Here is a 57,671-nt window from a genome sequence, read left to right on the forward strand (position 1 = left end):
CTCCCAGAAAGGGTCGTTGCTGGAGGCGTTGCGGGGCGTGGTATTTTTGATGAGGTTATCAATGAGGGTCAGCACATCTTTTTCGCTGTGAATGTAGGAAAAGGGGTTGTATCCGTCGGACTGGCTGGGGTCGATCAGGTTGAACACCCGGACTTCATAGCCCTGCGCTGCCAGCAAAGCGCCTGCCGCACGCAGCAGCTCCCCCTTGGGATCTGTGATAAGATAGGAGCAATTCGCACTGTAAATATTGGGTTTGCAGAAAAAACGGGTCTTGCCGGAGCCGGAGCCGCCCACCACCAGAACATTCATGTTGCGCTGGGTGATGTAGCCGTCCATACCCAACCGGATGCGCTGGGTCAAAATAATGTTGGCGTCCTTATGCTGGTGATCCATATACTTCCGGTTCAGTTCCTTGGGATTGCCCCATTTAGCGCTGCCGTATTCCTCGCCCGGTCGTCGGTTCTCCCGGCTGGAGTAGTAAAGTGCGACGCCACAGCCGTAGAGCAGCAGGCTCCCCAGCATACATTTCAGTGTGTAGGGCGTCCAGCCAATGGCAAAGGGGCGCTCCAGCACTTGGCTGAAACGCCCCATCCATTGAAAGAGGTTCATACCGTCCTCGTAGGCATAGGCGGCGATTGCCGCCAGCCAGAGAACCAACGGGGAAAGCGCCGCCCACACAGGGGCGGCGCTGCGAAAGTCATTCTGCCGCAAGGCTTAGTACCCCGTCTTGGGCAGCTTCACCGTTGTTTTGGTGTAGACGGTGGTGAGCCAGCGGGACACTGCCTGAATCCACTTCCCGTTGTAAAGGCCACCCACATCCGCCACATTCACAATGCCGGAGTTGTTGGCAAGACCGCTGCGGGCGGCGGCGTAGATATAAGGCGTTTCTACCTGTGCAAAGCCCGCCTTTACATTTCCGAATACGAACATGACTTCGGTGACGCGCTCATTGGCGGCAAGGCCGAGGACAGCGGGGCGGGCGTCCAATACATAAACCTTGCTGGTGGAGAGATTATCCGCCAAAGTGCGGTAGTCCCCGGAGAGGTTGGTCTTATAGACCACCTTGTAGGAAAGCGGCTGATTGTAGCTACCGGTGACGATTTTGCTCAGCGTCACCTGCGCGGGAAGCTGATCGCGCCAATAGAAGGAGTCGAGGGCAACGTTGGAGCTGTTCTTGATCTGTGAGAACACGTAGCGAATCGGCTGACCGGGGACAGCCTGCACAGGGCCGGTTTTCTTAATGGATACGCCGGTGGAAACGCTGGTATTCTGCACTTCAAAGGTGACGATCTGTCTGTTGAATTCCAGATAGGCGGTCATCACTGTGGGATTGATGGAGTAATTTGCGGGCGCTTTGATCTCACGGACCGTATAGCGGGACAACGGCAGCGTTTTGGAAACGGCACGTCCGTTGCGGTCCGATTTGATGGTGTCCACCACATTGCCAGCTTTGTCATAGATTTCAAATACCGCACCCTCCAGCAGCGTCCCGGCAGGCAGGCCATTGGTGGCGTTATCGTCTGCGGATTTCTTGATGATCTGGATCTGGCCGCACTCCGCGGTATTGCTCCACTCGATTTCTGTGGTGGAGCCGTAGCGGACATAGATGGTTTTCAGTTCCGGGTCCAGCACATATCCGGTGGCCGCTTTGATCTCACGCAGATAATAGCGGCCATCGGCCAGTCCCTCGTCGGCGTAGATGTAGCCGTCCTGATCGGTCACAGACTCCCCGATGGGATTGTGATTGCTGTCGTAAAGCAGGAACACTGCGCCGTAAATCCCCTTGCCGGTGGCCTTGTCCACCTTGTGGAGCAGGATTCGGGAGGTAGGGGCGTTATAGAACCAAAGCTGCTGCGTATCGTTGGCGCGGACCTCGATGGTCTGACTGCGGGAGGCATCGTCAATGCGATACCCCTTGATGGTTTCCACCTCGGTCACAACCACCGTTCCGGTGATGCCGCTGAGAATGATCTGGCCGTTTTTGTCCGTTCGGTACAAGCCCTTGCTGGAAAGTGCGCCGTTATCCACGAAGCTGCCGTCGGAATAGGTGATTTGGAACAGCACACCCTCCAGCGGCGTTTTCTTATCCGCGCTGGACAGCTTATTGATAATAAGGGAGCCCTGCGGCTGATTGCGGAACTCCAGCGTCACGGTCTGGCCTGCCTTGATGGTTGCGGTCTGCGGGGCGTCGTCCAGCAGATAGCCGTCCCTTGCGCGGGTTTCCTTTACTACCAGCGTCGTGCCGGGAGTGATGTCCGTAATCGTGAAAGTACCTGCGCTGTCCGTCACATATTTGCCGTTGGCATCGCCCACCACCGTTCCGTCTGCGGTCGTCACCATAAATTCCACATTGGAAAGGGGCTTATGGGTCGCGCTGTCGATCTTCTTCACCAGCAGGCTGCCCTTGGGAGAATTTCCAAAATAGAGCTGCACCACATCCTGTTGCTTGCCGCTGATATAGGCCGTCTGCGGTGCGGAGTCGATCACATGGCCGCTGTCGCTGGAGAGTTCTTCGACGATATAAGTGCCTTCTTTCAGCCCCGTCACGGTAAAGCTGCCGTTGGCCGAGGTCTTGTAGGTGCCGATAACCGTACCGCCTGTGCCGGAGGTGCCGGTCAGATACTTCACCTGAAACACAGCGCCCTGCACCGCTGCACCCGTCACGCTGTCGTACTTCCACACGACGAGGGCAGAAAGCGGAATGTTTTCAAAGGTCAGCACTTTACCGGTGCCGGACTTGATGTAGACCTCCTGCGTGGCCTCCTTGATGGCGTACCCCGTGGGCGGCTCCTGCTCCGTTACCTTGTACCAGCCGTCCCGCAAACCGGTGAGCCGGAACTGGCCATTCTCGCCGGTGTAGTAGGTGCCAAGGTCATTGATCTCGCCGCTGCCGGTATTGTTGCTGGCGTAGGTAACATGGAATTTCGCGCCCGGCAAGGGATCGCCGGTCACGCTGTCTACCTTTTTGACGGTCAGTGCGGGCTTCTGATGGTTTTCAAAATAAACGGTGTGGTCGCGGTTAGGGTAGAGGGTGGCAAGCTGAGAGGGCGCGTCCAGCAGATACGGCGACGGCACGGACTTCTCCGTAATTTCGTACACGCCGGGGAGCAGATTCTTCAGCTCCGCCTTGCCCTCACTGTCCGTTTTGATCTGATCAACGCTGTGACCATCTGCGGCGCGGACTTCAAACACAGTGTCCGCAATCGGCTCGCCGGTATCGGCGTCGTGCTTGTAGACAGTCAGGTTGGGGCGCTTCTGGTTTTCGATGGTCAGAGTGCTGGTTCGGCCTGCGAACAGCTCCATGTGATACTCCCGCAGGTCGAGAATGTGAGAGGAATCCGTGGCAGTTTCCCGCACGGAGTACACGCCGGGCTCCAAATCGGCAATCAGAATCTCACCCTGTTCATTGGTGGTGCGGTCAAGATAATGTGTTCCGTCTTCGATCTTGGCGATACGGAAATGTACATTTTTCAGGCGGCTACCGTCTGCGCTGGTCTTAATGATCTGCAACGAGGGCTTGATGGTATTGGTGAATACGAACTGTGCGTCCTCATTGGCGTCAAGCTGGATGATACGCTGGGCCTGGTCGATGATATAGCCCTCACAGGCTTTTTCCGTCACCACATACGCGCCAGTGGGCAGCTTGGAAAGGTCGATCTCGCCGTTCTGGTCGGTGGTAAATTCCTTGGGGCCGTAGTCACCAGCCACGGACTTAATTTCAAAAACTGCGTTGGGGATCACCTTGCTGGGATCGGTGCTGTCTACCTTGATGAGCCGCATACCGGGCTTCACATCATTGAAGAACAGCAGCTCCTTGATGCCGTCGCCGGCAGACAGCTCCACCTCCTGCGGCGTAGTGTCGAGGATATGCCCATCGCTACCGGTATCCACCTCCACGGCACGGTAGGTGCCGGGGGCAGCATTGGTCAGCAGAATTTCACCGAACTCGTCCGTGCGGAATTTGCCGAGAGAAACGCTGTCTTGGAAAATTTCAAAGGTGACATTGGCCATTGCCACCATGTTCTTGCGGTCATACTTGATGATCCGCAGACCGGGCAGTTCCTTGTTCACGAGAGAAAAGGTCGTCGTTTCGCCGGTGGCCACGGAAGCCGTATAGGTGGCGTCGTCCTTCAGCCAGCCGGTGGGCGCGGTGATCTCCTTGATCTCGTAAGCACCGGGCTTGATGTTGTCAAAGATGGCATAGCCCGCAAAATTGGTTTCAGCGGTGTAGGTCACGCCGCTCTCGATGTGCTTGATCTGCACCATGGCACCGGGCAGGTGCGCCCCGGTGTCGGACAGCTTCTCGATGCGAAGCGTTCCGTAAGACTCGTTCCAGCAGGTCAGCTCCGCCACCTTGCCATACTCAACCTTGATATTCTGTGCGGGCGTATCACTGAGTAGGTGATCCAAAGGCGCTACACGCTCATACACGGTGTAGTTGCCCGCCAGCGTCAGAGGGATGGTCACGGTGCCGTCCGAGCCGGTGGCGAAGGTGCCGACGGTGGCTCCGTCGGGATCGACCACCTCAAAAATAGCGCCGCTGAGAGGGGTATCCGTACCCTTTTCCAGCTTGATGAGCTTCAGACCGGTGTCGGGCTCTTCGGGCTTTTCCCCGTCGCTGAAATTGCTGTATGCGGACAGGCGCATGGTGACGGTAGGATCGGTATCGCACATATAGTTCTGGAGCTGGCCGTATTTGTTCTGCTCCGCGCACACAGCATAAAACACAGCATACTTATAAACATCAGTGGTAAAAGAAAGCTGGACGCTGCCGGTCTTGCCCGCCACCTCAGCGGCAGGGTACAGCACCTTGAATTTACCGCCGTAGCCATCCCCGGTGCCGGAGGTGGTGATGGTGGTAATATCCTTGTTGTTCATGTCCACAATGCGCGCTCCTGCGGGGACGGAGGCGGGATCAGAGAAGGCCACGCGGATGGCGTAATTGCACACCCATGTGTCAGAGTGAATTGTAAACACCTGCTGCTTGTACTGCTGCCCGTCCACCGTGACGGCATAGGCGGTGTCCCGGTCAGGGGTAGCGGTAACGCGGGGCGAGTAGACCTTGTTCCATGCCGTACCGCGCACATAGATGTCCTTGGCTGCGGCAAGGATGGCCTGTGCCCGCTGAAGCTCTTTTCCTGTGAGATTGGGATTGACCTTCAGGTTGTTGATGTTCCAGTTGGGGAGCAGGTAGCACCACAGCGCCATCTTGGTCGCATAGTAGGCGTGGTACTTGTTCTCCAGCTTCAGTTCCGATAAGCCGCGGGTAGGATAGCCGTTGGCGATGATACCCATGACCTTTGGATCGCTGCCCTTTTCCTTGGCGATGTATTTGATACTCTCGCCGGGGCCAACAGTCTGCGGGACGCCCTTGGTGTTGGGGTTGACGCAGTACGCGGGGATCTCCTTTGTCCTGCCGTTGCTGTCCACATAATTAAAATAGGTATAGATCAGCTCACGGATGCGGCCATTGATGGAGAGATAGGAGAGCTTCTGTTCTCCGTTGTAGATATTGACTTCGCCCAGGGCTTCCTCCTCACTGCTGGCGGCAAGGGCCGTGGCCGGGAGCATCCCCAGCACCATTACCAGTGCAAGGAGCATGGAAACCAATCGTTTTTTCATGTGCATTTTCTCCTTTTATTGATTTTGGGAAACAGAAAAGGCGGTATGCTTTTGCATACCGCCCGCGCGTTGAGATATGAAGTTGTCAGCTCACATAGATGCTGTACTCAGTGTATTGAAACACGCCGTTTTTGTAGACATTCCATGCCTCCATAGAGTAAGTCCCCGGCGGGCAGGAATTGAATAGCCCTGTGATCTGCTCCGAGCGCCACGGCCAAAAGCTCTGCGGCGTGACATCTGTGGGAATGGTCAGGTTGATCTTCACCTTGTCATTTCCGCTGGGGAATTTCACCGGCTGGCCGTTCTGCCATGTTTCCGGGTTGCCCCCGATGGCATTATACAAGGTATAGAGCATCCGGCATGTTTCGTAGAGATTGCGCTGGAATAGGTAGTCCTGCCCGCCGCTGGTGAAGTGACGCGCCTCCGCTCTCGGCATTTCCGGTTGGGGCAGCTTGCTCCAGTCACAGGTGGCGGCAGGCAGTTCTCCCAGCGGTGCGCTGGAAAAGGCGTTGTTGTTCCAGCGGGACACATCTTTAATAGTGTAGTCCGTGCCATCGTCGCAGCGGATCACATCACCCACCTTGGGAACATACCGGGAACCGTCTGTGGGTGCTGCGGCAGTCTGCTGGGGTGCGGTTCCGGTGTAGGGCTTTCCGCTTTCCACCTGCACACAGCCGTTAACGCTGTCCCAATAAACATTGAAACCGACCTGTTCGCCAATGTCCCGCAGCTTCACATAGTTGTTGCCGTTGATGACATAGGCTTCCATCTGTACTTCCCGTCCATCGACAAATACGCGATGGGTACTGCGCTCGGCCATGATCCCGGCAGCATACGCCGTGGTAGTGACGCCAGCCAACAGCAGGCAGGTAAGAAAACCGGCTGCAAAACTTCCTCGCTTCATGGTGTGTACCTCCATATCCTTTGATGGCTTCATGGTATCGCGGATACCGCCGTGTGTCAAAAAATCCGCCCTGATTTTTCAGAGCGGATTTTTAGTTACACTTCGCTGAGCAGGAAGTCCAGCGCCTTTACGATTTTGATACCGTCCACGTCGCTGATAAGGTCGCAGTCCATGGCAATCACGATCTTCTCGTAATTGTCCTGCACAGCTTGCAGCGGCGCAAGCTCCCGTGCGCGGGTTTCGGGGGCGTTCATGTTGTCAGTGACTTGGATATACTTTTTCTCATTCATCTTTGTTGCGATGAAGTCGATCTCCTTTTCACCAACCTTGCCGATGGCCACCTCATAACCACGCCGCAGCAGTTCAAAATAAACGATGTTTTCCAGAATGTGTCCCACATCGCCGCCCCGGTTTCCTAACAGGTAGGTGCGGAGGCCGGGATCGACGATATAGTATTTGCCCAACGTCCGCAGGTAGTCCTTTCCCTTGATGTCAAACCGCTTGACCTCATAAAAGATATAGGACTCCAACAGTGCGTCGATATAGGCGGAGATAGTCTGCACCGCAGGCTTGGTCTTTCTGCCATCGTCCAACAGGCCCTCGCTGACAAGGGTGCGCCCGATGGACGCAGCCGAGGTGTTGTTGCCGATGTTGTCAGCCAGAAACAGAATAATCTTGCGAAGCAGCAGCGCGTCGGTGACGGCCCGCTGTTCTTTCCGTTTGCCGCGCTCCAGAATGTCCCGCACGACCACAGCGGAATAAATGCCATCCAGCAGCATATTGGCGCGCTCCTGATCCAGCTCCGCCTCGGCCAGTGCGGGCATACCGCCAAACTGTGCGTAGGCTTCAAACAGGTCGCGCAGCTCATACGCTTCGCCGTCTTTTCCCTTGGCGCGCTGTTTCATAGTGCCGTTGGGGGCTTTGTACTCCTCCAGCAAATAGCCGTGGAAGTCCAAAAACTCACGGAAGGACAGCGGCAGCATCTTGATCTCCACATAGCGCCCGGACAGATACGTGGACAGTTCGGAGGACAGCAGGTAGGCATTGGAGCCGGTCACATAAATGTCGCAATCCAGATCCACACGGAAGGAATTCACGGCATCCTGCCAGTCCCGAACCTTCTGCACCTCGTCTAAAAACAGGTAAAGCCGCTTACCCTTGAGGGCTCGTTCCATCACATACTGATACAGCCGCTTGCTGTCCATGTCTGCAAACTGCATGGACTCAAAGTTCATTGAGAGGATCTGTTCCTCCATGACGCCCTGTTCCCGCAGATGCGCCATCATCAATTTCAGCAGGCTGGATTTGCCGCAGCGCCGGATTCCGGTCACGACCTTGATGATCTCCATATCCTGAACGGAAATGAGCTTATCAAGGTACTGCGATCTGTTTTTTAACTCCATGATTCTGTCACCACCTTTGTCAGCCATTATATCACCCCCTTTGCGTCAAGTAAAGTTTTTAATATCAATGTGAATAACTTTTTTCTTGTCGGAATTATTCACATCAATACTACTTCTGTCGAGCCTGCACACACCAGCGGTAATCCGGCTGATTCATCACGCAGGTGACAAGGGTGATGATGTTCTCTGTGCTGTCGCTCAGGACGCTGGTATCATCCACGCCGATTTTACTGACGGAGTACACCTCATAGCTGCGTGTGCCGAGCTGGGTGGTCAGCTTGATGGTGTCCCCAATGTCAAGGGTGTGGATCTTTCCGAAGTGGTTATTGACGCCGCGATTGTGGCCCGCGATAGCCACATTGCCCTCCCAAATGGAAGTGTTGGCAAAATGACCCGCGCCCTTGCGGAGTGCGTCCGCGTCCGTCCCCTGATACACCTTGACAGACAGACCGAGGGTGGGGATTTTCAGTGTACCGAGGTAGCCGCCGCTGTAATAGAGGTATTTCGTGACCGCGGTGTACTTTACCGGCGTGTAGGAGCCGGCATTTCCGCTGCTACTGCCCGAAGTCGTAGGCGGCAGGACGGTCACACCGCCTGTGCCGCTGACCGTTCCCGTGGGCGAGCCGCCCACAAGGTTTGGCGTCAGCAGCTCCCCGGCATTCAGCGTATAAGAGGTAGGCGAGCCAAAAGCAGGCGGGATGTAGGCGGCGTCCTTGCTGCGGTTCGTATTGACGGATTCAGCCGCAGTGACATAAATGGTATCGTCACAGGTGGGGCGTCCGAACAGTCCTGCGTCCGGGCCGTCAAAGTGATATTCCAATGCCGATGCAGGCATGGAAAAAGCCGCCAGCATGCAGCAGGCGGCCAGCAGCGTGGTCAGATATTTTTTCATGCGGCGTACCCTCTTTTCTTATTGATGTAGTGCTTGTAGCCTTTGTAACCGGCGTAGCCGCAGCCGCCCAGCGCCGCAGCACCCACGGGGATCAGCAGCCACAGCCAGTTAAAATCAACGCCGCTCTTTGCCGATGCCGCAGCACCGACGCTGGAAAAGACAGCGGTATAGATCACCGTATCACAGCTTGTGCGGGTGACATCACCCTTATAGTCTGCCGTGACGGTGTAGCCGATGGCGTATTTGCTGGTGGCGGTGCCGGTGTAGCTTGCCACGGCGGTATAGCGAATGGGAATGTCATAGCCGTCCGTGGGATCGACAGCTGCCTCCTGCCAGCTCACATCGGCAAGCGTCAGAGTGCGGCCATTTTCGTTCACGGACTTAGGAACAAGGGACACATCCGCGTCTGAGAGGTTGGGATAGGTGCGCTCCGCCGTCACCGTGCGGCTGCTGGTCCCATAGCCCGCTGCCTCCACCTGAATGGTGGTGTGGTCAAGGGACAGGACACCCTCATAGCCGTCCTCGGTCTTGACCTCCAGCTTCGACTCCAGCATTTTCAGAATTTCCGCCATGTCCTTGGTCTTGCTCTCCAGCGTGACCACTTCGATATGTTCCCGCGTGTCAGTTTCTGTCTGGTCATTTTTCAGCAAATCAAGGAGCGTATAGGTGCGACCCTCGCGCTCAAAGTCAGCGGTGGGGATCGTAGCGGGATCGTCCTTTGCGGTCAGGTAGTAGACCTTTTCTAATCGGTACACACCGTTTTCCTCGCTGGCTCTGACCTCGGCAGGATAGGCGGAAATGCTGGGGAGCGTATCTGCGGCAGAAATCATCGTGGATACCGTATCGGCTTCTGTCATGGGTTCTGCGGCCAGCACCGCGACGCTCATGCTGCACAGCATCAGCGCCGCGCAGAGAGCAAATGCAACTTTCTTTTTCACGCTTCGTCCTCCTTCCTCAGCGAACGGGCCGATTCTGCTCCGGTTGCTTGCGCTCCTGCGGAGAGATCTCACGCTGAATGTCATTTTGCAGCTTGCGGAAATACTTTTGCAGGCTGTCCACCACGCCGCGGCGATCCTGCACCTCCATACCGTCAAACACCTGCCCCACACGGCTCACATCGGGCTGCGGGGTCTCCACGCCGAAATTGCGGCAGAGCATATAGCTGACGCTCTCGGCGTCCATGGCGCAGTCCTCGCGGGTATAGTAGGGATAGCGTCCGTGGTCATGGATACCGGCGTGGACGATCTCACGGGAGAGCGCCGCAAAGATCTTGCTGTCGATCAGGCGGCTGGATACCGTAATGCTCTGCGTCTTAGGATCATAAACGGCGTCCTGATACATGGTGCTGCTGGTGACCACGGGAACGGGGGAGCTGTCCAGCAATCGGCGCAGGGCGGCGTCCATTTCCGGTGTATTGTCTTTCAGGCTCAGCGCCGGAACACCGGCCTTGCCGTGGGTCTGGGAAATATCGAACACACGCCCGATCTTATAGCCGTGATACTCCCTTCCGTCCTTCACGTAGGTATCCGACACGCGGATCTTCATGCCGTTCTCGTCACGGTTGACGCTGCGCCCCAGCCGGTTCCACACCTCCAGGCTGTTGATGTAGGTGATCTCCGGGTTCTGCGCCATCGCCAGCATCACATTGGACGCGCTGTATCGCGGGTTGATGGCCTGCGTGTCCAGATAGTGCAGATAGGCGTCGGGTTCACTGGTGACGCGCATGACCGCATCATCGGATAGCTGTCCCAATTCCTCGCGCTCCGCTGTTTTCTTTGCCTTCCAGTCCTCGTCGCGCTGCTGCTTCTGCTGAATCAAATCGTCTAACTTTGCCATGTTCGTTTCTCCTTTTCGAAATCAATTTATTCCCGCGTGGGCATAGCCTTTTGAATGGCTTCCCGCACGGTGTCCTTGGTAGGGGCCGTGCCATCCCGTTCTGCCGCGGCTTGCAGTGCCATCAGGCGGCTGCGGACAGAGGGGCGGGTGTCAGCTTTCCCCATAGCCGGTGCCGTAGACGCTCTCGCACCAGTCCCGCGCTCGGTCGAGTTGCTCTCGGACGGAGCGCGGGCGTTCTCTTTTTTTGCGGCAGTATCCTCCTTCACAGGCGCAGGATAGCCCATGCGTTCAAAAATGCGGTTGATCTGCTTGGCGTCCCTGGCCTTCGCCATAATTTCTACCGTCCCCGTTTTTTCCACCTTATTGACGATGGGGTAAAACAGGACACCGTAACGTTTGGCTTCCATCTGAAAGCCCTTCAAGTCCTCCTGCTTGACGGAAAAGATCGTCAGCTCCTCGCCGTCGTGGATCAGGCGCTTGAGGTTGGTCTTGCCAGCGAGCTTCTGATTGTCGTTGGCAAGGGCAATCAGCAAGGCGGCAAGATTTTTCGCCCCCAGCCCTGCCAGCTTAAGGGCACTCTCGGTGATCTGGATGCCCTCACGCACCATCAGGTCAGCGGTTTCGCCACTGGTACTCATGTTCGTGTTCCTCCTTGTTCTTTAGATTTTTCTGCCGTTCAGCCTGCGCCTGCTGGCACTGCTGGGATACCCTCGGAATGTCTGCCTGTATCCTGCGGCACAGACGCAGCTCCCCGCGCTTTTCACGCAGGGCGGCAGTCTGCTGTTGGATCTCCGTGCTGTACTTGGCCTGTGCTTCTTCATCGCTGGTGTTCCTCCTTTCCTGATAAAGTGGTTTTCTCTGCTCCTCCAACAAGCGAATGTCCCACTCCAGCACACGGATACGCTGCTCCAGCTCTGCTGCCGTGGTGATTTTGCTTGATAAAAGGTATTTGAATTGCTGCTCATACCGCTCCAAATGAATGACCTCCCGCTTGACGGAGAAGGGCAGCTTGGGCGGTAGCTTTTTCCGCCTGTTTCCCCGCAGCAGGTAGAGGTAGCGGAGATATAGGGCGTGAAAGCCGATGATTTTCTTTTTTCGGACGGTGGCCAGCTTGCCCTTTATTCGGTAACGCTTGACGGCATGGGTGACGGTCGGCGGGGTCATGCCGCCGTGCCGTTGGCGGGAGAGCCGCAGCAGAATATCCGCTTCGGTGTAGCCCTTGCCCAAACTGTCCAGACGGATCGCCCGCTTTGCGCCGGGTGGCTTAACCGTTGTGTATTTCCGATTGGGGTTGCGCCGCACCTCGTAGCCGTTTCGTCGCAGGAGCATGAGAAAGGAATCGTAGGTGTAGGCTTGCCCAATGATCGTGTCAATGTCGGCGCGGATGATGCCGCGCACGGTGGGCTTGCCGCCCTGCTCCGCCTTCCACTCGGCGTAATGCTTGCCCTTGCCCTGCGGGGCAATGACGGATAGGTCATTCTCCCGGCACAGTGCGTCTGAGGTACCGCGCACATCGTTGTAGTAGCTCTCCGGGCTGGAATGGTATTTCTGTCCGTCTATACAGGACACAGAATTGACCACCAGATGATTATGCAGGTGGTGCTTATTCAAATGGGTGCTGATAACGACCTCATACCGTTTTCCAAACAACCGCTTGGCAAATTCCAGCCCGACAGCGTGTGCCTGCTCTGGTGTGACCTCCCCCGGCTGAAAGGACTGGATAAAGTGATAGCCGAGGACGCCGCCCATTTTGCCAAACTGCTGTTTGGTTTCCATCATTTCAGAAAGAGCGGTGTCCACGCTGCTGCAATTCAACGCAGAAGTGAAAAAGAATTGCTCTGTCTTTTCGGGATTGGAAATATAGGTGATGCTGGACGCCAGCGAGGTTTTCTCTCCATCGGTGATGTAGCGTACACGGTCATCTAACCGGACGCGAATGGCAAAAACTTTGGTGACAGCCACTACCCCCGCTTCACCGCCCTCCACAATGCCGCTTGCATTTCCATGATGTTTTGAATGTCCTCCTTGCGGACATAGCCGGAGGCATTGGCAACTTTAGCGATTTGGTTGATGTTCGTACCGATGCCGGAAAGCTGACGCAGCAGCTCCGGCAGTTCATCAGGCGGACGGGGACGCAGGTTCACGCCCATGATAAGCCGCCGAATCGCAGGTTCCATTTTCAAGCCGCTGTCCTTGGATAGCTGTTTGACATGGGCGTATTCATCAGCGGTCAGGCGAACGGTGATCTGCTTGACATTGTTGCGTTTCATAGAGGCTCCTTTCCTGTTGAAGTGGGGATATTAAGGGGTTTACCCCTTAACAAGCGCATTTTGATGTCAAAATGCTATGCTTGCGACTGCAAAGCAGCCGCAGGCCGCTTGCAGTCCTAAACCAGCCGAAAAAGAAAATCAGCGCGCCTCGCCGCCACGGGTCTTTACTCTGCCGCTGATCCCTTTCACCATCTGGAGCTGGTCGTTGTAGTCCTTTCCGCGGCGGGGTGGGTTGTCGATGACCTCATACTCGGAAAGTCTCTTTTGAATGGCCGCAGACGCCGCCCGTCCCGGCCCGTCGTTATCCAGACACAGCACGATCCGCGCCACGCCGGGGTTGTCCTTCAGGTATTGCTCCAGCGCCGCGGGGAATCGGATCGAGCCATTCTTCCGCGGCTGATAGACGCCGGAGAGGGACAGCGTATTGGCGGCGCGCCAATCCTGCCCGCGTAGCTTCAGCAGCGTCAGGTAAGAAAGGGCGTCTATGGCGGATTCAAACACGCAGAGGGTTTTGCCGCCGGCGCAAAGGGGAACGGCAAAGGAAAACCGCTTATCGCTGCCGGGGACTTCACCGACGAAGGTGGTTTCTGAGAGCGTCCCACGTAGTGCGCCGTAGGCAGGGGTTCCATGTTCATAACCCACAAATACGCAGTTATGACGCTCGGCGTCCTCGTAAAGCTGCCCATGCTTGATGCAGTGGTTGATGATCTCCGCGTCAACGCCCCGGCTCCGCAGATATGCAAAAACACGCCGGGTGTCGGCGTGTTTGGGTGGGAGGGTAAATTCAGTTTTCGGGAGCGGTGCGGTCGGCTCTGATTTGGGCGGCACATGGAGCGGTTCTCCGAGAATACGCTGCACGGCATCCAGAAAGGAAAGTCCCTCCACGCGGGTCAGATAGTCCAGTGCATTTGTGCCGCCGATACCACGCGACCACCAGCACCATTTTCCATTGGAGATTTTTAGGCTGTCGTGGGTGCGGGTGGCATAGGTGTCTCCGCCGATATGGACCAGCTCTTCCGGTTCAAACCGCCGCAGGTAGGTCAGCAGGTCCATCTCGCGGGCGGCAGCGATCTGTTCCTTAGATAGGTAGGGCATGGCACTCACCTCCCAGCGATCTTTTCTCAGTCCTCTGGATAAAGAATAGAATCAGCACATTTTTGATATGGGTAGTTAAAAACATCCTTGTGATGTAGCAAATAGTTCTGGATATACTCATAGAAATTTTCAACTGCATACAGCTTTTCGATTTCTGCTTGGCTCAGTCTCCGTGCTCTCAGGTACTCTGTCATCTCGTCTTGCAGAACATATAGATGCGCGTATTTATCAATACGGACTTTCTGATCGGTAATTCCTTCTTTACCAATGATCTTGTAGAGTTCTTCGCGTTCTTTCCTCAATTTTGCGTATAGGTCATTTTCTGTAATTTTCTTGTTCATGTGCAGTCCCTTTCTATCGTGCCAAACCCGCCCGCATCCGGTGGGCGTAATTGGCGACGCTGTATCGTTTCATATAGGCGTTTTCGCTGGGGGCCGGACTGTCAAAGTCCAGCCCCTCCATACGGGGATCGTCGGTGCCGTCCAGCACCTCCTCCACCGGGATCACGCGAAGCCTGCCGGAGCATTTCAGCTCGCCGCCAAATACGCCAGCGGCACAGTGAAAGCCACGGTCACCGCACACCCAAAGCAGCTTCTTTCCTGCGGGAATATCGCCAAAGGGCTGCTTCAAAACAATAACGGAATGTGGTTCCGCACCGGCCACCTCATAGTAGCCGGACTGCTCCGCCTTTTCGTATGCCTGGATCAATTTCTTGAATTTGTGCTGCGGCTCGATATAGAGCCAGCTTTCCTGATAACCCATAATTTCCTCCGTTTTCTATTGGTTTTACCGCTCCAACTGCGGTCTGCGGCGCTCCGGCGGCCTTTGATCCTCGTCCGGCTCGGCGTCTACGATCTCCGGCTCCTTGTGGTCTAAATTCAGCAGGGTATTCAATTCCTCCAGCCGTGCCGTTTTGGTGTTCAGCTCTGCCTCGCGGGGAAACGGCTTTTGTACCTCTGCCTTTGCGGTTTCCAACTGCGTTTGCAGATTGGAAAGCTGCTCCCGGCAGGTTTGCTCCTTGATGGGCAGTCCCTCCAGTGCATTGTCCATGCGCTGCAAATTGCCGAACACATCGGTTCCCAGCGTGACCGTGTGGCGGAGCTGCCCGATCATGGTCAGGCGGTACTCCCGTGCGAAGGTATCAAAGGCCAGCTCCAGCGTCAGGCCGCGATAGCTGCCGATCTGTGTCGCCTCCGGGGAGAGCATCGTTTGGCACATGGTCAGCAGCGCCGCGCCCGCCTCTTTCTTGTCAGCGTAGGTGACGCCTGCCAGCGTAAGCGGAGAGAAACCGTCCGCGTTTGGGTGGGTATTTTCCTTGACCGTGGCAATATCCGCGCCATACCCGGCGATCCGCGCCTGCGTTTCCGCGATTTGTTTCGGAAAGCCCTTGCTGATGGCGTCCTCCAGCGCGTATTTCTGAGAAAGATGGTTGGCTTTCAGCAGCTTCAGCTTGGACACCTCAATGTCGAGATCCATCTTTTCCTTGATCATGGGGTTGCCGCTGGCCAGCGCCTTGATCTCGGCATAAGAAAGCGCCTGTTCGTCTACATCTTCGGCGGAGCGGACAGGCGATTTGCTGGTCATAATTTGGCTGATAAATTTCTGCTTGGATTCTACCAGCTGGTACAAATAGGCATCGAAGGTACCCTCGGTGACATAGCTGTAAATGTCCACCTCTGGGTTTTCGTTGCCCTGCCGGATAATGCGCCCCTCACGCTGCTGAAGGTCGGACGGACGCCACGGGCAGTCGAGATGGTGCAAGGCGATGAGCTTTTGCTGGCAGTTGGTGCCTGCTCCCATACGCTGGGTGCTGCCCAACAGGATACGCACCTGACCGCTCCGCACCTTGCCGAACAGGTCTTTCTTCTGTACCTCGCTCTTGGCGTTGTGGATGAAGGCGATCTCGTTTTCGGGAACGCCCAATTCCAGCAATTTCGCGCGAATATCATCATAAACGCTGAATGTGCCGTCATCCTTCGGTGTGCTGAGGTCGCAAAAGATCATTTGGGTGGAGCGTTGGTCTGCGGTGCGCCGCCAGATCTCAAACACATTCTCCGCGCACTTGGCGGCTTTGCTGTTGGGATCGCTGGGCAGCATGGGGTTGACGAGCCGCTGATCCAGCGCCAGCTTGCGGCCATCATTGGTGATAAGCAGCATATTGTCCACGCTGCTGTCCACCTGCCGGTTGCGGACCTTCTCGGCGCGCTCCGCCAGCGACGCCACGATCTCTTTCTGATACTCGGAGGGTTTCAGGGCGATGTTGTGGTAATGCGCCTCCGGCACGGGCAGCTTGAGCATATCCGCCGTCTGAATGTCCGCCACATTTTTGAATACGCTCATCAACTCCGGCAGGTTATAAAACTTGGCGAAGCGCGTCTTGGCCCGGTAGCCGGTTCCCTCCGGGGACAACTCGATTGCGGTGACGGTTTCCCCGTAGTTTGCCGCCCATGCGTCGAAGTGCTGTAAGCCCTGCTCCTCCAACGCCGACATCTGCAAGTAACGCTGGATGGTGTAAAGCTCCACCATGCTGTTGGAAATGGGGGTGCCGGTGGCAAAGACAATGCCGCGCCCTCCGGTGATCTCATCGAGGTAGCGGCACTTCATAAAGAGGTCTGAACTTTTCTGCGCCTCGGTCTGGGCAATACCGCCCACATTCCGCATTTTCGTGTAGAGAAAGAGGTTTTTGAAATAATGGCTCTCGTCGATGAAGATACGGTCAACGCCCAATTCCTCAAAGGTGACCACATCGTCCTTGCGGCTCTGGTCGTTCAGCTTGTCGATCTTGGCTTGCAGGCCCTTTTGGGTTTTCATCATCTGTTTGATCGTGAAGTTCTCCGCTTTTTCTCGCTTGGCTTCGGAAATGCCCATCATGATTTCGTCGATCTGCTGTTCAAGAATGGCCCGCTGGCGCTCTACGCTCATGGGGATCTTCTCAAACTGGCTATGCCCGATGATAACGGCATCGTAGTCGCCGGTGGCGATGCGCCCACAGAATTTCTTGCGGTTTTTGGTTTCAAAATCCTTGCGGGTGGCGACAAGAATATTGGCCGCAGGATAGAGCTGCAAAAACTCAGTGGCCCACTGCTCTGTCAGGTGGTTGGGCACCACAAAGAGAGATTTTTGACACAGGCCCAGCCGCTTTGACTCCATCGCCGCCGCGACCATTTCAAATGTCTTGCCGGCGCCCACTACATGAGCCAGCAAAGTATTTCCACCGTAGAGAATGTGGGCGATGGCGTTGACCTGGTGCTTGCGGAGCGTGATCTCCGGGTTCATGCCCGAAAAGCTGATGTGGCTGCCATCATACTCGCGGGGGCGGTTGCTGTTGAACAGGATATTGTAGGTCTTACAGATGGCTTCGCGTCGATCAGGGTCTTTCCAGATCCATTCGGCAAAGGCGTCTTTAATGAGTTCCTGCTTGCTCTGGGCGATGGCGGTTTCCTTCTTGTTGAGGACAGCGGTTTTCCTGCCATCGGCATCGTACACATAATCAAAAATACGGACATCCTTCAAATTCAAGGTGTCCTCAATGATCTCATAGGCGTTGATGCGCTTGGTGCCGTAGGTGCTGATGGCCTTCACATTGCCGCGATCATGGTTCTTGCCCTCAACGCGCCACTCGCCGGTGATGCTGGAGTAGTGGACTTTCATTTTGAAACGGGCGCTGCGGGGTGTATTCAGAGTATCGAAGATGAATTGGCGGACATATTCCGTATCCAGCCATGTCGCGCCCAGCCGGACGGAGATCTCGCTGGCGGTCAGGTCTACCGGCTGCACCTGTGCGAGTGCGTCGGCGTTGACCTGATACTGCGCGTCCTGCTCCGCCTTTGCCTTGGCAACCGCCCATTTCTGACGCACATTGCCGGAAAGGTATTCATCGGCAGGCAGGTACTTTTCATTTACGCCCTCGTTGTAGTCAGGGTTGAGAAATACCACGCCGGTCAACTCAGAAAACAGCGTTTCTTCATCCTTGCCGGTGAGTCTGCCCATATAGTCCATATCCACATGAGCCTTTTCGCCAATGGACAGCGCCAGCGCCTCCACCGCCGTGTCTACCTTTTCGGCGGGCTTGTGGCTGCGGATGGTGCGCTTGGTGAACAGGTCGGCCTTCCGTTTCAGGTTCCGGTCCTCGTCCAGAATTTCCAGTGAACACAGCAGGAAGTAGGAGCTGTCCTGATCGAAGGCAATGGCATTGCCACGGGAATTGATAAGGCCATATTTCCGGGTAAAAGCATCGTAGAGGGTATTCAGCTTGGCCTGCTGACCTTTGATTTCTTCTTCGGGATAGTCCTCGGTCTGATACTCCAGCAGCGTCCGCACACAGTCCCGCAGCTCGGTCATGCCCTTGATGCGGCTCTCAGCGGTCTTGGATACCTCCACCGGGTTCATGCGGCTGTTTTCCCGATAATAGATTTTGCCGTCCACCAGCGTGTAGGAGAAATTGCGGACGGTGGGGTCGGCTTCAATGGATTGGTCCTCGCCCTCCAGTTCTTCCTCCCGGTCATAGGCCGTGATCTCGCCGTGGATGTTCTGGATGGCGTTGGCAAGGAGACTTTCCAGCGGCTGATCTGGGAAGGGCGCGCAGGTCGGCTCCGGGCCATACGGCCCTGACACCATTTTCATCTCGCCCAGCACCATGTCCGGGTTGTCCACGAAGTAGCTGTTCATCTGGATACCGTCATCATTGGTTGCGAGGTGTACCCATTCTGGTTCTATGTCCACCATCCTGTCTCGCTTTTGCAGGAACAGAATATCCGAAACGACTTCCGTCCCTGCCGCAGCCTTGAACGCATTGTTGGGCAGACGAATGGCTCCCAGCAGCTCCGCCCGCTGTGCAATGTACTTCCGCACATTGGCGGTGCGCTTATCCATGGTAAAGCTGGAGGTCACAAAGGCGATGACGCCACCGGGGCGGACCTTATCCAGCGTCTTTGCGATGAAATACTCGTGGATGGACAGGTTCAGCCGGTCATACCGTTTGTCTGCCACCTTGAATTGGCCGAAAGGTACATTGCCAACGGCCACATCAAAGAAATTATCCGGGAAAGCGGTTTTCTCATAGCCCTGCACCGCAATGCCGGAGCGCTGATAGAGCTGGCGGGCCATGCGGCCGGAGAGATCGTCCAGCTCCACGCCGTAGAGCTTGCTGCCGCTCATATCTTCCGGCAGCATACCGAGGAAATTGCCGATGCCGCAGGACGGCTCCAAGATGTTCCCCTGTGTGAAGCCCATCTGCCCCAAGGCGGCATAGATGCTGCGGATGACCACAGGAGGCGTAAAGAACGCCGTCAGCGTGGATTCGCGGGCGGCGGCGTATTCGGCGTCCATCAGCAGGTCTTTCAGCTCGCTGTATCGCGGGTTCTTTTCATCGAAGAAGTCCGCCAGACCGCCCCAGCCCACATACTGTGCCAGCACCGTCTGTTCCTCCGCTGTGGCGGTGCGGTTCTCCGTCTCCACGGTTTTCAGGGTACGGATCGCGTCCAGATTGCGCTGAAAACGCTCCAGCGGTGCGCCCTCTCCGATGTGGTCATCGGTGATGCGGTAGTTGCTGCCGTTCGGGTCCAGCGGATAGGCAAGCGCGTTTTGCTTTTTCTTTTTCGGCTGGGTGAGTACCGCAGGCGGCTCGACCGGCTGCTCTGCGGCGGTGTCTTTGGCGCGCTCCACATAGAGCCATTCCGCCGCTTCCTTTTCGTTGACTGCCTTTCTGACCTGCTCCAGATAATCCTCAGCCTGCCACTCGCTGGGGAAGGTCTCACGGACGCCCTCGCTGCCAACATAAATTTCGTCCCGAATATCGTCCCAGACGGCGTAGCCGTCGTCCGTTTCGATCACGCTGAACCGCTCATAGGCGGGCGGCTGCTCTGCGGCAAGCCGTGCTGCATCCTCTGCGACCTGCTCCACAAAGCTGCGTTCCTGCTGAGGAGCATCATGCCGGTGGTTGAACAGGCTGAAAGTGCCGTCCACATACTCCGAAAGCCGATCCTTTGCGCGGCGGACGGAATCATAGAAACGGTCACTCTCGTCCGTCCCATCCAGCCGGGAGGTCAACGCCGCCAATATTTCCGCAGTCTTGCCCTTATCTTGCAGCTGCTCCTCGATCATGGGAATCGCATCGTAATAATCCGCACCCTTTGGATAGGGACGCGGAACATCGTCCGGCGCATTGTAAAAACCGTTGTAGACGATTCGAGCCAACTGCCCACGCTCATATTCCGGGATTTTGGCGATAGCGTCCTCACCGGGGAAGCGTTTCTGCGTAATGAGTTTTTGATATTCCTTGACCACATTGGAAATGGTCAGTTTGACCTCGGCATACCGCTTGCGGGCATAATCCCGCTGATAGGTCAGGCCCTTGTGGGTTTTCGCGTAGTCATACCCGTCGTGCGCTCCGCCGCTGTACTCGCCAAACTGGCCCTTGATGAATTTCTGATTCTCGTCCGGCGTATGGGGATAGCAGAGGTGGGAATAGACAGATAACCGCTCCTCAACACTTCCGCTCAGGAAAAAGCGGTCGATTTCGTCCTGGGTGATGAACATTTTGCACTGGCGCAGGAAATCCGGCTGGGCGGTGAAGCTGCGTTCCGGGTAGGAAAGGCCATCCAGCACAACGCCGATCCGGTGGGTGTTGTACTGTGACAGGCGAAAGCGTGTGATGCTGTCATCCTGGGCATAGGCATTCAAAAAGGCGTGGTATTCTTCCGCCAAAGCGGTCAGTCCGCCGTCCCTTTTTGCAAAGGCCACCACATCCGCGTCCAGCTCCGGGTATCCCTTGTGTTGGTCGTGAATGGCCAGCGTCTGCGGAAAGAGCCCCTGTTCCCGTCCCTCTTTGGTCAGCTCCCGGGCGGTCATCAGGAGGGCGTCTGCCATTTCAGACAGCACCTTGTCCGGGGCCTGCTCCAGCTCTGCCGCAGACAGGTAGGTACCTGCTTCCAGCAGCTCCAGTATTCGGGCAGACGCCCGTTCCCAGGTCACTACGGTAGGGCTGTACCCGGTGCGGACACTGTCGCCCTGCACCAGATGGATGCCGTCCTCCATGAACCAGACGGCATATTTGCGGCCCTCATACTCAATGCCGCGCCCGTTCTCTGTGCCAAACTCCCGGCGCAGGAACGCGATGCAGTCCGCCTCCGGACGCTCACGCATATAGAACACCGCCACCCGGTAGGCGCTGTTATAGGAATTGCCTGCCGTATAGAGGGTCTGGTCAATGACCGCCTGCGGGACTTCCCTCGCCGGGAACAGTGGGCCGGACAGGTTTCCCTCCGGGGCTTCGTACACAGGGGCGTCGCCGCCCATGTCGAACAGGGCAAGCTGCTCTGCCATCACCGGGGCATTTTGCAGTCCCAGCTTGATCTTGTACTCGCCGCGCTCGATCAGGCCCTCGGTCATCTCTGTGACCACGCTCCACGAAAAAACGGACTCCGATGTGCGGGAGAGGTAGCTGCCTTCCCACATCAGAAGTCCGTCCTGTTCGGCGTGGTAGCCCACCCGGATTTTATCCGTACCGGCAAGGACCTCCACCCATATATCGTTGTAGCTGTTTTTCAGAAACTCCGTGCGCTCCGCAAGGTTCTGATGAGCCTGAAAGTAATTGAAGATGTCCTGCCGCTTGTGCTTCCGCCCGCCGTCATCCAGCAGGATGGCTTCGATGAGGTGGGTATCCAAAAAGGCAGGAAGTGCGTCACTCCCGGCGTTTCCGTCATCGTCATTCAGCTGTAAATCAGGGCGTTCAGCACCATTTCCTCCGCTGAGTGCCTGAAGTTGTTCATCAGGCCCGTCCAGCGCAGCGGGTCGCTCGCTTTCAGTTCCTCCGTCACGCCCTCGGCTTTGGCCATCTGCGCCACGGTCTGTTCCACCATCTTCTGCGCCGTCTGCTCGATCTCCGCCAGATGCTCCGTCAGGCGGCAGCTCGTTTTCAGGTTGGTGTAGAGTACGCGCCGGTGCTTCATCAGGTACTGCCGCCGCAGCTCCGCGTATTTGCCCAGATGGACTGACCGCTCCTGCGGCATCAGCAGGTTCGGCACCTGAAAGCCGTCCTGCATCCGATATGTGACTTCCATGATTCTCGCTCCTTTCGGTGTCAATTTGTCTTTCTGTATTTGCATCATAGCGGTTTTGGCCGTCCTTTGCAAAAAACTGCTCCCGCTGTGCCTGCATGACCGTGCGGCTGATCTCACGCAGACCCATCTCCGCAATATCGCTGGTGGCAATGCCCAGGGCATTGATGGTGGTCGGCGTATTGAAATCATACACATGGACAAATTCGTCCAGGTCAAAATACTCGTCCGCCCGCAGGCCCAGGCGGGTCAGCAGCATATAGGCCACGCTGACCTCCAGCGCGTCCCGGTAGAACACCTCAAGGTTGAGGTCATCCAGTTCCTCCAGCAAGCTGTCCTCCCGGCAGTTCTGCAAATCTTGCAGGTAGTCCGGGAAGTTGTCCGCCACGGCATTGTGGCTGGCGGAACGCACCGCGTCTGCCAGTGTTCCTTTCTCGGCAAGGTCGCCAAAGGTGTTTTCCAGCGTTTCGATGACTGCCGGTTCAAAGGCTGCGTCCATTTTCCAGATGGGCAGCGGACGGGAAAAGCGGGATTCATGGGTGTCCGACACATCGAAATAGAGCTTCAGGGCATTCTGCCCATCGTCACCAAACACGGCGATGCTCTTGGCTCCCCGGTTCACCCATCGGCCAAACTGCCGGTTCCAGCGGTTCATTTCAAGCACCGCCGTAGCATCCGGGCGCTGGGCATAGATCAGGATCTGCTCGTCAAAGGGGCATTTGTAGTTGTAACAGGCGGCGCGGAGAAAGCCTGTCCAGTTTTGGTAGCTGGCAGTAACGCTTTTCAGCGTATGGCCGTACAGTTCGGTGATAAGCTGAAATTTTGTGGGCAAGGGAACACCTCCTCATCGCTCCGGCTCTGTCCGTTTCTTGGCTATGGGCCGGGTATTCTTTTGCGGCGCTTTCTGCTTGAAAAACTGCTTGACTTCCTGAAAGCCGAAGCTGTCCACATAGTATGCGGTTTTCTTGCCGTCCCGGTTGATGACCAGCACATCGCTGACAGACATGGAGCGCATCCGCATACTGAAGGGACGGGTGTCCGCATTGTGGCGGCTGAAAACTTCCTCAAGGGTCATGTCCTTCGGCAGCATATACGCATACTCGCGCCGGTAATCGTTGGGGTCAAACTGCTTCTTAGCTCGTTCATATCCCATAAAGCAGTAGTCCACCCGGCCCACTTCCTTGATTTGATAGATTTCATAGGTGCCGTAGGTTGGCTCTGCCGGGGGATGCTCCGGCTCATAGGTTGCGCCGTTGCGCATCATCAGCTCGGCAAACTGGCAGATATGAAAAGCTGTGCCGTCAATATCCACATGGGTATCGTCGATGTACTCACAGGGAACACACCGCTTGCCCCCGTCCAGATAGCTGATGACGATATTGCTATGGTCGGGAATCTTGAAAAGATCGTGATAAAAGGCGTCGATAAATCGGATTTCCCGATTTCCGTTCGGATTGGGGAATGCCACCACGCCTTTGATTAAAACAGGTTCCTGGTTCATTTCTTTCCTCCTCGCCGCTGATACGCGGCATATTTTTCGTCCACAGCAGCCATGCAGTCCTGACAAACCATGCCGCTGCCCTCCGGCAGATACCTGCCGCAGATCACGCAGGTGTCCTGCCGCTCGTATAAAGGTTCGTCTGCTGCCAGTTGGCGAATGTACTTCATCGGGCTTCACCTCGTTCCAGCTTTTTGGGCTTTCTATGCTGGTCTTCCCGTTCAGTCAGCTTTTCCTTAGCCCAATCCGGCAGCGTGTCCGGATTGGCAATGCCAAGCACATCCCCGATTTCCCACCGGCACCGTTCACCGGAATACAGTTCCTCAAAGTAGACGGCGCGTCCGCCAGCGCCCGGAGAACATCCGAAGCCGCCTGTGGCAAAACCAAGCTGGCAGTCGGCGGTACGGTATTCCGGTGCAAGGCTTGCAGGACGCAGGATAATCAGCTTGCCTTCCAAGCTCTCCTTTTCTCCCCGTTCACGGCAATGCTCTCTGCCAAGCGTTTCAATCGGCACCTTCCGGTTCTCACGGAATTGTTCTACCACTTTTGCCTGCTCCTGCACCCGGTTCAGAAATGCTTGCATGATTTCGAGATAATCATTGCCGGCTATCGCTTCCGGGTAGATGTAGTCGCCAAAAAAGTTCACCACCCGATAGCTGGTCATATAGGGCGCACAGCCGTCTTTGGGATTGTAGCCAAGCAATACCTCTTTGCCTCCAAGCCGGACAGCCTGCAAAATCTCATAATCACCGGCCATTTCGCGTTTATCCATGGTTCACCGTTCCTTTCCAGCTTTCTGTTCGTGGACAGGGTGTTGGAGCCGGTGTTCACCGCTGGCTCTTTCGCAAAAGTCCTCGATGATGGCGGCGCGGTCTGATCCGTAATGTCCCCAGAAGTAATTGGGCGGGCCGTCACCATCGTTCTGACAGTTGCGTTCCCATGTTACAAATTGGTCGGGAGCCTTGGGGTGTTCCCCGATTACAAACTCGGCATTGCCGACGCGGACACGCGCCGTGATCTGATATTCTGCGTTGATTTCTTTCTCGGTGGTGTAGCTGCCGTCCTCCAACTGAACCGTGCAGCTCACGTTATCTCCAAAGGGTGCCGTCACCGGCATGACTGGCATTCCAAGCACCAAGTCGGGCTGCATGACAAATTGAGCATCAGCACCCATCAGCTCTTTCGGCAGGGCAGACATTGGAAGATAGAGCCGCTGTTTGCCCATAATTTCATAACGCAGCAGGAAATCATTGAACGGATAATACACACTCATAACAGGATCTTTGATATGGCCCTTTGCGGGATTGGAGTTCACATACTTTGCATTGTCCAGATACCATTGCGGCGAGGCTCCCGGTAAGGTCCAGCCGAACATGGAGCCTGCGATCATGGCTGTCTCCTGAAAGTCCGAAATACCGCGCCGCTTGTTGTGGGTGTCAGCTATGTTCCTGTTCTCTGCCCGGTCTCCGGTGTCCCAATCGGACGGATAATAGCCATGCTCGCCCCTTTTGATGATGATAAGCTGCCCTGTCGATGCCAGGACAGAAAGGCAGGTATCGGGCAATTCATTCCTTCGCATTTTCTGCACCTCCTATCGCGCCTGCTCTTGCTGGCGCTTTCGCTGCCAGCCTTCCAACAGCTTCAAAATGACATCCTCCATCTGCTTCGGCGTGTAGCTCTTTGGGAAAAACCGCTCCAGCTTGTCATTCCGCAGCGTGACCTTACGCTCCAGCGGCTTTTCTTCCCGCATGATGAGGTCGATGATGTTCTCCGCCAGCTTCCCCTCGGCGCTGAGCTGCTTTAAACGCTTGGCCTGATCCATGGAGGGGGATACCTCGTCGCGCTCCATGACCATCGCCAGATAGATCTGCTCTTTTTCGGACAGGTATGAGATGGATTCCGCCGCAGGGACAAATTTCAGTGTGCCGCTATCCACCCGTTCAAGAAGGGATGGGATAAGGTTGTTCAGACGGATATAACGCTGGATTTGCATACGACTTTCCTGCACTTGCTCGGACAAAATCTCAACAGACACTCTTCCCTCGAAATTCTGCCCAACTTGGGCAGAATTTTTTGTGGGCCGTCCGGCCTTGCGTTTCATAGCATCCAGCCGCAGCTTGTAAGCCCTGGCTTTCTCGCTGGGAAGCAGGTCATCGCGGTGAATGTTGTAGTCCACCACCAGAATATCAGCGTCCTCATCGCTGTACTCCCGGACGATGACCGGGCGGGTTTCAAGCCCGATGGTCTTTGCACAGTAGTCGCGCCGGTGGCCTGCGATGATCTCATAGCCGCCGCCATCGCGGGGGCGGACGATCAGCGGCTCGGCAATGCCCACGCGCTCAATGCTGTCCATCAGCTGCGCCAGGTCTTGCGTGGGGCGGTCGATGGAGTACGGCTGACGCGCGTAGGGGAAAACCTGGTCAGCAGGGACGATCTGCACCCGCTCCTGCGCGTCTGCCTGCCGCTGCTCATCTGTCTTGAACAGGTCATCGAGCGAGGTCAGACCGATGTTTTTTAGGCTGCCTGCCAATGTTCAGCACCTCCCTGGTCAGATTTTCATAGGCTTGCGCCGCTTTGCCGTTTCGGTCGAGGTCGTAAATGCTCTTGTTTTCCACACTGACCTCGGCGGCGCGGATAGAGCGCGGTATCTCGCTGGCAAAGACCCGACCGGCGTATGCCTGCCGGATCTGTTCGCTGATGCCTTTTGCCAGGGTGGTTCTGCCGTCCACCATCGTCAGCACGATGCCGTCGATCTCCAGTTTGGGATTGAGCTGCCGTTTCACACGGGCGACGGTCCGCAAAAGCTGTTCCAGGCCCTTTGCAGGGAGGTAATGCGCTTGCACCGGGATAATCACGCTGTCCGCCGCACTCAGTGCGTTCAGCGTCAGCATACCCAGCGAGGGCATACAGTCGATGAGGGCATAGTCGTAACGATCCTGCACGGTGGACAAAAGCTGCCGCATGACCGTTTCACGGCTCATGGCATTGACCAGCGTGACCTCCAGCGCAGACAGTTCGATGTTTGCCGGCAGCAGATCGACGCCGGATTCGTGATGCAGGATGCCCTCATTGGCGCTGACCGGCTGGTCGGTGATGATTTTGCCCATCAGGTCGGCCAGGGTGGGGGACAGTTCATCCGGCTGCGGCCATCCCAGCATCTGGGTTAGGTTCCCCTGGGCATCTGCGTCCACCAAAAGGACTTTTTTACCTTGCCGAGAAAGACCAATGGCAAGGCTGGCGGCTGTGGTGGTCTTGCCAACGCCGCCTTTCTGGTTTGCAAGGGCGATAGTTTTCACTTCAAACACCTCCAACAAAAAAGGAGCCTCCCGGCTCCAAGTTTTACACAGCAATTATTCTTTTCTCGGAGAGTATTCTTTCTTACTCTCTCAGTCTTGTTCTACTCAGTCTTATTCCTTTTCGATTTCCGAAAGTCAAGGACTTCGATAATCAAAGGTCTTGAAATTCGATAATCGAAGTTCTGAAAATAGGCAGACTGATCCTGTTATTCAAATGCACTTCATTTCTAATGCGGTGGCAGGGCTGCGAAGTTCTTGACATAGATCATCGTGGGACGGCCTTGACCGTGATTGACGCGCTCAATCAGACCGATCCCTTTCTTGCAGTCCAGCTCTGCCATCAGCTTTGCCGCTTTTTCACTTCGGCAATGTAATACCGACATGATTTCATCAGCAGGGTAATAGATGAACACGCGGCCTTGCTGATCCAGCCAGCCATTCTTCATAGATAAGGCCATGCGGTCAAGCAGCAAACCATAAAGCAGCTTCGCGTCGGTTGACACGCCCCGGAAGCGGTCATCTTCAAAAAGCCGTTTTGGTATGCGGTAGAAAGAAAACTGTTCGGCCTCATAACCGTAATAATATGGCAAGGGCAATGCGGCCACGGGCTTCACCTCCAAATAAAGATGTATATAGAACAAGGGAGAGCGCTTTGCGGCTACAACAAGGGAGAGCGCTTTGCGGCACTCCCCCTTGTAGCGTATTCAAAATCGTTGTAAAATGAAAGCATGGTCTATACGATGAAACATTGCACTATTATCGCATCAAACGAATATATTAGTGCCAATGTTTTGCGATACAATACGAAATTACCGTATAGGGGGAATATCTATGTTGCCGACGATTAATGGGAAATCTTTTTTAGACTGTGATGTGTCTGATTTACAGATGTTGATAGATAACCCCGATTACAGAGAGTGTGAGTACATTGATTACAAGGCCACTTTTTCCTTTTTGGAATACGCAAAGGGAGATCGAAAGAGGACTGAGCATCTGGCTGAATTTAGAAGCGATATATGTTCTTTTGCTAATGCAGAAGGAGGGTATTTGCTATACGGGATAAGCGACCGTAACGGCATGGCCAACGAACTCTGTGGTATTGAAATCCAAGGGAACAATACAGATAGGTTTGAATTAGACAGAAAAAATAATCTTTCCTCAATCATGCCCAAAATGCCCCCTGTCAAGTTTAAATTTATTTTGCTAGAAAACGGGAAGTATGTTGTGATTATCGCAGTATCACATGATGCTTTCTCTCCCTATATTCATTTGGAGGATGAGTCGAATTACCGGATTTATAGGCGTATGGGGAATGGAAAAAGGAGCATTGGATATATGGAGTTGAGGAATATGTTTCTGCAATCTCGTTCACTTGAGAATGAAATACTCAATTTCCGTAAAGAACGGATTTCTTTTTTCTGCGGTCAAAACGAAACCGTAAGCGGAGATGATTATCGTTTTTTACTTCTTCATATCTTCCCTGAAACTTTCACAGATCCCAGCCATAACAAAAGTGTGTTTTCGCTGGAACGCAGTGGAGAAGTCAGCTATGCATCCATATTCAGTGAAATAGGTGGATTTTATGACTCTATTCCGAATGTTGAGGGACTTCGGTACAGGCAGCATTCTGGCGAGGCAGAGTGTTCTGTAGGAAAAAACGGAAGTATCGAATGTTTTGTTCCGCTTGATAATTGGTATATTTCAAAATTTGCAAACATTAATCGCGAGGGTATCGCATGGGCCGCACTTTGGGATATTATTCAATCTGTTGTTGCGAACTACTCGGAGGTAATGCTTCCCACTCTTGAAACCCCTCGCTTTTATGTTTGTATCTCCATTGTCGGGTGCAAAGGTTTGATTACAGAGCATAATGGCTTGGGGACCCATGTGGGTTCTGTTGATAGAAATAGATTGATTTGTTCCCCGGTTACTTTTGATAAAACGAATGACTTTGAATCTACATGCGAATTACTAAAGATTGAATATCTGCTTTCCATGGGGATTAAGAGAGATTCCGTATTAACAAAGTTCGTAAATACATCTCGGCCATAGAGAATATCTGGAAAGGTACCTAGGACAAAGATTTATCTCCTGTTCTATTGGATATGAAAAGGGACAGGGAAATCCCTGCCCCTGAATTTTCAAGTTTTCAGTTCGCCAGCACATTTTTCCAATATGGCTTGAAATTTCTGTGGTTTTCTATTTCCGCGTAGGCAATAGGACGATGAAAGAAAGGTTACAAGCGAATCTCTTGTAATATTCCAACCTTTTCTTCCGAGTATGGCAGTAATACGCTTTTCGAGTACCCAGCGTTGAATAGCGGTCATTGAAAACCCTGTCAGTTCCCTGATTTGCTGTGTCCGAAGGAGATCGGGCAGGTATGAAAAATGTGCCTGCAGCACCTCATATATTTGCCGATTTACATTTTCATCATTTCCATAAAGCGTATCCTTTTTGTAAAGATAGGCAAGTGCATCTGTGAGCTTAATGTGATGAATACGCCCGGTAGGGGTATCTACTATCTCATATGAGATTTCTCCGCGCCGGGTTAAATTATATGCAGTCTTGTGGCATATTCCGCACACTTCACAAAACTGCTTTTGTGTAATATACTCCGGATATGCTGCGGCAATATCCGAATAATAGGTCAGCAGATCCATTTCAGTTCTCCCTTCTGGTGATTGCCGACAGCAGAGAAAACCAATGATTCTCAGAAATGTGGTCTATCCTATTTTCTATCCTTTGTCCATTTTTGTTCGCATTTTTCGGAAAATGCGAAAGCGCCTGCCACCCCTGTTTTTCTTGTATCAAATACTCAAAAAGTCCTGATTTTTCAACGGGTTCAAGGCACAGTAACTACCGTGTACTGCTTCGATGTGACGCCTAAGTGGAACAGTTTCGAAATCAGGTTGTCCGCAAGGGCACGTGGGTTCGAATCCCACCCGCTCCGCCAACGGAGAAGTCCAGCAAACGATAAGTTTGCTGGACTTCTTCTGTTCTTGGAAAAACGTGCAGTCCGGTGGGATCGGATCAACGTTTCAACAGTGAGATCAGTTTTTGTCGGGCGGTCTGCAGTTCCTCGCAGCGTGGGAGCAGTCCTGCGGCAGACCCTCCGCGCAGCGGCTCCACAATTGTGACAATGTACCTGTAAAGTGGATTCAGGCCAGTATTGGAAATGATCCCTTTGAGGGTGTGAGCAGCATCGAAGGCCTGCCGGACCTCATTTTGGAGGAGATGGCTTTCCAGTGCGTCAAAGGCGGGGTCCTTGGAGACTTCGGTGATACACTCCAGCATAAATTCTTCGTCATTCAGAAAGCGGGGGAGGGAACCCTTGATGTCACACCCCCATTGCTCAAGAAGCTGAAGTTTTGGATTCATTTTACATCCTGTCCTTTCTGTTTCCGGCACAGCTCCGCCAGAGTCTCATACAGCGGATCCGGCTCAATGGGTTTGACCAGATGGGCGTTCATGCCGGCATTCCGGGAAAGGCGAATGTCCTCCTCGTAAGCGTTGGCCGTCATGGCAATGATCGGAATCTTTTTGGCGTCTGCGCGTTTGCTTGCCCGAATGGCCGCGGCAGCGGAAAGGCCGTCCATTACCGGCATACGGATATCCATCAGCACGGCGTCATATTCCCACAACTTGCTGGAACGGAAGGCGTCCATCCCCAGTTTCCCGTTTGCCGCGGTGTCGACTGTGCAGTCGAGTTGTTCCAGCATCCGTTTGACCACGATGGTGTTGAGTGGGTGATCCTCACACACAAGGATCTTTCGGTTCCGCAGACTGGAATAAGATTTCCCGGCGGGTGGAGACTCGTCCCCGGCGTCGGAAGAGGTGTGCTGAATGGAAAAACACATGACGGCGGTAAAGACGGACCCCTTTCCCTTTTGGCTTTTTACAGTGAGGTCTCCGTTCATCAGCCGGGTCAGCTGCCTGGCAATGGCAAGGCCGAGCCCGCTTCCGCCATAGGCGGAGGTGATCTCTGCATTTTCCTGGGTGAAAGGTTTAAAGAGATGCGGCAGGAATTCTTCCGAGATCCCAACGCCGGTATCTGCAACCACAAACTCCAGACACACCTGATCCCGGTTTTCCCAACGCTTGTCTATGGTCAGACTCACCTCGCCGCCCTCCGGCGTGAATTTGACCGCGTTGCCCAGCAAATTGATGAGGACCTGTTCCACACGGGTAACATCCCCCAGCATATGTTCAGGACATTTTACCTGCTGCCGGATTTTGAAACGAACGTTTTTTGCCGCTGCCTGTGTGCCGATAATGGTGTCGATGCTGCTGAGAACATGGGGACAGTCCATCACCTGGCATGACAGCGTGATTTTACTGCTTTCAATTTTTGACATGTCCAGGATGTCATTGATGATGGAGAGAAGATAATGAGAAGAATCCAAAATTTTCAGGACATAGTCCCGGGTATCGTCCAGGTTGGGCTCCGGCCGGGCCAGATTTTTCTGCCCCAGGATTGCAAGGCCGATAATGACATTCAACGGGGTGCGGATCTCGTGGCTCATACGGGAGAGAAATTGACTCTTGATTTGGCTGGCCTGGTTCGCGGCAGCCACAGCCTGCTCCAGCTGCCGCTGCTTTTGCTGCTCTTTTTTTACAACGTCGTCAATATCCTGCCGGGTGATCAGCATAATGTTGCAGCTGCTGCCGAGATACTGAAAGCGCATGAGAAAAAAGCGGCGTTGTCCAGTGCGGGACAAACCCAGAAACTGCACCTCGTAGATGCGGTGTTTTTGAATCATTTTTTTCAGATAAGGGAGCTGAAGCAGCTTGACCATGCGGGCGCGATCCTGCTCAGCCACGCAAGATGTGCAAAACCGCTCTATATTGTCGGAATACCTGCATTCGCCTCCGGCCTGGCTTAAGGCTTCGTTTCCAGCATTCCTCTTATAGAAGCCGGTTCGGAAATCTACGATCCCAACCTCTTCATAGTCTTTTGTCAGAACCGTGTTCATAATGTTGAGCCGGATCAGGTCGTCCGTCAGATCCCGGTTATAGAAAAACGCCAAAATATCTCCCGACTCCGGGTGCTTGACCAGATTGACATCCACCCGGATCCAGCAATACCGGTTTTCTTTGATACGGGCCAGGTATTCTTCGGATACAGCGGTGTTTCCCTCGTCGTAGGAGCGAATCAGGCCATCCGGGCTGAGCCGTTCATTCTGAGCGTCGGACATCTCGTTGTCGACAAGGAAGGCCAGGGTGCGCTTTCGGTAATCAAAGAGATCTCGATCGATCTGCACGGGGACAGGCCGTCCCACAATGCGCATGCTCTCTACCTTGCGTGTATTGAGATTGACGCAGCAGGTGGCGACCACCGAGTCCTCGACCTGATCCCGGTAAGTGAGTTCTTCCTGATAGCGCTTTTCCGCCAGCTTGCTCTGGGTGACATCCATGCTGACGCCGTAGCCGGTAACAGGCCTGCCCTCCTGATCGAAGGCGACAGAATAGGTTACCCGTTCGCACCGACGGCTGTGCGTCTGTGGGTTGGTCACCCAAAAATCACCGCTGACCTTGCTCGCCCCACATTCCATGGAATGGAGCATGCCCTTCAGCTCATCAAACTGCTTGGGAGAGATCCCCAATTTGTCAGCCACGGAGTCCGGGAAGTTTTCAAAAACGAGCATTTCCCCGTCAGCTCTCGGGCTGTTCTGGGGCAAAATCACCCGATGGTTTTGAATGTCATATTCCCAGACGGTGATACCGGCACCCTCAATGGCGATGCGGTATCGCTCCTCGTTTTCGCGCAGCTTTTGCTCCGCCTCTTTTTGACCGGTGATGTCCACAAAGGTGCAGTAAAAATGTTCTGCGCCCTCTTGGCTTCGGCAGAGAAGTGCGTGAATGGAGATCCATTTTACTGTGCCGCCTTTGCACACCAGACGATTGATATTTTCAACATAGTTGCTGTTTGCGAGCTGAGCTTGGGTGGTCGACATCATGTTCGCCAGGTCGTCCTTATAAATGACACCCGACATTTTATTATGAAACAGTTGTGTAAATTCCTGGCGTGTATAGCCCAGAAAGCTGTAAAACCCCTCGTTGGCGAATGTGACGTCCCAGTCCGGATTGAACTTGCAGATGAACACACCGCCTGGAATGATGTCATAGAGATTACGGATTTCCTGATTCTGAGCCTTGACCAGAAGCTCTGCGTTCTTCCGGGCGGAAATATCATTGATGATCCCAACCAGCGCAGTGCGCCCGCTTTTCGTCAGTACGGCTTTCCCGCGGGACTCCACCCAGATAGTGCTGCCGTCCCGGCGGATCATGCGATACTCCACCAGGTAGCGTTTATTTCGCGCCAGCTGCGCAGCCGTGGAGCGGGCGATGGCGTCGCGGTCTTCCGGGTGGATCAGATTCGCGGCACAGTTGTTTAAAGCAGCCCGGAAAGCTTCCTCGGAGGGATAGCCGAGAAAGCCCAGTAGCTGGCGGTTCACAATGAAGATTTCCGACGACGGATCATCATATCTGCCCAGAATGCCGCCTTCGATCATGTCGTTGAGGAATTCCTGATGGAGCTCCCGCTCATACTGCTCCGTCAGGGAAAAAGGCAAGTATTCGCCGTCCTGTTGTATGGAGTCCGGGATGGACATATGAAGGGCATAGATTTTGAGCTTGCCGTCCTCTGGACGGATGAAAGCGCTGCATCGGCAGAGCAAGGTGATGCCGCAGCCGGTTATATGACACTTCACATGCGCTGCGCCGGTCCCGTCTGCCTGCGTTTGATCGACACAGCTGAGGTATTCAACCTGATATGCGAAGGGAGCGGATTCCATTTTCCGTTGAAAATACTGTCCTGCTTCCGCGATCCCGCGGACGTCCTCGTCTGCGCCTGTCCCATACCACCAAATGTCCCGGCTTAAGAAGGAGAGCGCTTTTTCTGCATCCCGCTGTTCCAGGTCTGCGGACAGAAAAGCCTTCAAAAGCGTCAGCGCGGATCCCTCAGTCTGTAAGCTCATATCTTATCGTCCTTTCGGAGGAACGCATGCGGCCCTACATTTGGGGCCGCATGCGTTTTTTCCGGCTGCTGTGGAGTTGAATTGCGTGCTGTGTCAGCCTTGGGTCGTGGCCTTGTGGAAATGTTTTTCCCGGTACATTGCAGCATCCGCGATCCGCAGCAGCTCCTGAACCGTGGCGTAGGTGGTGTCAAATCGGTCTGTGTACGCATAGCCGAAATCGGCTTGGACCAACGAGGTGCCCTCGCCGCAGTACGGAATGCTGCCCAGCGCTTTCCGCATCCGTTCAACTGCGTCGATGACCTGGGCCTCGCTGCATTCGGTGAGGATCACCACGAACTCGTCGCCTCCGTAGCGGATCACAGAATCGCTCTGACGCACCGTCTCCCGCAGTTTCTTTGCCGTTGCGACCAGGAGACTGTCCCCGGTCTCGTGCCCGTACCGGTCATTGATCTGCTTAAATCTGCTCAAATCAAGCAGCACGAGGCCCAGTCGCTTGGCCACGCATTTCTGCGCATGGTGGGAAAACATCAATTCAGAGAGGTAACGCCGGTTGTAGGCACCTGTGAGCGCGTCCGTATAAATCTTTTTCTGGGTCTCCTCGATCATCTGCTCGATCGTTTTCCCGTTAGGCGGTGTGATCATCAGATGGTCGGAAATGTGGCTGACCAATTCAAGGGCAAATTTGTGGCATTTTCCCAGATTGTCCTCTACCGTGACCGGGTTGGACACGACATAGAAAATGTTGTTTTTGATGTATTCGTATTTGGTCATACGGCAGTCGTTTCTCAGGGCACAGATGCTGGAGCAGTTTTCGCACCGGGTGCCTTTACCCCATACGTTGAAGCAGGTATAGGGCTTGTAGGCGAGCCCGCCTTCGTTGGGCAGGCTGACAACGGATGTATTGACCGGGTCCACCAGCCGTGCCACGTCGAAGATCTGGGTCAGAAAGGCGAGCAGTTCCCGAATATTGGAAAGGGTGAAAGGCCTGCTCAGGTCAAATCTGCGCAGGGTGGGGGAGTGAGAGAGGGCATCCAGATAGTTTGTTTCCATCAGCTTCAGTGCGGTGATGTTTTCCATGTGGGCCATCAGAATATATTTGGTGCCCACCTGCTGGATATACTGAAGCGTGAGACGGATCCAAAGCTGTTTTCCGTGAGCGGTGACGCGCCGGTACTCGCATTCCTCCCGCTCTTGCGTTTCCGCGCAGGAGCAGCATGCGGCCAGCACACTCTCGTGATGTTCGGGGGCGATAAAATCGAGAGGAGAAGTATCGGCGGCGAAACCGAGCAGATCCTTGAATGCCAGGTTTACCCGCAGCAGTTCGAGTTCGTCTCCGTTGAACCCGCAGATCGCTTTGGGGGACGGGTCGTCTGAAAACAGAAGGAGCATTTCCGGCTCCAGGCTCCAGAGCCGGTCCGGATTCAGGCCGGCATACCGACCGGCTTCGACGGCTGTCTGGGCCGCGGAGTTCGTTTCACGCACCAAATTGACATAATCGTCTACGGGCATAGGCCTGGCAAAATAGAATCCCTGCACATAATCGCATCCGGCACTCCGCAGAAAGTCCACCTGCTCCTGGGTCTCCACGCCCTCTGCAATCACCGAGAGATTCAGCCATTTGGCCATGCGGACGATGGAGGCGATAATATTCTCTCCGCGTCCGGATACACGGGTCTTTTCAAAAAAACGTATATCGATCTTGAGCGCATCCACATCTACGTTTTTCAGGACACTGAGAGACGAATATCCGCTTCCAAAGTCGTCTATTAAAACAGTGAAGCCGGCTTTATGCAGCTGGTTTACCACCTGCTCCATCATCTGCGGGTTGCCCATATAGGCGTTCTCGGTCATTTCCAACTGGAGGAGGTGGGGAGGGACCGCGTATTTTTGGATAAGATCGGTGATGATGTCCACCAGATTCGGGTCATACAGATTGACTCTGGACACGTTTACAGAGATGGGAGAGGGCGACATGCCGTGCTGGAGCCATTGATGAAGCAGAAAACAGACCGACTCCCACACAAAGTAATCCAGTTTGGAAATAAATCCGTTCCTCTCGAAAATAGGAATGAATTCGTCGGGAGAGATCATGCCCTTTTGGGGGTGGTGCCACCGTACCAGCGCTTCCCCGCCCGCGGGCCGGTTTGTGAAAAGCGCATATTTTGGCTGCAGATAGATGCAAAACTGCTTTTGTTCCAACGCGTCTGACATTTCGTTGACGATCTCCTGCTCCTCCTCCAGCCGCTGTCGGAGTTGAGGCTGATAGATCGCGGTGGTGCTGAGATATTGCCCCTTGCAGGTTTTTGCCGCCAGCTCCGCCCGATCCAGCATCTCGTTGACCCCCAGGGAGAGGTCATCCAAAAAATAGACGCCAAAGACCGGAACGATATTAAAGCTGCGGTTGTAGGATTTGATGCGCTCTTTTGCGTGCTCCAGGTGGAGCAGGACCGCGTCCTTTGTGGAGTAAGCAAAGCAGGCGGCGAAAACATCTGCTTCCATCCGCCCGTAAGTATAAGTGTCGCTGGAATATGCGGCTCTGAAACTGTCCGCCAAAAAACACAGCAGTTTGTCGCCTTCCTCGCTGCCGAAGAAGGAGTTGATCAGTTGAAACTGGTCAATGTTCAGGCGCAGAAAAGCAAAGAGGGTCCCGGGATTTGCATCCAGCATTTTGCGGGTCATCTGGAAAAACTTTGTCTTATTGTAGATCCCGGTCAGCGTGTCGTATTCAGCCAGAAATTTCAACTGATTGAATGCGGAGAACTGGCTGCGCTCAATGGCATTTTTCAGCCGGAACCGAATAATGTCGCCGTTGTACGGCTTTGTGATAAAGTCCCACGCGCCCAGCTTCAGCGCTTCCACCGCGGACTGGTCGCCCATGTTGTCTGCTGCGACGATGAGGGGAAGGTTCTTATAGGCGTCCATTTTCTGGATGGCTTTCAGAAAGCCGAAGCCGTCCAGTACCGGCATGATCAGATCCAGAATAACTGCGGAAATGGAGTTTCCATACTTGCGCAAGAGATCCAGCGCCTCCTGCCCATTTTCCGCCTCAACCAGAGCATATTCTGCGGAGAGCAGCTTTACCAGCACCTTGCGGTTGACGGTTGTATCTTCCGCAATCAGAATCGTTGTTTTAACCGGCATGGGTACGTCCCTCCCATAAGTGATCGGCTCTCGATCATTCCCGCTTTGGATTTCTTGTTTGATTCGAGCCCTGCCTGTATGCCGCCGCGGGTGAGAAAAATCGCTTTCACCTGAAGGGCTCACCAGAATTTAGTACAAATGTAACACAATCCGCCATAAATTACAACAATTTTTGACAAAAACGTACACTTCATCCAGACACATAGTGAGGGAAACAGTTTTTCCAAAAAATTCTTTCCGGAATCGGAAAACTTACAAAGAAAACACCCCCTGACGCAGTTCGTGCAGTGCTGCGCCAGGGGGGATTTCTCCCGGCGGCCCTGTGAGAGGACCGCCGGGAAACACCATTAGAAAAATTCAGCCAGCCCGTCGGCCTCCGCCCGGGCCTGCGCCAGCAGAGCCTCCGCGTCGTTTCGGACATCGTCCAGCCCCTCGGCGCAGAGCAGCAGCGGCTCTTGGATCCCGAACATGCCGCACAGCCCGCGGATCTGCCGCCAGCCGCACTCATCCTCGGAGCCGTCGTAAGAGCCGCCCCGGGTGGTGATATAGAGGAGCCGGTCCGCCCGGCACAGTCCCACGCACCTTCCGTCCTCAGCGTAGCGGAAGGTGACGTTTACCGCCGAGATGTGCTCCAGATAGAGCTTGACCACGGCGGGGAAAGAAAGCTCCCAGAAGGGGGCGGCCAGCACGATGCGGTCGGCGGCGGCAAACTGCCGGGCCAGAGCAAAGTCGGGGCCGTCCAGAGCGCCGGAGCGCTCCTGCTCGCCCCGACGCGCCACCTCGGCCCCGGAGAAGGGGCGCAGCTCCAGCGCCGCCAGATCCACCTGTTCCACCGACCAGTCGGGATTTTGTGCCTGCCACCGCGCTAAAAAGTGCCGGGCCAGGGCCAGTGTCCGGGACTGTTCGCCCCGGACGCAGCCGTCCAAAAATAACAGCTGATTCATAAAACGCCTCACACCAAATGAAATTCACGCAGCCCCGTCAATACCTCTTCCGCCAGAACGGCCTGTCCGGCGGCGTTCAGGTGATGGGGCGGGTGGTCGTTGTACCACTGGGTCTGCCCCTGAAACCGGGGCGTGGTGTCCCGGAAGGGGACGCCATGCCGGCGGCACAGGGCCGCCAGGGCGCCGTTCCACTCCGGCAGGCGGGCCTGGGAGCCCGGAAAGCCGTAGCCGTATTCAAACCACAGAATGGAGAGCACCAGCAGAGGACGCCCTCCGTTTTCCAGGAGGATGGCCTCCATGTGGGCCAGATAGTCCGCCAGCGAGGACTCGGGCAGCTTGATGTCATTGGTGCCGAAAGCCAGGATGGCTCCATCCGAACCCTCCGTGAGGCGGCGAAATTCCCGGCGGGCAAAGGCAGTCCCGCCGCCGGGCCAGCCCTCGTTTCGAACTGAGGCGTCTCTGCCCTCCTGTTGGAGCAGGGCCTCCAGCCGGGCGGGCCAGGCCTGGGAGAGCGGGCCGGGATCACCCGCGTCCCCCAGCCAGTAGCGGGTGTTGGAGTCCCCGAATGCGGTAAAAGTCATTCGTCGCACTCCTTGCAGTAGCCGTAGAAGGGGGATTTCCCCGTCCGCACGGCCCATTGGCGCTCTCCGTAGGCGTAGTGCCACCACTCGCAGGGATAGTTCACCAGCCCCACGGAGGTCATCAGGTTGTACAAAATCCGCCGGGCATCCCGGCAATCCTCCTGACCGGGCGGGCAGGAGCGTTCCAGCCAGTCGGTGTGGGCCATGGCGGTCAGATCGTCGAAGCCGGTGCCCATATCCAGTGCAGTTCCGTTTTTGGACAGGGTCAGATCCACCGCCCCGCCGGTGGTGTGGGGGGCGGGCCGGTTCCGGCGCTTCACGGGCTTGGCCACGAAGGTGTCCAGCACCATTTCGATCTCCGCCGGGCTGGCCTGGAGGCGCTCCCGGATCACGACTTCCCGGAACTGATCGTAGAGGGCCTGCTGGAGCCGCATGGTGCGCAGACCGTCAAATATGAGAAGAGACCAGCCCTCGGGGAGTTTTTCGGCCGCCTGGGCCAGACGGAGGGCCAGCCCCCGGCGCACCAGACATTGCCCCAGCGCCCCGGGCAGGCCCTGACAGAGGTAGGCCGCGCCGTAGGTGATGCGGAGGGAGAGGGTGGTGGGGTCGACCAGGGGATCCCCGTTCTCCGCTGGGGGCGGGACCCGGTCCCAGTTCTCCGCCGGAGCGGGAGGGATGGGGGCCAGAAAATCACGGGGGAAGCCCATCAAACCACCTCGAACCAGCTGGAGAGCACACCGGTCTGAACAAAACCGACACTCTCGTAGAGTTTGACGGCGGAGGGATTGGCGGTAGAGACCACCAGATCGCAGGACGGGACCTTGGGGAGGCCGTCCAGCACGGTGAGGAGCAGGGCGCGGCCCAGCCCCTGCCGCCACAGGTCGGGATCAATGGCCAGGGTGGCCAGATGGGGGGTTTTCTCCGTGAGATCCAGCTCGTAGACGCCGACCGGTTGATCGCCCCGCAGAGCCAGTCCGCAGCGGTGGTTTTGGACCTTCAGGTCGGCTGCCCCAAAGGTCCGGGCATTGGGGACATCCCGGAAGGCGCGGTTGACCAGCTCCAGATAGGTCTTTTCCTCCTGCGGCTTTTTGACCGGCCGGAGGGTGAGCCGGTCCTCGGTGCGGGGCCGGTCGGGGCCCAGGGGGCAGGACATGGTCACCATGTCATGGACGTGGGTGAGCCGCCACACCCCCACGGGGCCGGGGCGAAGGGGTTCTCCCTCGGGGAGAGAGGTAGCCAGAACCTGCTTTGCCCCGGCCTTTTTGAGCTTTTCCATGCCCTTGCCCAGCGCCTCGCCCAGCCGTTCCTCGGGACAGTCCCGGAGAATGAGATAGCCGATGCCCCGGGCAGGCACCTCTTTTTGGATAACTTCCAGTACCATGGCGGGGCCTCCTTACAAAATGATGAGCTCCTTGGGAGATTGGGTGATGTCGGTGCAGCCGCCCTCGTCCATGCGGACCACGTCCTCGATGCGCACGCCGAACTGACCGGGGAGGTAGATGCCCGGCTCAGCGGAGACCATGGCGCCCACGGGCATGGGCGTGGTGTCCCGGGTGTTGGCGTTTGGGCTTTCGTGGATCTCGATGCCCACGCTGTGGCCGTAGCCGTGGCCGAAATAGGGGCCGTAGCCCGCGTCCTGAATGACCTGGGCAGCGGCGGCGTGGATGGCGGTGCCGGGGACGCCAGCCCTGGAGGCGGCGATGCCGGCCCGCTGGGCGGCCAGCACGGTCTCATAGACCTTGCGCTTGTCGTCGTTGATCTCGCCCAGAGCCACGGTGCGGGTCATGTCGGAGCAGTAGCCCTGATAGACGCAGCCGAAGTCCATGGTGATGAACTCCCCCTTCTGCACCTGCCGGGGGCCGGGGATGGCGTGGGGGCGGCTGCCATTGGGGCCGGAAGCCACGATGGGGTCGAAGCTCATCCGCTGTGCGCCGAAGCGGAGCATGTCGTAGGTGAGCCTGGCGGCGATCTCGGACTCAGTGACGCCGGGCTTGATGAAGTTCAGGATCTCGGTGAAGGCCCGGTCGGTGATGCGCTGGGCCTCCACCATCCGGGAGAATTCTTCCTCGTCCTTGGCCGCCCGCAGACCTACTACGAGGCCGTTGGCGGGGACAAGTTCCGCGTGAAGGGCAGCTTTCAGGCTGTTATACTGGGACAGGGACATGTAGCCGTCCTCGATGCCCAGCTTTTTGACGCCCTGGGCGTCCAGGAACTCGTTGATGAGAGCGATATAATTCCGGGCGTGATCCACCATCACCACCTCGGCGTCGGCGACGCTCTCCCGGGCTGCTTCAATGTAGCGGGAGTCGGTGATATAGCGGGCGGCGTCGGGAGCGACCACGGCAAAGCCCTCGCCGTGGAGCCCCACGGCGTAGAATTCGCCGGGCTCGGAGTTGACGAGCATGGCGTCGATGTGATATTCCGCCAGCTTGGCGGCGATTTGCTTGAGATGGTTCATGGTGATGACTTCCTTTCTTTGTTTACGGCTGGTCGGTTCGGCCCAGCAGATAGTCGGCGGAGACGCCGAAGTGGTCACAGAGGAGACAGAGGCGGGGGAGAGAGGTGGTTTTTGTCCCTTTCTCCATCTCACCGATTTGGTTGGCGCTTACACCCGGCAGGGCTGCCAGCGATTGTTGCGTCTCTCTGCGTTCCTTTCGCAAGGCGCGGATTCGACTGGAAAACTTTTCTTGATCAAACATAAGAGCCTCTTTAACGATTCATCTTTTAGATGATATATTCGTCTAAAAGATGAAGGGCGGAGATTGAGCACAATGGATCAACTGGAAGAACTGTTTTTGGCACTTTTTCCGCAACGCATTCCAGATACTCCAAATGATCAGGAGTACACACGGTTAGAACAAATCCTGTTGGAACGAGTGCGCGCCGACAGCGGGGAGCCGATGGTGGAGAAGCTAACCGATTTTTGGGCAGAAAAGGGAGAGGCCGACTGTCGGCGGTTCTTTCGGGAAGGACTCCGTTTGGGTCTGGAGCTGGTACGGCTCCTATAACGCCCCGCGGTACAACGCCTTCATGGTCAGCGCGTCCTGCTCCTGGGTCCCGGCGCTCTCACAGATGAAGGTGGGCGACCAGCCCCGGCGGGCCACGGCGGCCATGAGGGGGGCGGGATCGGGGCCGAAGCCTCCGTTGTCGGCAAAGGTGCGGTGGCACTTTTCTCCCCCGTTGGGGGTGAACTCGATTTGAGAGAAGTGGCTGTGGAACTGCCCGGCCCGCTCCGGGCCCAGGGCAGCCTCCATCTCATCCAATATGGCCTCGCAGGCTGCCGGGCCGGTGAGCGCGCCCAGAGTGCGGGCGTAGAGATGGCCGAAGTCCACGCAGGGGATGAGCCGCCCGTCCGTTTGGCACAGCTCCAAAACCTCGGTGAGGTCGCCCAGCTGATTGATCTTGCCCATGGTCTCCGGGCAGAGGGCGATGTGGGAATAGCCCTCGCCCTCCCAGATCCGCAGCACCTCGGCCATGGAGACTTTGGCGATGTCCAGCGCCTCCCGGCGGCTGCGCTTCATCAGCGCCCCGGTATGGATCACCACCCGGCGGGCCCCCATCCAGTCGGCGGCCCGGCAGGACGCGAGAATGTAACCCGTGGTCTTTTTCAGGCTGTCCGGGTCGGGGTTGGCCAGATTGATGAAGTATGGGGCGTGAAGGGAGAGGGAGATCCCAGCCTCCAAAGCCGCCTCGCCCAGCTTCCGGGCGGTGGATTCCCCCACGTTGACCCCCTTGCCGCACTGGTATTCATAGCAGTCCAGGCCCAGCGCCGCCAGCCAGCGGGGGGCATCTGTCGAGGACTTGTAGGGAAAGGCGTCGGCGTTGCCCGCCGGACCAAATTTCGCGTTTAAGATAAGATCCCTTCTTTCTGCGGGGGAAACCTCAGCGGCGGCGCTTTCCGGCCAGCCGGAACGGGGTCTCCGCCGCGTACCGCACCGCCCGAAGAGGATTCTTCCCAATGGCGATGGGTTTTACCAAAACTGCCCGGATCCCCGCCCGGTTGGCCCCCCAGATATCGGTAAAGATCTGGTCTCCCACCATGATGGCCGCCTCGGGAGGGATGCCGGTCTCCTCCAGCGCACGGCGAAAGCCGGAGATCCCCGGCTTTCCGGCGTGGCGGACGCAGGGGATGTCCAGCGCGGCACAGAAGTCGGGGCAGCGGCGGCTCTTACGGCTGTTGGAAACCACAAAGAGCCGGATGTCCGCCGCATCCAAAGCCTCCTTCCACCTCCGCAGGGCGGGGGAGGGAAGGCGTTCCTCGTAGGATACCAGAGTGTTGTCCAGATCGGCCAGCACCAGCCGGATCCCGGCAGAACGGAGCGCCTCCGGGGTCAAATCAAAAATACTGCCCGCCACGTGGGCCGGGACCAGGGGAAAGGCCAAAGGATCACCTCTTTTATCACCGTGGGGCGTTCTGTTTCACAGAGCCCATACATATAAAAAATTATAGCACTTTCTATGCCGTTTGGACAAGGGGGAAATCAAATGACGCAAACGATGATTCTGGCCGCCGCGCCGGGCCAGGCCGCCGCCGCGGGCGGGTGGGGTCTGACCCTGGCCCATCTGGCCTATCGGGTGGGGGGTGGCCCTCACCTCTTCCGGGCCAACGCGCCGGTGGCCCCCCGGGGCGGCCTGTTGGTCATGGAGGCCGATCGCTTCGACGGCGCGGGGGAGAGCGAACCCTTCTGCAACGAGGTGCTCCGGGAGTGCGCGGCCCGGAAGTTCACCGGGGTGGTCTGCCGGTTCCGGGGGCGGGCGATCCCGCTGCTGGGGGAGATCGCGGGCAAGCTGGGGGAGCTGTGCGGGGGCCGGGGGCTGTCCTGTTATGTCACCGAGACCTATGGCGCGGCAGCACCGGGGGCGAAGGTCCTCATTCCGACAGCCCTCTCGGGAGGCTCGCTTCAAAATCGTCTGGAGGAGGCTCAGGGGCGGTTTGGCCCCGGGCGGGTGGCCCTCTGGGTCGAGCGGTCGGCGGAGGACTTCTTGCTGCCCTCGCCGGGGGGCGCGGGGGCGCCTTTGACGGCGGAGGAGCTGTCCCGCCGGCGGGCGGAGCACAGCCCCAGCGTTTTTTTCTCCGATGAGCTGTGCGCCCACTACTTTACCTACATGGCGGGGGAGAAAGGCCACTTCGTCCTGTTTGACGATGCCGGGAGCATCCGAAAAAAGCTCCACATCGCGGGCCGCCTGGGCATCCAGACCGCCTTTCTGCCCTATGAGAGCACGGCGGATCTCCTGCCCGAGCTGCTGGAGCGAAAGGCACCGCAGGGAGAAAATCAAAATTAGCCTATCATGATGAGAAAAAAGCCCCGTGTCCAGATGGACACGGGGCTTTTGACGCTTTTAGAAGAACTTTTTCTTGTTTTTCCGGGCGGCCTCAGACTTCTTGCGGCGCTTGACGCTCGGGCTCTCGTAGTGCTCGCGCTTGCGCACTTCGGCCAGGACTCCGGACTTGGCGCAGCTGCGCTTAAAACGCTTCAGCGCATTGTCCAGGGACTCGCCCTCTTTTACGTGGATTTCCGACATTGACTTCCCCTCCCTCCGAAGCGGCGGCAGGTTGTCCGCCGCGAAAGGGCCACATAGAGCTATGGCTTTAACAGTAGTATTATATGAAAAAAAGGCCCATCTGTCAAGTTGGAATTTTGATTTTGCATCGCAAATCGGAAAATGGCGCCTGTTTGTTCTTCCCCCAGGGGAGAAAAACAGCGGTTTACGCCTGGGGTTTGACGATAAAGTTGACCAGTTTGCCGGGGACGTGGATGATCTTGACCACGTCCATTCCGTTGAGGAATTTGGCCACCTTGGGCTCAGCTTTGGCCGCGGCGACGATGGCATCCTGGTCGCTGCCCACGGGGACTTCCACGGTGCCCCGGAGTTTGCCGCCCACCTGGACGGCGATGGTGAGGACGCTGGATACGGTCTTGCTCTCGTCGTAGACGGGCCAGTTCTGCTGGCAGGCCATGCCGCCGCGGGCGGCGGCGAAGCCCAGGCTCTCCCACAGCTCTTCCACCATATGGGGGGCGAAGGGGGAGAGCATCAGCAGCAGCGCGCCGAAGTCGCCCCTGGAGCAGCCGTTGGCATAGAAGTCGTTGACCAGGGCCATGAGAGCGGCAATGGCGGTGTTGAACTTCATGGCCTCGATATCATCGGAGACTTTTTTGATGGCCTTGTGGACGGCCGAGATATTGGCGGGGGAGTAGTCCGGGCTGTCGGTGAGCTGCTCGGAGAGGTTCCACACCCGGTCCAGGAAGCGCTTGCAGCCCTTGACGGCGTTGTCGCTCCACGCGGCGGCCTTCTCGAAGTCTCCGATGAACATGATATACATGCGCATGGTGTCCGCGCCGTAGAGGGCCACCACGTCGTTGGGGTTGACCACGTTGCCCCGGGACTTGGACATCTTTTCGCCGCCCTCCCCTAGGATCATGCCGTGGCTGGTGCGCTTGGCGTAGGGCTCCTTGGTGGGTACCACGCCCAGGTCGTAGAGGAACTTGTGCCAGAAGCGGCTGTACAGCAGGTGGAGCGTGGTGTGCTCCATGCCGCCGTTGTACCAGTCCACCGGGGACCAGTAGTCCAGGGCCTCCTTGGAGCAGAGGGCCTCGCTGTTGCCGGGATCCATATACCGCAGGAAATACCAGGAAGAGCCGGCCCACTGGGGCATGGTGTCGGTCTCCCGGCGGGCCTTGCCGCCGCAGTGGGGGCAGGTGGTGTTCACCCAGTCGGTCATCTTGCTGAGGGGGGACTCGCCGTCGTCGGTGGGTTCATAGCTCTCCACCTCAGGCAGCAGCAGGGGGAGCTGATCCTCGGGGAGGGGCACCCAGCCGCAGTGCTCGCACCAGACCATTGGGATGGGCTCGCCCCAGTAGCGCTGGCGGGAGAACACCCAGTCCCGGAGCTTGTAGTTGACCTTCTCGTGGCCGATGCCTTGCTCGCCCAGCCATTTGGTCATGGCGGGGATGGCCTCCTTGACGGTGAGGCCGTCCAGGAAGCCGGAGTTGACCATGATGCCGGTGTCGTCCTTGAGGGTGAAGGCCTCCTCCTGGACGTTGCCGCCCTTGACGACCTCTACGATGGGCAGGCCGAACTTCTTGGCGAAGGACCAGTCCCGGCTGTCGTGGGCGGGGACGGCCATGATGGCGCCGGTGCCGTAGGAGGCCAGGACGTAGTCGGAGATAAAGATGGGGATCTCCTTGCCGGTGACGGGGTTGACGGCCCGGACGCCCTGAAGCTCCACGCCGGTCTTTTCCTTGTCGGCGGTGAGCTCGGTGCGCTCAAAATCGCTCTTCCGGGCGGCTTCGGCCACATAGGCATCCACCTCGGCCCGGTTGGAGAGCTTGTCCGCCCACTTCTTCACACATGCGTGCTCGGGGGAGATGACCATATAAGTGGCGCCGAACAGGGTGTCGGGCCGGGTGGTAAAGACGGTGAGGGTGTCTCCCTCGGTAGTCCGGAAGTCCACCTCCGCGCCGGTGGAGCGGCCGATCCAGTTCTTCTGCTGGACCTTGACCCGGTCGATGAAATCCACCTCGTCCAAATCGTCGATGAGCCGCTGGGCGTACTCGGTGATCTTGAGCATCCACTGACTCTTCTCCTTGCGGATGACGGGGGAGCCGCAGCGCTCACACACGCCCTCGACCACTTCCTCGTTGGCCAGCACGCACTTGCAGGAGGTGCACCAGTTCACGGGCATTGTGGTTTTGTAGGCCAGGCCCTTTTTATAGAGCTGGAGGAAGATCCACTGGGTCCACTTGTAGTAGGCCGGGTCAGTGGTGTTGACCTCCCGGTCATAATCAAAGGAGTAGCCCAGCATCTGGAGCTGGGAGCGGAAGTTCCGGATGTTGTCGTGGGTCACCTGGGCGGGGTGAATGTGGTTTTTGATGGCGTAGTTCTCGGTGGGAAGGCCAAAGGCGTCATAGCCGATGGGGAAGAGGACGTTGCAGCCATCCATGCGTTTTTTCCGGGCCACTACGTCCATGGCGGTATAGGGGCGGGCGTGGCCCACATGCAGCCCCTGTCCGGAGGGGTAGGGAAACTCCACCAGGCCGTAGAACTTGGGCTTGGGGCTGCCGGTGACGGCGGCGAAGGTCTTTTCCTCCAGCCATTTCTTCTGCCACTTGGGCTCGATACTGGCAAAATCGTACTTCAAATCCAATCACGCTTTCCTATCGTTCTGCCGGGCCGGACCGCAGCCCGCCGGTTTTGATACAAATTCCAAAACATTATATCCGAAAAAAGGATTCTTTGCAAGGCCCGGGGCTGTTTTTCCGGGAGGAGAGCGGAGTAGAGCACACAATTTCCACAAAACAGGAGCCCCCTTTTTGTGGAAATGAGAAATTTGACTGAAAAACAGCAGATGTAACTTGACAAAAATTATCCACATTGGTAAGATAAGGCCAGAACAGGAAGGGAGAGTGAACGGCTTGCTCATCACCAGGGAGACGGACTACGCGCTGCGGATCCTGCGCGCTCTGTCCGACGGCGAGCTTTTGACCGCCAAGGCACTCGCGCAGAAGGAGGCGGTCCCCCATCAGTTCGCTTATAAGATCCTGAAGAAGCTGGAGGGTGCCGGACTCATCCGAATCACCAGGGGGACGGGGGGAGGCTGCCGGCTGACCGCCGATCTTCGGCAGGTCTCTCTGTACGACCTGATGGGAGCGGTGGGGGAGGATACCCTGCTGATCTCCTGCATGATGCCTGATTACCAGTGTACCCGCCCGCAGGAGAATCCCCGGTGTGCTGTGCACTACCGGCTTTGCGACATTCAGAAGACCGTGGACCGGGAACTGCAGTCCCACACCGTTCACTGGCTGTTATTCGGCCCGAAGCAGGACTGATTTTTTACAATGAAACTGGACAAAAAACATCAAGTATAAAGTGAGAAGGAGGCACCGGTATGTTGTTCCAAACTACACAGGCCCACGAGGAGCTGCGGAAGAAGGTCCGGGAGTTTGCGGAGGCGGAGGTGAAGCCCCTGGCCTTCACCCTGGATCAGAACAATGAATTCCCGGACGAGGCGGTCAAAAAGATGGGGGAGCTGGGCCTGATGGGCCTGCCTTATCCCAAGGAGTACGGCGGAGCCGGGCTGGATGTGCTCAGTTACGCCATTGCCGTGGAGGAGCTCTCCCGGGTGGACGGCGGCACCGGCGTCATCCTCTCTGCCCACACCAGCCTGGGCACCTGGCCCATCGCCGCCTATGGTACTGAGGCCCAGAAGAAGAAATATCTGGTGCCCCTCTGCAAGGGGGAGAAGATCGGCGCCTTCGGCCTTACCGAGCCTAACGCCGGAAGCGACGCCGGCGGTACCGAGACCACCGCCGTCCTCAAGGGCGACCACTATATCCTCAACGGGGGCAAGATCTTCATCACCAACGCCCCCAAAGCCGACACCTATGTGGTCTTTGCGGTCACCACCCCCGATATCGGCACCCGGGGCATCTCCGCCTTTATCGTGGAGAAGGGCTGGAAGGGCTTCGAATTCGGCGACCACTACGACAAGATGGGTATCCGCTCCTCCTCCACCGCCGAGCTGATCTTCAACGACGTGAAGGTGCCCGCGGAAAACCTGCTGGGCAAGGAGGGCGACGGCTTCAAGATCGCCATGGCCACGCTGGACGGCGGCCGCATCGGCATTGCCTCCCAGGCGCTGGGCATCGCCCAGGGGGCTTATGAGGCCGCCGTGGATTACGCCAAGGAGCGGGTGCAGTTCGGCAAGCCCATCGGCTTCCAGCAGGCCATCAGCTTCAAACTGGCCGACATGGCCACCAAGCTCCGCTGCGCCCGCATGCTGGTCTACTCCGCCGCCGAGATGAAGGAACACCACGTCCCTTATGGCATGGAATCCGCCATGGCCAAGATGTACGCCTCCGATATCGCCCTGGAGGTCACCAACGACGCCCTCCAGATCTTCGGCGGCACCGGCTTCCTCAAGGGGATGGACGTGGAGCGGATGTACCGGGACGCCAAGATCACCACCATTTACGAGGGCACCAACGAGATCCAGCGGGTGGTCATCGCCTCTCACATCATGGGCAAGCCGCCCAAGCGGGAGGGAGGCTCCTCCAGCCAGCCCAAGAAGCCCGCCCCCATCACCGGTGTGCGGAAAAAGCACATCTTCAAGGAAGGGGATGCCGCCGGGAAGGTGGCGGAGCTGGTGGAGCACCTGAAGAAGGACGGCTATGACTTCACCGTGGGGATCCCCATGGACACTCCCATCATCCAGGCCGAGCGGGTGGTCTCCGCGGGCAAGGGCATCGGCGACAAGAAGAACATGAAGCTCGTCGAGGATCTGGCCAAGGCCGCAGGCGCTGCCGTAGGATCCTCCCGCCCGGTGGCCGAGACGCTGAAGTATGTGCCGCTCAACCGCTATGTGGGCATGTCCGGCCAGAAGTTCACCGGCAATCTGTACATCGCCTGCGGCATCTCGGGCGCCATCCAGCACCTCAAGGGCATCAAGGACGCCTCTACCATCGTGGCCATCAACAAGAACGGAAACGCCCCCATCTTCAAAAACTGTGACTACGGCATCGTGGGCGACGTCAACGAGATCCTGCCCCTGCTCACCGCCGCCCTGGACACCGGGGCCAAGCAGCCCGCACCGCCCATGGTGAAAATGAAGCGGCCTGTCGCCCCCAAGCCTGAGCCTTTGGGCAAGCACTACGTCTGCGGCGGCTGCGGCTATGAGTACATCCCCGAGCTGGGCGACGAGGACGCCGAGATCGCCCCGGGCACCCTGTTTGAAAAGCTCCCCGAGGACTGGGTCTGTCCCGAGTGCGCCGAGTCCAAAGACATGTTTATCGAGGCCTGAGCGCCCCACGAAAAAGGAGGAATCACGATGTATTGTGTACGAAATGTGACCGAAGACCTTTACTGGGTGGGCGCCAACGACCATCGGCTCCACCTCTTTGAAAACATCCACCCCATCCCCCGGGGGGTGAGCTATAACGCCTATCTGCTGCTGGACGAGAAGAGCGTTCTCTTTGACACGGTGGACTGGTCGGCCTGCCGCCAGCTTCTGGAAAACATCGAGCACCTGCTGGCGGGCAAGCCCCTGGATTTTCTGGTCATCAACCACATGGAGCCTGACCACGGCGCCTCCATTGAGGAAATTCTGATCCGCTACCCTGACGTGAAGGTCATCTCCACCGAAAAGTCCTTTATGCTCATGCGCCAGTTCGGCTTCCATGTGGACGGCCACGAGTGCATCGAGGTGAAGGAGGGGGATACCCAGACCTTCGGCAGGCACACCGTCACTTTTGTGGCGGCCCCCATGGTCCACTGGCCCGAAGCCATGGTCACTTTCGATGTGACCAACGGCGTGCTCTTCTCCGCCGACGCCTTCGGCTCCTTCGGCGCCCTGGACGGCAAGCTCTTCGCCGACGAGGTGAACTTCGACCGGGACTGGATCGACGATGCCCGGCGCTACCTGACCAACATCGTGGGCAAGTACGGCCCCCACGTCCAGCTCCTGCTGAAAAAGGCGGCGGGCATCCTGGATCAGATCAGGTTCATCTGTCCCCTCCACGGGCCGGTATGGCGCAAGGACCTGATGTACTTCATCGACAAGTACGACAAGTGGAGCCGCTATGAGCCTGAGGAGAAGGGCGTGATGATCGCCTACGCCTCCATGTACGGCAACACCGAGGCAGCCGCCCAGGCCCTGGCCGCCAAGCTCTGTGAGCGGGGCATGACCAACGTGTGGGTCTACGACGTCTCCAACACCCACGTCTCCCAGCTCATCTCCGAGTCCTTCCGCCTGAGCCACATCGTGCTGGCCAGCGTCACCTACAATCTGGGCATTTACCCCGTGATGCATGACTATCTCATGCACATGAAGGGCCTGAACCTCCAGAACCGCACCTTCGCTCTGGTGGAGAACGGCTCCTGGGCCTGCAAGTCCGGGGACCTGATGCAGAAGTTCATCCATGAGGAAATGAAGAACATGACGGTCCTCAACGAGCGGTTGAGCCTGGCCTCCGCCCTCAACGACGGCAAGGCCGCCGAGCTGGACGCCCTGGCCGACGCCATCCTGGAATCCATGAAATGAACCCAGGTTGTCCCTGGTCGTGTGCATTTGCAAAAGAGCAGCGGAAGGAGCAAATGCTCCCGCCGCTGCTCTTTTTCCCGCTGTGCGGGGGTGTGCGTCAGTCCTTGCAGGCCTCTTCTGCGTAAGTATTGTCGACCAGCTGGGCAAAATCCACACGATGGTCCAGCTCGCCCGCCGTCTCCATGACGGTCTCCAGGCGCTCCAGGGCCTCCTGCTTCATCACCGGCGTCTCGTTCCAGGCGTCGATGTCCTGATAGCGCTGAGCCACCAACGTCAGCACATCCAGCTTGGTGTCGGGGAACTGGTCGGCGACTGCCTCGGCGATCTCCTTGGCGGTGTGCTCCTGCACCCATTTCTGCCCCTTGGCCACGGCGTTGGTGAAGCTCTGGATGACCTTGGGATTGTTCTCGATGTAGCTCTGAGCGGCGAAAAACGCGGTGTAGGGGATCTCTCCGCTCTCCTGCCCGATGGAGGTGAGGACATAGCCCTTGCCCTCCAGTTCCACCTCGGTGGCGGTGGGTTCAAACAGTGCCACGTAGTCTCCGTTCCCTCCGGTGAAGGCCCCCGCCATCATGTTGAACTGGACCGAAGTGTCTACCACGGCGTCCTGGCTGGGGACGACGCCGTTCTGACGCATGACATATTCCAGTGTCATCTCCGGCACGCCGCCCTTGCGGCCGCCGATCACGGTGCTGCCCTTCAGGTTTTCCCAGAGGAAGGGCTCATTGGTCCGTCCCACCAGGAAGGAGCCGTCCCGTTTGGTCAGCTGGGCAAAGACCACCGGATGATCCTCCCGGCCTTCGTTGAGCACATAGATGCAGGCCTCCGGTCCGGCCAGCCCCACATCGGCCTGCCCTGCCAGGACGGCGGTCATCACCTTGTCGGCCCCGCCGCCGTTGGTGAGCTCCACGTCCAGACCCTCCTCTTCGAAGAAGCCCAGCTTGAGCGCGGCGTACATCGGCGCGTAAAAGACCGAGTGGGTGACCTCGTTGAGCCTCACTTTTGTGCTGGTTTCCCGTCTGCCGCAGGCGGCAAACAGGCTTATCGTCAGAACCAGACTCAGAACCAATGCGATGCGTTTTTTCATACCGTCACTCCCATATACTTTTTCATGGCTTTTTCAAGCCATAGGATACACTGGTACATCAGCGCCGCCGCCGCGGCCAGGATCAGCACGGTGGTCATGACAAGGTCCATCTTGAACACCTGCGAGCCGTATACAATGAGGTAGCCCAGACCGGCTCTGGACACCAGAAACTCTCCCATGATGACCCCCACCCACGACAGCCCCACATTCACCTTGAGGGCGTTGATCATTGTGGTAAAGTTTGCGGGCAGCACCAGCTTGCAGAGGATCTGCCGGCGGCTGGCGCCCAGCGTGCGCATCAGGCGGATCTTTTCCGGGTCTGTGGCGAGGAAACCGTTGTGCATATCCAGGATCGTAACGATCAGCGAGATCGCCAGTGTCATGGCAATAATGGAGGCCGGCCCGGCGCCGATCCAGACGATGAAGACCGGTCCCAGCGCCGTCTTGGGCAGGGAGTTCAGCACTACGAGATAGGGATCCAGCACCCGGGAGAGAAATTCGCTCCACCAGAGCAGGATGGCGATGACGGTGCCGACAAACGTGCCCAGCAAAAAGCCGATCACAGTCTCCATTACAGACGTTCCGACGTGCAAAAACAGATCTCCCGAGCGCCAAAGGTTCAAAAAGGTGGACAGCATCCGGGAAGGGCTGCTCACAATAAAGGCGTCGATGACGCCCAGCCGGGCGGCCAGCTCCCAGCTGGCAAACAGTAAAAACAAGATCCCCAGGCGCAGTCCGATGACCGCGCCCTTCACCCGCTTTTGATGCCGTAAGTAAGCCTGCCGCTGCAGCGAGGGGGTTAAATCAGGCATGGGCGTCCAACTCCTTCCAGATCTCATTGAAGTGTGTTCGGAAGGCGGGATGGTCCCGGCGCTGGAGGGGAGGGACATCTTTTAAGTCGTCCAGCGTATGGATGTTCTTGACCCGGGACGGGCGGTGGGTCAGCACGACCACCCGGTCCGACAGGCTGATGCTTTCGGAGATGTCGTGGGTCACCAGCAGAGCGGTCTTGTGTTCCTGGCGGATGATGGTGTAGATATCGGCGGAGACGGACAGGCGGGTCTGGTAGTCCAGCGCGGAGAAGGGCTCATCCAGCAGCAGGATCTTGGGGTCGGTGGCCAGGGTGCGAATGAGGGCGCACCGCTGCCGCATGCCCCCGGAGAGCTGGGCGGGCGTTTTCTGAATGAATTCCGCCAGTCCGTACCGCTCCAGCAGTTCATGTGCATGGGCCTGCCGCTCCCCGGTGTTCTGGTGCTGTATTTCCAGCCCCAGGGTCACGTTTGCCCAGATCGTGCGCCAGGGAAACAGCTGATCTTTCTGCGGCATATAGCCGATCTTGGCCGACGGAGCGGTGACGGCCTCGTGGTCAATGGATATGGTTCCGGCGGACGGTGGCTCCAGTCCGGCGATCGTCGAGAGCAGGGTCGATTTTCCGCAGCCCGACGGCCCGACCAGACTGACAAACTCGCCTTCTTCGATGCCAAAACTGATATCGCTGATGGCGTCCACCTCGCCGTCCGGCGCTTGGTATGTCAGTTTGACGTGTTGCAGGTCTACAATCATGTCACCGGCGGCTCCTTCCAACAAATGAGCTGGGGCCAAAAGGCCCTCTGAATCATCATATGGAGCCGGGAGAAGAATGTGACGACACCCATGCGCCGCAGGTGGCGGAAAACAGCAGGCCGGCAGACACCGAAGTGTCTGCCGGCCTGCTGAGAAGTATTTCCGGGCGCTGGGGCCCAGAGGGTCAGTCGGTGCAGTCATACCCAGCGCAGGGTGTGATCCGCAGGAGGTATCGCCCGTTTTCCGACAGGAGGATCCCCTCCTTTTTCAGCTTGTTCCACTCTGTGGAGAGGCCGCTGCGGTCGATGAAGAGATAGTCGGCCAGCTCCTGCTGATTGAAGGGAATGGCAAAGGGCCGTCCGCCGGAGAATCGCATCTGTTCCGAGAGGTAGGACAGCAGCTTTCGGCGGGTGGTGCGCCCGGAGAGATGAATGAGCTTCTGGTTGATGCTCACGTATTTTTCGGCAAGGAGATGAATCAAATTTTCATTGAGCTGTTGGTGCTGCTTGCAGGTGGCGGCACAGGAGTGGAGGATGAGATCGATGTCGATGAGCAGCACGGTGCTCTCCACCTGTGCCACCACGCTGACCGGCAGAGACCGGTTGATGGTGCAGGCGAAAGCCTCGCAGAAGAGCTGCCCGGGATTCATGGAGCCGATGATGCTGCGCCCGCCCAGAATGTCGTCGTATACTGTGTTGACCCGCCCTGCGAGCACGATCCCCAGGTGACGGGCGGTCTCCCCCTTGGCAAAGATCACACTCCCTTTGGGGCAGACGCGCTTTTTGGCTTTGAGGCACTCCAGCAGGGGGAGAAGCTCCTCCGCCGGGACCCCTTTGAAAAGCGGATTGTTTTGATAGAGGGAGAGATAGTGTTCCATAAACATTCACACTCTTTGTCGAAATTTCAACAGACCATTCTTCGCTATGGTATTACAATATACAAAGGACGTCAAGGCCTGGCTCGAATCGGAGGGGAAAAAGATGAAAAATTTTCAAAATGTCGTGATCGGGGTTGGAAAGGGGGGAAAGACTTTGGCGGGCGCACTGGCCCAGACGGGACAGTCCGTGGCTTTGATCGAGCGGGACGGAGGAATGTACGGCGGAACCTGCATCAACGCGGCCCGCATCCCCACCAAGGCCCTGGAGTACAGCGCCCGGCTTTCCAATGCCGCGGGGGGCAGTTTTGAAGAAAAGGCGGCCGTTATCGTGCGGCGGTGGAGGGAAAGGACCACCTGACGGCCATGCCCGCCAGAAAAACTATGACAAGGCGTCCTTCTCAGGAGTTGCGGTCCTTACCGGAACGGCTGCGTTTCTGGGGGAGCACCGGATCCGGGTGACTTACGGGGACGGCTCTTCCGAGGAACTCACTGCCGACCGCTTTTTCCTCAATACCGGCTCCAGGCCCTTCCTGCCCCCCATTGCGGGCTTGAAAGAGAGCGCGTTCGCCTACACCAGCGAGGCCCTGATGGCCCGGCGGGTGCTGCCCCGCCGTCTGGCCATTATCGGCGGCGGTTACATCGGGCTGGAGTTTTCCTCCCACTTTGCCAACTTCGGTTCACAGGTCACGGTGATCCAGGACTGGGAGCAGTTCATTCCCCGAGAGGATGCCGAGGTGGCCCGGTCCGTACTGGAGAGCCTGACGGCCCGGGGCGTACAGATGCGGATGGGCGCCGCCATCCAGTCTGTGCGGGATGAGGGCGACTGTGCAGTGCTGACGCTCCGGACGACCGCCGGTGCCGAGGAGCTGGAGGCCGATGCCATTTTGGTGGCCGCCGGACGGCGGCCCAACGGGAAGGAGCTCAACCTTCCGGCGGCGGGGGTGGAGCTGACGGATCGGGGAGCGGTCAAGGTGGATGAGCACCTGCGGACCAGCGCCCCGCACATCTGGGCCATGGGAGATGTGGCGGGCGGGCTGCAGTTTACGTGTATTTCTCCGGACGACTTCCGCATCATCAAGCCTCAGCTTCTGGGAGACGGCCGGCGCACTACCCAGAATCGGGGCGAGGCGCCCTATACCGTGTTCCTGGATCCTCCGCTCTCCCGGGTGGGCCTGTCCGAACAGGAGGCTTTGGAGCGGAGGTATGAGGTCAAGGTGGCTCGCCTTCCGGCGGGGGCCATCCCCAAAGCCCACGTGCTCCGTCGGCCCACCGGTCTTTTGAAGGCCGTTGTGGATGCCAGGACCGGGCTGATCCTGGGGGCGCACTTCTTCTGCGCGGAATCCCAGGGGATGATCAACCTCATCAAGCTCTGCATGGATGCCAAGCTGCCCTATGCCACCCTGCGGGACGGTATTTTCAACCATCCCACCATGAGTGAGGCGCTCAATGATCTGTTCGGCGCCCTCAAATAAAAACGAAATTCTTTCCGCCGGTATGGAGAGCGGGCAGCGGGGAAAAGCTCTTGACGGGTGGGTCATTACGCAGTTGTAAACGACGAAAAAGGAGAAATTGATATGATCGAAACCATTACGCAGGAAAACTTCAAAGAGAAAGTATTGGAGGCCGACGGTCCCGTCCTGGTGGAGCTTTGGGCGCCCTGGTGCGTGTACTGCCGCCGCCTGTCCCCCGCGCTGGACCGCCTGGCCGTCAAGCTGGAGGGAAAGATCGCGGTCGGGAAGATCAACGTGGATGAGCAGCCCGAGTTGGAACGGGAGCTGGATGCCTCGACCATCCCCGCGCTGTATCTGTATCAGCAGGGCGCGCACGGAGAGAAGCTGGTGGCTCCGTCATCTCAGGCGCAGGTGGAGGAGTGGATCGCAGATCAGGTGGCCGACGCGGGGATTTGACCCGCAAAAACAAATCGGTGCCGCACCCACCGGGGAGCGGGCCGCACGAGGTGAAAAAGATGGAAAAACGGTATGATGTGGTCGTTGTGGGCGGAGGCCCGGCGGGATATTCGGCGGCGCTCTACTGCGTCCGTGCCGGGCTCTCCGTGCTGGTGCTGGAGATGCTCAGCGCAGGAGGACAGATGGCCACCACCTCCCAGGTGGACAACTACCCGGGTTTTGACAGCGGTGTGGATGGCTTTGAGCTGGCTGAGAAGATGCAGGCCGGGGCGGAGCGCTTCGGTGCGGTGAGTGAATTTGCCGAGGTCACCGGGATGGAGCTGGGTGGTCAGCCCAAGGTGATCCATACCACCGATGGGACCGTGGAGGCCCGGGCCGTGGTGCTGGCCATGGGGGCATCGCCCCGGAAAATGGGGCTGCCCGGCGAGGCGGAGCTGGTGGGCCGGGGCGTGGCCTACTGTGCCGCCTGCGATGGAATGTACTACAAGGGCAAGGTGGTGGCGGTGGCCGGAGGGGGGAACTCCGCTGCGGCTGACGCCCTCACGCTGTCCAAACTCTGTAAAAAGGTATATCTGATCCATCGCCGGGACTCCCTGCGGGCTGACCCGGTCTATCTGGAGCCGCTGAAACAGGCGGGAAATCTGGAATTTGTCTGGAACACGCAGATCGACGCACTGCTGCATGGGGAGAAACTGACCGGACTGGCTCTGACCGATCGAGTGACGGGGGAACACTCCACGATGTCCTGTGACGGGCTGTTCGTGGCCATTGGGCGTGATCCCAACACTGCCCTGGTTCAGGATCAGGTGGAGCTGGACGATCAGGGCTACCTGATTGCAGACGAGACCACCAGAACCAGCGTACCCGGGGTCTTTGCCGCGGGAGATGTGCGCACCAAACCTCTGCGCCAGATCGTGACGGCTGCGGCGGATGGAGCCGTGGCGTCGAAATTTGTGACGGAATATCTGCGGGAGCACTGAACTTTGGCGCTCAAAGCAAATCAAACGGCCCCCTGATGCAGGAAAGCAAACCTACATCAGGGGGTTTGTTTTGTGGATCTGAGCGATGTATGACTGACGCCGGAAGAGAGCATGGCAGAAGAAGTGAGAAAGGCACGGCAGAAGGCGAAGGGATTCTCTGAGCACAGATCTGCAGAGAGGACGGAAGGGCTTGCGGATCTGGGGCTATACGGGAAGCGGAATAAGTGGAGGCTCCCTGGAATTCGCAGGCGGAGAACTCTTTGGGGGTTAAGGCGTTTTTGACGAAAGCCCCCCCGGCTTGGGGATCGTCAGCAAAGTTCTCTTTCTAGGGCCGTACGCAGTTTTTCAAGGGCTTTCTTTTCAATGCGCGATACATAGGAGCGGCTGATGCCGCACTGCTGGGCGATCTCCCGCTGGGTGAGAGGAGCCGCTCCGGTAAGGCCGTACCGCAGAGCAATGACTTGCTTTTCCCGGGGATCCAGGCACTGCTCCACGCAGAGACGTACCCGAACTCCGGCATCCCGGGCCGACAGCTCTTCCAGCATATTGTCATCCACCCGGATCACGTCCATGAGGGACAGAGAGTTTCCCTCTCCATCAGAATCGAGAGAGTCCGAAAGGGAGACCTCTCCCTGAAGTTTTCGCTGGCTTCGAAAGTACATCAGAATTTCATTTTCAATGCAGCGGGATGCGTAGGTGGCAAG

General features: G+C 57.2%; 47 protein-coding genes and 3 pseudogenes (1 of these 50 running past the window's edge). 9 read left to right on the forward strand and 41 right to left on the reverse strand.

Features of this window, described 5'->3' with window-relative positions; all coding sequences use genetic code 11:
- The 22 genes and pseudogenes from ACQRD3_RS07575 to ACQRD3_RS07680 all read right to left on the reverse strand — a co-directional run.
- A partial coding sequence (locus tag ACQRD3_RS07575) for a type IV secretory system conjugative DNA transfer family protein (protein WP_427780754.1) occupies positions 1-711 on the reverse strand: 711 nt, incomplete at its 3' end.
- A gap of 3 nt (positions 712-714) precedes the next feature.
- A complete protein-coding gene (locus tag ACQRD3_RS07580; RefSeq protein WP_427780756.1) occupies positions 715-5,622 on the reverse strand; it encodes a SpaA isopeptide-forming pilin-related protein in 4,908 nt (1,635 codons plus the stop codon).
- Between the two features lie 85 nt (positions 5,623-5,707).
- Positions 5,708-6,526 (reverse strand): stalk domain-containing protein, encoded by an 819-nt coding sequence (locus ACQRD3_RS07585; protein WP_427780757.1) that lies wholly within the window; start codon positions 6,524-6,526, stop codon positions 5,708-5,710.
- A gap of 95 nt (positions 6,527-6,621) precedes the next feature.
- A complete protein-coding gene (locus tag ACQRD3_RS07590; protein ID WP_427780759.1) occupies positions 6,622-7,929 on the reverse strand; it encodes an ATP-binding protein in 1,308 nt (435 codons plus the stop codon).
- A 109-nt stretch (positions 7,930-8,038) separates the two neighbouring features.
- The gene (locus tag ACQRD3_RS07595) at positions 8,039-8,821 is read right to left on the reverse strand and encodes a class D sortase (protein WP_427780761.1); all 783 of its coding nucleotides are present in this window, start codon (positions 8,819-8,821) and stop codon (positions 8,039-8,041) included.
- Positions 8,818-9,759, reverse strand: a complete 942-nt coding sequence (locus ACQRD3_RS07600; protein WP_427780763.1) for a hypothetical protein — start codon at positions 9,757-9,759, stop codon at positions 8,818-8,820. Before ACQRD3_RS07600 ends, ACQRD3_RS07595 begins: the two co-directional genes overlap by 4 nt.
- A gap of 16 nt (positions 9,760-9,775) precedes the next feature.
- Positions 9,776-10,657: a hypothetical protein gene (locus ACQRD3_RS07605; protein ID WP_302642797.1), complete on the reverse strand. Its 882-nt coding sequence runs from the start codon at positions 10,655-10,657 to the stop codon at positions 9,776-9,778.
- A gap of 26 nt (positions 10,658-10,683) precedes the next feature.
- Entirely contained in the window at positions 10,684-11,295 is a 612-nt protein-coding gene (locus tag ACQRD3_RS07610; RefSeq protein ID WP_427780765.1) for a PcfB family protein, read from the reverse strand.
- A complete protein-coding gene (locus ACQRD3_RS07615) occupies positions 11,270-12,643 on the reverse strand; it encodes a relaxase/mobilization nuclease domain-containing protein (protein ID WP_427780767.1) in 1,374 nt (457 codons plus the stop codon). Before ACQRD3_RS07615 ends, ACQRD3_RS07610 begins: the two co-directional genes overlap by 26 nt.
- Positions 12,619-12,927, reverse strand: a complete 309-nt coding sequence (locus ACQRD3_RS07620; RefSeq protein ID WP_427780769.1) for a MobC family plasmid mobilization relaxosome protein — start codon at positions 12,925-12,927, stop codon at positions 12,619-12,621. The genes ACQRD3_RS07615 and ACQRD3_RS07620 overlap by 25 nt, the downstream gene beginning before the upstream one ends.
- A 138-nt stretch (positions 12,928-13,065) precedes the next feature.
- On the reverse strand, positions 13,066-14,022 hold the full coding sequence (locus ACQRD3_RS07625) for a DUF3991 domain-containing protein (RefSeq protein WP_427780770.1): 957 nt from the start codon (positions 14,020-14,022) through the stop codon (positions 13,066-13,068).
- 26 nt (positions 14,023-14,048) lie between these two features.
- Entirely contained in the window at positions 14,049-14,363 is a 315-nt protein-coding gene (locus ACQRD3_RS07630) for a hypothetical protein (protein WP_337676120.1), read from the reverse strand.
- 13 nt (positions 14,364-14,376) lie between these two features.
- Complete coding sequence (locus ACQRD3_RS07635; RefSeq protein WP_374737250.1) at positions 14,377-14,784, reverse strand: hypothetical protein; 408 nt, start codon at positions 14,782-14,784, stop codon at positions 14,377-14,379.
- A 24-nt stretch (positions 14,785-14,808) separates the two neighbouring features.
- Positions 14,809-19,581, reverse strand: a pseudogene (locus tag ACQRD3_RS07640) (DEAD/DEAH box helicase family protein); the annotation flags it as partial.
- A gap of 2,150 nt (positions 19,582-21,731) precedes the next feature.
- Complete coding sequence (locus ACQRD3_RS07645; protein WP_427780823.1) at positions 21,732-22,277, reverse strand: TnpV protein; 546 nt, start codon at positions 22,275-22,277, stop codon at positions 21,732-21,734.
- 646 nt (positions 22,278-22,923) lie between these two features.
- The gene (locus tag ACQRD3_RS07650) at positions 22,924-23,580 is read right to left on the reverse strand and encodes a YodL domain-containing protein (RefSeq protein WP_427780773.1); all 657 of its coding nucleotides are present in this window, start codon (positions 23,578-23,580) and stop codon (positions 22,924-22,926) included.
- Positions 23,577-23,747, reverse strand: a complete 171-nt coding sequence (locus ACQRD3_RS07655) for a hypothetical protein (protein ID WP_427780774.1) — start codon at positions 23,745-23,747, stop codon at positions 23,577-23,579. The genes ACQRD3_RS07650 and ACQRD3_RS07655 overlap by 4 nt, the downstream gene beginning before the upstream one ends.
- Positions 23,744-24,349: a hypothetical protein gene (locus ACQRD3_RS07660; protein WP_427780775.1), complete on the reverse strand. Its 606-nt coding sequence runs from the start codon at positions 24,347-24,349 to the stop codon at positions 23,744-23,746. The genes ACQRD3_RS07655 and ACQRD3_RS07660 overlap by 4 nt, the downstream gene beginning before the upstream one ends.
- A gap of 3 nt (positions 24,350-24,352) precedes the next feature.
- On the reverse strand, positions 24,353-25,156 hold the full coding sequence (locus ACQRD3_RS07665) for a hypothetical protein (protein WP_427780777.1): 804 nt from the start codon (positions 25,154-25,156) through the stop codon (positions 24,353-24,355).
- A gap of 12 nt (positions 25,157-25,168) precedes the next feature.
- Positions 25,169-26,107 (reverse strand): ParB/RepB/Spo0J family partition protein, encoded by a 939-nt coding sequence (locus ACQRD3_RS07670; RefSeq protein ID WP_427780779.1) that lies wholly within the window; start codon positions 26,105-26,107, stop codon positions 25,169-25,171.
- Entirely contained in the window at positions 26,064-26,873 is an 810-nt protein-coding gene (locus ACQRD3_RS07675; protein ID WP_427780825.1) for a ParA family protein, read from the reverse strand. Before ACQRD3_RS07675 ends, ACQRD3_RS07670 begins: the two co-directional genes overlap by 44 nt.
- Before the next feature lie 239 nt (positions 26,874-27,112).
- A pseudogene (locus ACQRD3_RS07680) lies at positions 27,113-27,469 on the reverse strand (replication initiator protein A); the annotation flags it as partial.
- Between the two features lie 235 nt (positions 27,470-27,704).
- Between ACQRD3_RS07680 and ACQRD3_RS07685 the strand changes: the two are divergent.
- Positions 27,705-28,925 (forward strand): AlbA family DNA-binding domain-containing protein, encoded by a 1,221-nt coding sequence (locus ACQRD3_RS07685; protein ID WP_427780780.1) that lies wholly within the window; start codon positions 27,705-27,707, stop codon positions 28,923-28,925.
- 89 nt (positions 28,926-29,014) lie between these two features.
- Here ACQRD3_RS07685 and ACQRD3_RS07690 read toward each other — a convergent pair whose 3' ends face one another.
- The 10 genes from ACQRD3_RS07690 to ACQRD3_RS07735 all read right to left on the reverse strand — a co-directional run bounded on the left by ACQRD3_RS07690 (position 29,015) and on the right by ACQRD3_RS07735 (position 41,215).
- Positions 29,015-29,533 (reverse strand): hypothetical protein, encoded by a 519-nt coding sequence (locus ACQRD3_RS07690; RefSeq protein WP_427780782.1) that lies wholly within the window; start codon positions 29,531-29,533, stop codon positions 29,015-29,017.
- 370 nt (positions 29,534-29,903) lie between these two features.
- The gene (locus tag ACQRD3_RS07695) at positions 29,904-30,251 is read right to left on the reverse strand and encodes an Hpt domain-containing protein (protein WP_427780784.1); all 348 of its coding nucleotides are present in this window, start codon (positions 30,249-30,251) and stop codon (positions 29,904-29,906) included.
- Entirely contained in the window at positions 30,248-33,850 is a 3,603-nt protein-coding gene (locus tag ACQRD3_RS07700) for an ATP-binding protein (RefSeq protein WP_427780786.1), read from the reverse strand. The genes ACQRD3_RS07695 and ACQRD3_RS07700 overlap by 4 nt, the downstream gene beginning before the upstream one ends.
- A gap of 93 nt (positions 33,851-33,943) precedes the next feature.
- Complete coding sequence (locus tag ACQRD3_RS07705) at positions 33,944-36,991, reverse strand: EAL domain-containing protein (protein ID WP_427780788.1); 3,048 nt, start codon at positions 36,989-36,991, stop codon at positions 33,944-33,946.
- Between the two features lie 347 nt (positions 36,992-37,338).
- On the reverse strand, positions 37,339-37,935 hold the full coding sequence (locus tag ACQRD3_RS07710) for an NAD(P)H-dependent oxidoreductase (RefSeq protein ID WP_080907679.1): 597 nt from the start codon (positions 37,933-37,935) through the stop codon (positions 37,339-37,341).
- 8 nt (positions 37,936-37,943) lie between these two features.
- Positions 37,944-38,516: an SGNH/GDSL hydrolase family protein gene (locus tag ACQRD3_RS07715; protein ID WP_158082950.1), complete on the reverse strand. Its 573-nt coding sequence runs from the start codon at positions 38,514-38,516 to the stop codon at positions 37,944-37,946.
- A complete protein-coding gene (locus ACQRD3_RS07720) occupies positions 38,513-39,223 on the reverse strand; it encodes a M15 family metallopeptidase (protein ID WP_427780791.1) in 711 nt (236 codons plus the stop codon). Before ACQRD3_RS07720 ends, ACQRD3_RS07715 begins: the two co-directional genes overlap by 4 nt.
- A complete protein-coding gene (locus ACQRD3_RS07725) occupies positions 39,223-39,897 on the reverse strand; it encodes a GNAT family N-acetyltransferase (RefSeq protein ID WP_427780793.1) in 675 nt (224 codons plus the stop codon). The genes ACQRD3_RS07720 and ACQRD3_RS07725 overlap by 1 nt, the downstream gene beginning before the upstream one ends.
- Before the next feature lie 12 nt (positions 39,898-39,909).
- Positions 39,910-40,974, reverse strand: coding sequence for a M24 family metallopeptidase (locus ACQRD3_RS07730; RefSeq protein ID WP_080907683.1), 1,065 nt, complete (start codon positions 40,972-40,974; stop codon positions 39,910-39,912).
- A 22-nt stretch (positions 40,975-40,996) separates the two neighbouring features.
- Positions 40,997-41,215, reverse strand: a complete 219-nt coding sequence (locus ACQRD3_RS07735; protein WP_427780795.1) for a helix-turn-helix domain-containing protein — start codon at positions 41,213-41,215, stop codon at positions 40,997-40,999.
- 72 nt (positions 41,216-41,287) lie between these two features.
- On the opposite strand from ACQRD3_RS07735, the gene ACQRD3_RS07740 reads away from it, so the two are divergent.
- The gene (locus tag ACQRD3_RS07740) at positions 41,288-41,524 is read left to right on the forward strand and encodes a hypothetical protein (RefSeq protein WP_427780797.1); all 237 of its coding nucleotides are present in this window, start codon (positions 41,288-41,290) and stop codon (positions 41,522-41,524) included.
- On the opposite strand, the gene ACQRD3_RS07745 is transcribed toward ACQRD3_RS07740, so the two are convergent.
- Both ACQRD3_RS07745 and ACQRD3_RS07750 read right to left on the reverse strand, forming a co-directional pair.
- Entirely contained in the window at positions 41,519-42,370 is an 852-nt protein-coding gene (locus tag ACQRD3_RS07745; protein WP_080907834.1) for a TIM barrel protein, read from the reverse strand. The genes ACQRD3_RS07740 and ACQRD3_RS07745 overlap by 6 nt on opposite strands.
- A 28-nt stretch (positions 42,371-42,398) precedes the next feature.
- Positions 42,399-42,899 carry a YqeG family HAD IIIA-type phosphatase gene (locus ACQRD3_RS07750; protein ID WP_080907686.1) on the reverse strand — a complete coding sequence of 167 codons (501 nt, stop codon included), beginning with the start codon at positions 42,897-42,899 and terminating at the stop codon, positions 42,399-42,401.
- A 102-nt stretch (positions 42,900-43,001) separates the two neighbouring features.
- Here ACQRD3_RS07750 and ACQRD3_RS07755 point away from each other — a divergent pair, with 102 nt between their 5' ends.
- Positions 43,002-43,799 (forward strand): hypothetical protein, encoded by a 798-nt coding sequence (locus tag ACQRD3_RS07755; RefSeq protein ID WP_427780799.1) that lies wholly within the window; start codon positions 43,002-43,004, stop codon positions 43,797-43,799.
- Between the two features lie 57 nt (positions 43,800-43,856).
- Here ACQRD3_RS07755 and rpsU read toward each other — a convergent pair whose 3' ends face one another.
- On the reverse strand, positions 43,857-44,039 hold the full coding sequence (rpsU, locus tag ACQRD3_RS07760; protein WP_080907687.1) for a 30S ribosomal protein S21: 183 nt from the start codon (positions 44,037-44,039) through the stop codon (positions 43,857-43,859).
- 184 nt (positions 44,040-44,223) lie between these two features.
- The gene (gene leuS / locus ACQRD3_RS07765; RefSeq protein WP_080907835.1) at positions 44,224-46,656 is read right to left on the reverse strand and encodes a leucine--tRNA ligase; all 2,433 of its coding nucleotides are present in this window, start codon (positions 46,654-46,656) and stop codon (positions 44,224-44,226) included.
- Positions 46,657-46,921: 265 nt separating this feature from the next.
- Here leuS and ACQRD3_RS07770 point away from each other — a divergent pair, with 265 nt between their 5' ends.
- Genes ACQRD3_RS07770 through ACQRD3_RS07780 form a run of 3 tightly spaced genes read left to right on the forward strand, consistent with a single transcriptional unit; the run spans position 46,922 to position 50,553 of the window.
- Positions 46,922-47,344, forward strand: coding sequence for an RrF2 family transcriptional regulator (locus ACQRD3_RS07770; protein WP_427780802.1), 423 nt, complete (start codon positions 46,922-46,924; stop codon positions 47,342-47,344).
- A gap of 59 nt (positions 47,345-47,403) precedes the next feature.
- A complete protein-coding gene (locus ACQRD3_RS07775; RefSeq protein ID WP_427780804.1) occupies positions 47,404-49,314 on the forward strand; it encodes an acyl-CoA dehydrogenase family protein in 1,911 nt (636 codons plus the stop codon).
- 27 nt (positions 49,315-49,341) lie between these two features.
- Positions 49,342-50,553, forward strand: coding sequence for an FprA family A-type flavoprotein (locus ACQRD3_RS07780; protein WP_080907689.1), 1,212 nt, complete (start codon positions 49,342-49,344; stop codon positions 50,551-50,553).
- A gap of 97 nt (positions 50,554-50,650) precedes the next feature.
- On the opposite strand, the gene ACQRD3_RS07785 is transcribed toward ACQRD3_RS07780, so the two are convergent.
- The 4 genes from ACQRD3_RS07785 to ACQRD3_RS07800 all read right to left on the reverse strand — a co-directional run bounded on the left by ACQRD3_RS07785 (position 50,651) and on the right by ACQRD3_RS07800 (position 54,080).
- The gene (locus ACQRD3_RS07785) at positions 50,651-51,640 is read right to left on the reverse strand and encodes an ABC transporter substrate-binding protein (RefSeq protein ID WP_427780806.1); all 990 of its coding nucleotides are present in this window, start codon (positions 51,638-51,640) and stop codon (positions 50,651-50,653) included.
- Positions 51,637-52,452, reverse strand: coding sequence for an ABC transporter permease (locus tag ACQRD3_RS07790; protein ID WP_427780808.1), 816 nt, complete (start codon positions 52,450-52,452; stop codon positions 51,637-51,639). The genes ACQRD3_RS07785 and ACQRD3_RS07790 overlap by 4 nt, the downstream gene beginning before the upstream one ends.
- Positions 52,445-53,203: an ABC transporter ATP-binding protein gene (locus ACQRD3_RS07795; RefSeq protein ID WP_080907692.1), complete on the reverse strand. Its 759-nt coding sequence runs from the start codon at positions 53,201-53,203 to the stop codon at positions 52,445-52,447. The genes ACQRD3_RS07790 and ACQRD3_RS07795 overlap by 8 nt, the downstream gene beginning before the upstream one ends.
- 184 nt (positions 53,204-53,387) lie before the next feature.
- Positions 53,388-54,080, reverse strand: coding sequence for a Crp/Fnr family transcriptional regulator (locus tag ACQRD3_RS07800; RefSeq protein WP_427780811.1), 693 nt, complete (start codon positions 54,078-54,080; stop codon positions 53,388-53,390).
- Positions 54,081-54,183: 103 nt separating this feature from the next.
- On the opposite strand from ACQRD3_RS07800, the pseudogene ACQRD3_RS07805 reads away from it, so the two are divergent.
- From ACQRD3_RS07805 to trxB, 3 genes and pseudogenes are all read left to right on the forward strand, one after another.
- A pseudogene (locus tag ACQRD3_RS07805) lies at positions 54,184-55,552 on the forward strand (FAD-dependent oxidoreductase).
- Between the two features lie 102 nt (positions 55,553-55,654).
- Entirely contained in the window at positions 55,655-55,987 is a 333-nt protein-coding gene (locus tag ACQRD3_RS07810; protein WP_080907694.1) for a thioredoxin domain-containing protein, read from the forward strand.
- A gap of 59 nt (positions 55,988-56,046) precedes the next feature.
- Positions 56,047-56,967, forward strand: a complete 921-nt coding sequence (gene trxB, locus ACQRD3_RS07815) for a thioredoxin-disulfide reductase (protein WP_080907695.1) — start codon at positions 56,047-56,049, stop codon at positions 56,965-56,967.
- A 308-nt stretch (positions 56,968-57,275) separates the two neighbouring features.
- On the opposite strand, the gene sigK is transcribed toward trxB, so the two are convergent.
- A protein-coding gene (gene sigK / locus ACQRD3_RS07820) for an RNA polymerase sporulation sigma factor SigK (protein WP_080907696.1) crosses the window boundary here: on the reverse strand, positions 57,276-57,671 show its 3' portion. The gene runs 300 nt beyond the window's last position; 396 of the gene's 696 nt are visible here — the last part of the coding sequence; the start codon falls outside the window, past its right edge; its stop codon occupies positions 57,276-57,278.

It is taken from the genome of Candidatus Pseudoscillospira sp. SGI.172 (assembly GCF_050313575.1).
GTDB lineage: Bacteria > Bacillota > Clostridia > Oscillospirales > Oscillospiraceae > Vermiculatibacterium.

What these genes read in the sequence shown, in the direction of transcription:
- ACQRD3_RS07635 (WP_374737250.1), bottom strand. Translation starts at nt 14,784, where the DNA reads ATGGGTTATCAGGAAAGCTGGCTCTATATCGAGCCGCAGCACAAATTC.
- ACQRD3_RS07595 (WP_427780761.1), bottom strand. Translation starts at nt 8,821, where the DNA reads ATGAAAAAATATCTGACCACGCTGCTGGCCGCCTGCTGCATGCTGGCG.
- ACQRD3_RS07580 (WP_427780756.1), bottom strand. Translation starts at nt 5,622, where the DNA reads ATGAAAAAACGATTGGTTTCCATGCTCCTTGCACTGGTAATGGTGCTG.
- ACQRD3_RS07740 (WP_427780797.1), top strand. Translation starts at nt 41,288, where the DNA reads ATGGATCAACTGGAAGAACTGTTTTTGGCACTTTTTCCGCAACGCATT.
- ACQRD3_RS07590 (WP_427780759.1), bottom strand. Translation starts at nt 7,929, where the DNA reads ATGGAGTTAAAAAACAGATCGCAGTACCTTGATAAGCTCATTTCCGTT.
- ACQRD3_RS07775 (WP_427780804.1), top strand. Translation starts at nt 47,404, where the DNA reads ATGTTGTTCCAAACTACACAGGCCCACGAGGAGCTGCGGAAGAAGGTC.
- ACQRD3_RS07800 (WP_427780811.1), bottom strand. Translation starts at nt 54,080, where the DNA reads ATGGAACACTATCTCTCCCTCTATCAAAACAATCCGCTTTTCAAAGGG.
- ACQRD3_RS07645 (WP_427780823.1), bottom strand. Translation starts at nt 22,277, where the DNA reads ATGTGTATGATTTCAATACGCCGACCACCATCAATGCCCTGGGCATTG.
- ACQRD3_RS07660 (WP_427780775.1), bottom strand. Translation starts at nt 24,349, where the DNA reads ATGGATAAACGCGAAATGGCCGGTGATTATGAGATTTTGCAGGCTGTC.
- ACQRD3_RS07705 (WP_427780788.1), bottom strand. Translation starts at nt 36,991, where the DNA reads ATGCCGGTTAAAACAACGATTCTGATTGCGGAAGATACAACCGTCAAC.
- ACQRD3_RS07665 (WP_427780777.1), bottom strand. Translation starts at nt 25,156, where the DNA reads ATGCGAAGGAATGAATTGCCCGATACCTGCCTTTCTGTCCTGGCATCG.
- ACQRD3_RS07630 (WP_337676120.1), bottom strand. Translation starts at nt 14,363, where the DNA reads ATGAACAAGAAAATTACAGAAAATGACCTATACGCAAAATTGAGGAAA.
- ACQRD3_RS07695 (WP_427780784.1), bottom strand. Translation starts at nt 30,251, where the DNA reads ATGAATCCAAAACTTCAGCTTCTTGAGCAATGGGGGTGTGACATCAAG.
- ACQRD3_RS07810 (WP_080907694.1), top strand. Translation starts at nt 55,655, where the DNA reads ATGATCGAAACCATTACGCAGGAAAACTTCAAAGAGAAAGTATTGGAG.
- ACQRD3_RS07685 (WP_427780780.1), top strand. Translation starts at nt 27,705, where the DNA reads ATGTTGCCGACGATTAATGGGAAATCTTTTTTAGACTGTGATGTGTCT.
- ACQRD3_RS07710 (WP_080907679.1), bottom strand. Translation starts at nt 37,935, where the DNA reads ATGAATCAGCTGTTATTTTTGGACGGCTGCGTCCGGGGCGAACAGTCC.
- ACQRD3_RS07725 (WP_427780793.1), bottom strand. Translation starts at nt 39,897, where the DNA reads ATGGTACTGGAAGTTATCCAAAAAGAGGTGCCTGCCCGGGGCATCGGC.
- rpsU (WP_080907687.1), bottom strand. Translation starts at nt 44,039, where the DNA reads ATGTCGGAAATCCACGTAAAAGAGGGCGAGTCCCTGGACAATGCGCTG.
- ACQRD3_RS07585 (WP_427780757.1), bottom strand. Translation starts at nt 6,526, where the DNA reads ATGAAGCGAGGAAGTTTTGCAGCCGGTTTTCTTACCTGCCTGCTGTTG.
- ACQRD3_RS07795 (WP_080907692.1), bottom strand. Translation starts at nt 53,203, where the DNA reads ATGATTGTAGACCTGCAACACGTCAAACTGACATACCAAGCGCCGGAC.
- trxB (WP_080907695.1), top strand. Translation starts at nt 56,047, where the DNA reads ATGGAAAAACGGTATGATGTGGTCGTTGTGGGCGGAGGCCCGGCGGGA.
- ACQRD3_RS07715 (WP_158082950.1), bottom strand. Translation starts at nt 38,516, where the DNA reads ATGACTTTTACCGCATTCGGGGACTCCAACACCCGCTACTGGCTGGGG.
- ACQRD3_RS07625 (WP_427780770.1), bottom strand. Translation starts at nt 14,022, where the DNA reads ATGCCCTACCTATCTAAGGAACAGATCGCTGCCGCCCGCGAGATGGAC.
- ACQRD3_RS07755 (WP_427780799.1), top strand. Translation starts at nt 43,002, where the DNA reads ATGACGCAAACGATGATTCTGGCCGCCGCGCCGGGCCAGGCCGCCGCC.
- ACQRD3_RS07650 (WP_427780773.1), bottom strand. Translation starts at nt 23,580, where the DNA reads ATGAACCAGGAACCTGTTTTAATCAAAGGCGTGGTGGCATTCCCCAAT.
- ACQRD3_RS07655 (WP_427780774.1), bottom strand. Translation starts at nt 23,747, where the DNA reads ATGAAGTACATTCGCCAACTGGCAGCAGACGAACCTTTATACGAGCGG.
- ACQRD3_RS07785 (WP_427780806.1), bottom strand. Translation starts at nt 51,640, where the DNA reads ATGAAAAAACGCATCGCATTGGTTCTGAGTCTGGTTCTGACGATAAGC.
- ACQRD3_RS07790 (WP_427780808.1), bottom strand. Translation starts at nt 52,452, where the DNA reads ATGCCTGATTTAACCCCCTCGCTGCAGCGGCAGGCTTACTTACGGCAT.
- ACQRD3_RS07605 (WP_302642797.1), bottom strand. Translation starts at nt 10,657, where the DNA reads ATGGCAAAGTTAGACGATTTGATTCAGCAGAAGCAGCAGCGCGACGAG.
- ACQRD3_RS07690 (WP_427780782.1), bottom strand. Translation starts at nt 29,533, where the DNA reads ATGGATCTGCTGACCTATTATTCGGATATTGCCGCAGCATATCCGGAG.
- ACQRD3_RS07780 (WP_080907689.1), top strand. Translation starts at nt 49,342, where the DNA reads ATGTATTGTGTACGAAATGTGACCGAAGACCTTTACTGGGTGGGCGCC.
- ACQRD3_RS07720 (WP_427780791.1), bottom strand. Translation starts at nt 39,223, where the DNA reads ATGGGCTTCCCCCGTGATTTTCTGGCCCCCATCCCTCCCGCTCCGGCG.
- ACQRD3_RS07610 (WP_427780765.1), bottom strand. Translation starts at nt 11,295, where the DNA reads ATGAGTACCAGTGGCGAAACCGCTGACCTGATGGTGCGTGAGGGCATC.
- ACQRD3_RS07700 (WP_427780786.1), bottom strand. Translation starts at nt 33,850, where the DNA reads ATGAGCTTACAGACTGAGGGATCCGCGCTGACGCTTTTGAAGGCTTTT.
- ACQRD3_RS07620 (WP_427780769.1), bottom strand. Translation starts at nt 12,927, where the DNA reads ATGAAACGCAACAATGTCAAGCAGATCACCGTTCGCCTGACCGCTGAT.
- ACQRD3_RS07730 (WP_080907683.1), bottom strand. Translation starts at nt 40,974, where the DNA reads ATGAACCATCTCAAGCAAATCGCCGCCAAGCTGGCGGAATATCACATC.
- ACQRD3_RS07735 (WP_427780795.1), bottom strand. Translation starts at nt 41,215, where the DNA reads ATGTTTGATCAAGAAAAGTTTTCCAGTCGAATCCGCGCCTTGCGAAAG.